Consider the following 55,920-nt stretch of genomic DNA (forward strand, 5'->3'; position numbering starts at 1 on the left):
GGCAGCGCCGGGTTGCCGATCAGCATGTCGGCATAGGGCAATACGCCCGTCAGCTCATCCCCGCGGCGGTCGAAACGGATGCCCAGGAACTTGATGTAGGGAACGCCGTCGATCAGCGCCTCGAGTGCGGCATCGCGACGTTGCTTGACGACCTGGACAGGTTCGGGACGGCGGCTCATGCGGGGTCCTTTGGGCGTTCGACGGTAAATGCGCCCGTGGCGCAGGCGACCGGCCGGTCAGGGTCGGCGTCATAGGCCGTGGCGCGCACGAATGCGACCGAGCGTGTCATGTGATAGCAGGTCGCCACCGCTCGGATGGACTGCCCCGGCGTGGCGGCGCGCATGTAGTCGATCCGCAGGTCGATGGTGGCGGTGCCCAGCGCGCTGTCGGGATGCGCGATCACGGCAGCGCCGCAACAGGTATCCATCAAGGCAGACACTGCACCACCGTGGATCACCCCTGTGTCCGGATCCCCCACAAGGCGCGGATCGAAAGGCATGGTGATTTCGGCCATGCCGGGGCCGACGTCCGTGACCTGCATCGCCAGTTCGCGGGCATGCGGGATCATCCCGATGAACTGCCGTGCGATTTTCGTACGTCGTTCGGCCTGTGCATCGGTCGTCGTCGTGGGCGTTTGCGTCATTTATCTACCTGCGCGAATTGACCTGCAATTTGGCACTTGTCGCGCACAGCGCAACCCTTATATCTTTTATTGAGAATAATTCGCAACTGGGTGATCCATGAGTGTTTCCGACATTGACCGGCCCATCGCCGTCGTTCCCCCGCGTATCGGGCCATTTCGACCACGACGCCTGATCGTCGCTCTCATCTTTCTTGCGCTGGCAGCGGCACCGGGTGATCTGGGCGCATTGACGCGCGAACTGATGACCGATGCCTTTGTGCAGGTGTCGGCCTTTGTCGCGGCAACGCTGATCATTTTCTACGGTGCCGAAAAACTGTTCAATTTCAACATCGGCGCAGCGCTTAAAAACGCGAAAGGCTGGCAGGTGCCGATGGCGGCGCTACTGGGGGCCACGCCGGGTTGCGGCGGTGCGGTTGTCGTCGTTGCGGCCTATTCGTCCGGCAATGTCGGGTTTGGCGCCGTCGTCGCCACGCTGACGGCCACGATGGGCGATGCCGCATTTCTGCTGATCGCGACGCGGCCCGATGCGGCCATGGTCGTGCTGCCGCTGTCATTCGCGGTCGGTATCATCTCGGGCTGGGTGGTCGACCGCCTGCCCGCGATCTCGATGACGCCGCGCACGACGAACGCTGCCGACATGGTGCCCCGGATCGGTGCAACACGTACGCGCGACTGGTTGTTCGCGGCAATCGCACTGCCCGGACTGGTCATCGGCGTCAGTCAGTTGGCCGGTGTCGACGTGGCCGCAGTCTTTGATCCCGTGATGCCCATCGTGGGTGTCGGCGGCAGCATCCTGGGTCTGCTGATCTGGTCGACCTCCTCTTTGAAGGCGATGACCAACATCAATGACACGCCCGTCTCGCGCATGGCGGAGGAGACTGCGTTCATTTCGGTCTGGGTGATCGGCGCATACCTCGCCTACGATTATCTGGTGGCCTATGGTGGCTTTGATCTGGCGAGCTGGTTCCAATCCGTGGCCCCCCTGCTGCCACTGCTGGGCGTCCTCGTCGGCCTTGTGCCGGGATGTGGACCACAGGTGCTGGTGACGACACTCTATATCAACGGGTTGGTTCCGTTCGCCGCCCTGTTGGGGAATGCGATCAGCAATGACGGTGATGCGTTGTTTCCCGCGATTGCAATCGATCCGCGCGCTGCAGTCTGGGCGACGGTCTATTCCACCATACCCGCCCTGATCCTGGCCTACGGGTTCTATTGGCTGGCACCCGGTTTCATGAACTAGGGCCGTTTGCCACCGCCCGCAGGCGTGTTAGATATGCGTCAAGGAGAGATCGCATGTCTGACAAACGCCTGACGTTCAAGGAAATGTGCGCTGCGTTCGATGTGACGCCGCGCACACTGCGGTATTATGAATATATCGAACTACTCAATCCCGACCGCGAAGGGCGATCCCGGTTTTACGGGCCGCGCGAACAGGCACGCATGACGCTGATCATGCGTGGCAGGCGGTTCGGATTCGCGCTGGAGGACATTCGCCAGTGGCTGCTGATCTACGAACACGAAGGGACCGCGGCGCAGATGCGGGCCTGGGTCACATTGGCTGATCAGCAGCTTCAGGAACTGGAAGTACAGCGCAAACAGCTGGAAGATACGGTCGCCGAATTGCGCCGTCTGCGGGATGAAACACGTGCGACGCTAGGCTGATCCGGCCTGACCTTTCGTCATCCCCGATTTTGACGTCACGTTACGTTTACGTTTACGTCAACCCTCATTGTAAGCTTGGTCCAGAACGATGATCTGACGTGCAGACGACAGACCGAAGGACCACGAAGATGACTACCGAAACACTCAGCATTCGCGAGATGTGCGACGCGTTCGACGTGACACCTCGCACATTGCGTTTCTACGAATCCAAGGAGCTGCTGTTCCCGCAGCGGATCGGACAGAAACGTCTGTTCACCCGGTCCGATCAGGCCCGGCTGAAACTGATCCTGCGCGGCAAGCGGTTCGGGTTCAGCCTGGAAGAAGTACGTCAGTTGCTGGACCTGTATCACATGGGCGACGGCCAGCTGACGCAGCTCAGCCGCACTCTGGACCTCGCACAGCAGCACCTGGCGGACATGCAGCGCCAGCGCGCCGAACTGGACGAGGCGATTTCGGAACTGCGCGTTCAGATGGATTGGGCCACCGACAAGCTGGCCGAGATTTCAAAAGACAAGTCCGACGCGGCCTGAACCGCGCGACACCAGACGGAGGAGAGACCCGATGACAACCTACACCACCCCGCACAAGGACCTGCAATTCGTCCTGCACAATCTGCTGAAAGTATCCGAACAGGATATCCCCGGCTTTGCCGACCTGGACCGTGATTTCACCGGGGCCGTGCTGGAAGAAGTCGGTAAGCTGTCCTCTGACGTGCTGCACCCGCTGAACGCGGTCGGCGACACCGAAGGCTGCACCCTGGAAAACGGGATCGTCCGCACACCCAAGGGTTTCAAGGAAGCCTTTGACCAGGTGCGCGAAGGCGGCTGGACCGCACTGGATGCCGAGGAACAATACGGCGGTCAGGGCCTGCCCTATGTCATGCATTCGGCCGTGAATGAGCCGATGGTCAGCGCCAACATGGCGTTCAACATGTACCAGGGCCTGACCCATGGTGCCTATTCCGCCATCCGCGTGCACGGGTCCGAACAGCAAAAAGACACCTACCTGCCGAAACTCGCATCCTGCGAATGGACCGGCACGATGAACCTGACCGAACCGCATTGCGGCACCGATCTGGGCCTGATGCGGACCAAGGCTGTCCCGCAAGAGGACGGCAGCTACAAGGTCACGGGCCAGAAGATCTTCATCTCGGCCGGCGATCACGACATGTCGGACAATATCATTCACCTCGTCTTGGCCAAAATCCCCGGCGGCCCAGATGGCATCAAGGGCGTCAGCCTGTTCATCGTGCCCAAGTTCATCGTCAAGGACGACGGCTCGCTGGGGGAACGCAACGGCGTCTCCGTCGGCAAGATTGAGGAAAAGATGGGCATCCACGGGAATTCCACCTGCGTGATGAACTATGACGAGGCGACGGGCTACCTGATCGGTGAAGAACACAAAGGCATGCGTGCCATGTTCGTCATGATGAACGAGGCGCGTCTGGGCGTCGGCCTGCAAGGCTACGCGCAGGCCGAAGTCGCGTATCAGAACGCCGTGGCCTACGCCAACGACCGTCTGCAGGGACGCGACGTGACCGGTGCGAAAAACCCCGACGGCCCTGCCGACCCGCTGATCGTGCATCCCGATATCCGCCGCAACCTGATGGATCAGAAGAGCTTTACCGAAGGTGCACGCGCCTTCACCATGTGGGGTGCCTACCTGATCGACCGCGCGCACAAGATGGATGACGCACAGGCGGATGGTCTGATTTCGCTGATGACGCCGGTGCTCAAGGGGTTCCTGACCGACAAGGGGTTCGAATACGCGACCGCCGCACAGCAGGTCTACGGCGGCCACGGTTATATCGAGGAATGGGGGATGTCCCAGTTTGCCCGCGATGCCCGGATCGCCATGATCTACGAAGGTGCCAACGGCGTGCAGGCGCTGGACCTCGTGGGCCGTAAGCTGGCCGTCGACGGCGGCAAGCACCTGATGGGCTTTTTCGAGATGATCAAATCGTTCATCAAGGAAAACGAAGGCAACGAGGCGCTGAAGGCCGATTTCCTTGACCCGCTGAAGGCTTCGAGCAAGGACATGCAGGCGGCCGCGATGTATTTCATGGGTGCGATGAAAAACCCAAACAACGCACTCGCGGGCTCTTATGACTTCATGCACCTGATGGGTCATGTGTGCCTGGGCTACATGTGGGCACAGATGGGCAAAGCGGCGATGGAGGCCTTGGAAGCAGGCGAAAGCGATACCGCCTTCTATCAGACCAAGATCGCGACCGGGCGTTACTACATGGCGCGCCAGCTGCCTGCCACAGCGATGCACCTGGCCCGGATCAACACCGGGGCGGACACCGTCATGGCGCTGGAGGCCGCAAACTTCTGATCGGGGTGGCGGCGGGACACGTCCCGCCCTACGCTGACCGCAAAGGAGACCCCCAATGCCCAAACGCCTGCGCCTGACTCGCCGTTTCCCCGTGGCCATGACCGAAGACGGCTATCGCCGTCTGAAACGGTTCGCCAAGGAGGCGGGTCTGGACGAAGGCGAGGCGCTGTCATTCCTGTTCGAGAACTTTGACAGCATCCTCGACGACGACACGTTTGGGCATCGGTTGCGCCTGTTCAATGCTGAACTGGAAGCACGCAAAAAGTGACGTCAGTGCAGGTGGCAGATGGAGGGGCCTCCGGCGGGAGTATTTGGGGCAAGATGATACGCATATCACCCTGCCCCGACGATGTGACCCTTTGGGGACGCATCACCTTGCACGGTCATCGGCTCTCCAGCCTGTTCCGCGCCATCAGATGACGCGGGCGAGGTTAAGAAATAGTTGACGGCCTTTGGCATCATCTTGCCAAAAATACTCAGACACGACGCCAGCAAGGCGCGTGACACAAAACGGGAGGGCGACACATGACGATCAAGCTGCATTGCTTTGGCGAGAGCGGAAACGCCTACAAGGCGGCGCTGACGCTGACACTGGCCGAGGTGGAATGGGAGCCCGTCTTTGTCGATTTCTTCAAGGGCGGCAGTCGGACACCTGAATTTCGTGCGCTGAATGTCATGGGCGAAGTTCCCGTGATGGTCGACGGCGACATGGTGCTGACGCAATCGGCCGTGATTCAGGATTACATCACATCTAAGACCAGCAAGCTGGGCGCGAAATCTGCCGATCAGCGACGCGAGATCCTGCGCTGGATGTTTTTCGACAACCACAAGATCAGCGGCATCGCCGGACCGTTGCGGTTCAACATGAACTTTCTGCCTGCCGACAAGCGGAGCCAGGACGTCAACGACTATCTGCTGATGCGCCTGAACTCCGCACTCAAGGTGATGGACACCCATCTGGACGGCCGCGACTGGCTGGCCAGCGATACCCTGACGATCGCTGATATCGCCTGTGCCGGATACCTCTACTACGAAGAGCCCTTTGGCTTTGACCGTACCGCATTTCCGAACGTGGATGCCTGGCTGGACCGGCTGGCGACCACGGACGGATGGAAACACCCCTATGATCTGATGCCGCGCGCGCTGGCTGCGGCCTGAAGGAGACGACGATGAACGACGCTTATATCTATGACACCGTGCGCACGCCGCGGGGCAAGGGCCGCAAGGACGGCAGCCTGCACGAGGTGACCTCTGTCCGGCTGTCCGCCGGCGTTCTGAACGCACTGAAGGACCGCAACGGGTTGGAAGGACATGCCGTCGAGGACGTGATCTGGGGCAATGTCACGCAAGTGGGCGAACAGGGTGGCTGTCTGGCACGGACCGCCGTGCTGGCCTCTGACCTCGACCAGTCGATCCCAGGCCTTGCCATCAACCGGTTCTGTGCGTCCGGCATGGAGGCCGTGAACCTTGCCGCCAATCAGGTGCGTGGCGGGGCCGGTCAGGCTTATATCGCGGGCGGCGTGGAAATGATGGGGCGTGTAGCCATGGGCAGCGACGGGGCCGCGATCGCGGTCGATCCGTCGGTGGCGATGAACACCTACTTTGTGCCGCAGGGCATTTCGGCAGATATCATCGCGACGGAATACGGGTTCAGCCGTGAAGACGCCGACGCGCTGGCGGTCGAATCCCAGCGTCGGGCCAAGGCGGCCTGGGACGATGGCCGGTTCGACAAATCCGTCGTGGCCGTGCGCGACATCAATGGCGTGCCGATCTTGGAACACGATGAATACATGCGTCCGGGCACCGACATGCAGTCGCTGGGCGCACTGAAGGCGTCGTTCAAGGACATGGGTGAAACCATGCCCGGTTTCGACAAGGTGGCGCTGATGAAATACCCGCATCTGGAGCGGATCAACCACATCCACCACGCGGGCAATTCGTCCGGTATCGTGGACGGTGCAGCGGGTGTTCTGATCGGATCCAAGGCATGGGGCGACGCAATGGGGCTGAAGCCGCGCGCGCGCATCCGGGCGACCGCCAAGATCGGCACCGATCCGACCATCATGCTGACCGGACCCGTGCCAGTCACCGAAAAGATCCTGGCCGACAGCGGCATGGCCATAGGCGACCTCGACCTGTTCGAAGTCAACGAAGCCTTTGCTTCTGTGGTTCTGCGGTTCATGCAACGCTTTGACGTGGACGCGGACAAGGTGAACGTGAACGGCGGGTCCATCGCGATGGGTCACCCGCTGGGTGCGACCGGTGCCATCATCATCGGCACCCTGCTGGACGAACTGGAACGGACAGGCAAGGGCACCGGTCTTGCGACACTGTGCATCGCCTCCGGGATGGGGGCCGCAACGATCATCGAACGCGTCTAGAACAACGGGATTGCGATCATGGACACGCGATTGTTTCAAGATTGGCTGGACCACGTGTCAGATTGCGTGGTTGCAGACGATTTCGAAGACTGGGCAGGCCATTTCGGCCTGCCGCTGTCCGTTGATTCCGACATCGGGCAATCCGTGATCGCGACCAACGACGCCTTGCACGAGAAATTCATGCGCTGGCGCCAGATGTTCGAGGCACATGCGGTCAATAACATGATCCGCACGGTCCGCGATGTCACACGGGCCGCAGGTGACACCATCGTCGGATATTACGACACGGATATCCTGCACGACGGCAAGCGGATGAAACCCCGCTTTTCGTCCCACATCACATTGAAATTGCAGGGCAACACCTGGCGCTGCGTCGCGGTTCGAACCGGGATGCAGGCGTCGGACAGGCACCTGTTTCACACACCCTCTGTGCAGGATCACGCGGCGCGATAGCCCGCCTGACTGCCACCGACCTGAAGGATACGACCACATGACAGATTTCACCCTCGCCATCGACGACCAGGGCGTCGCCGTCATTACCTGGGACACCATCGGCAAATCGATGAACGTGATGAACCAGCAGGGGTTTGCGGACCTCGATGCGCTGGTGGCGCAGGCCCTGACCGACGACGCGGTCAAGGGGATCGTGATCACATCCGGCAAGGATGGATCCTTTGCCGGGGGCATGGACCTGAACATCATTGCGGCGATGCGTGACAGGAGTGACGACCCGGCCAAGGCGATCTTTGACGGCGTGATGGAGATGCACGGCGTGCTGCGCCGGATCGAACGTGCTGGCATGGACCCCAAGACCAACAAGGGTGGCAAGCCGATCGCAGCCGCCCTGCCCGGCACCGCACTGGGCATCGGTCTGGAAATCCCGCTGGCCTGTCACCGCATCTTTGCCGCCGATAACCCCAAGGCGAAAATCGGCCTGCCGGAAATCATGGTCGGGATTTTCCCTGGTGCGGGCGGCACCACACGTCTATCGCGCAAGCTGGGTGCCATGGGCGCGTCCCCGCTGCTGTTACAGGGCAAGTTGAACGATCCCACCGCCGCGATGAAGGCGGGTGTGATCGACGAGGTGGTTCCGGCAGAGGACCTGCTGACCAAGGCCAAGGAATGGGTCCTGTCAGAGCCGAACATCGTCAAACCCTGGGACGACAAGGGCTGGAAAATGCCCGGTGGCGCGCCCTATCACCCAGCAGGATTCATGACCTTTGTCGGTGCATCCGCGATGGTGAACGGCAACACCCAAGGCGTCTATCCTGCGGCAAAGGCGCTGTTGTCCGCCGTCTACGAGGGCGCGCTGGTGCCGTTCGATACAGCGCTGAAAATCGAGGCGCGCTGGTTCACCCATGTTCTGCTGAACCCGTCGTCGTCCGCGATGATCCGGTCGCTGTTCATCAACAAGGAAAAGCTGGAAAAGGGTGCCAACCGTCCTGATGTGGCGGATCAGCGTGTCCAAAAGGTCGGCGTGATCGGTGCGGGCATGATGGGTGCCGGCATCGCACTGGTTTCGGCCAAGGCAGGTATCGAGGTCGTGCTGATCGACAACAGCCAAGAGGCCGCCGACAAGGGCAAATCCTACTCCGCCGATTACATGGACAAGGGCATCGCGCGCAAGAAGGCCACGCCCGAGAAGAAAGAGGCACTGCTGGGCCTGATCAACGCAACGACCGATTATGCGGCTCTGGAAGGCTGCGATCTGATCGTCGAGGCGGTGTTCGAGGACATGGGCGTCAAGGCCGAGGTCACCAAGAAGGTGCAGGCCGTTGTCGGCCCTGACTGCGTGTTCGCGACCAACACATCCACGCTGCCCATCACGGAACTGGCGCAGGCCGCCGAAAATGCCGAAGCCTTCATCGGCATCCATTTTTTCAGCCCCGTGGACAAGATGAACCTGGTGGAGATCATCAAGGGCCAGAAAACCGGCGACGTGGCCGTGGCCAAGGCACTGGATTTCGTGCGCCAGATCCGCAAGACGCCCATCGTCGTGAACGACGCGCGGTTCTTTTATGCCAACCGCTGCATCATTCCCTACATCAACGAAGGCATCCGCATGGTGAAGGAAGGCGTGTCCCCTGCCCTGATCGAAAATGCGGCAAAGCTGGTCGGCATGCCGCTGGGCCCGCTGCAACTGGTGGATGAGACCAGCATCGACCTGGGCGTGAAAATCGCCAAGGCAACCAAGGCCGCGATGGGTGACGCATACCCTGACGGCGAGGTTGACGAGGTGCTGTTTTGGATGGCCGACGCTGGCCGCATGGGTCGCAAATCGAACGCAGGTTTCTATACCTACGACGACAAGGGCAAGCGCGAGGGCTTGTGGTCAGAACTGGGCGACAAATACCCGGTGGCGGCAGACCAGCCCGACCTGATTACCGTGCAGCATCGCCTGCTGTTCGCACAGGTGCTGGAGGCCGTGCGCGCACTGGAGGACGGCGTTCTGACCGACATCCGCGAAGGTGACGTCGGCGCGATCCTGGGCTGGGGCTTTGCGCCGTGGTCGGGCGGTCCGTTCAGCTGGCTGGACATCCTTGGCGCACCCTTTGCGGCCGAAACCTGCGACATGCTGACGGAAACCTACGGCGACCGGTTCAAGACGCCGGATCTGCTGCGCGAATTGGCCGACCGGAACGGGACGTTCTACGCCCGCTTTGGCGAGGGGGTCGATACGGCCGCCTGAACTGTGCCGGGGGGCTTTGCCCCCCGCCCTGTGTCAGATGATGCAATCGACAGCGCGCGCCACCGTGACCGGGGCGCGCGCTGTTTGCGTCTGGCGATGATGGCAGGGTCAGGCGGCCAGACGAAAGGCCCGGGTTGCTTGTCCGTAGGCGACCTGCCCAGCATCCTCTTGTTTCAGGAAATGGACCAGCAATTCCGCGTCGTCCATGGACAGGGTGTCATAGGCAGGCACCGTCGGTTCGGCCAACAGATCGGTCTGCACGGGGCAGTAAAACAGGGCACCGACGTTGGCATAGACGATCTCGTCCTGGCTGAAATGCAAGGTCACGACCTCGATTTCAGCGGCAGGTGGTTTGCGATAGACGCCCCGCAAACCGTCAAGCGCTGCCGCCGGGATCAGGGCAAAGGGATCGCCGAACACCTGTTCTGCGGTATCGCTTTCGATCAGAACGGCCTGTTCAGGTAGCAACATCAGTTCTTCGCGGTTGCCCAATGCACCGACAGGAACAACCAACGGCCAGGTCAAGGGATCTGCGGCTGCACCTTTGGTCTTGACCGTTCTGCGGCTGACCGCCGTGACAACCTGAAGCCCGCCGTCAAACGTCAGGCATTGGTCGCCTGCGACGACCGCCTCGACCGGACGCCACCCCATGTGCGTTGCAACCATCGTCCCGGCAACGAGGCCAACGCCAAAGTCAAAAAGAAACGGTTCGGTGCGTAATACATGTGTCTGCGCAAAATCGAACATGTCTTCTATTCCCCTGATCTGCGCCCTGTTCTGGCTCTGGGCCGGGCTGCGTTATCACGGGTTAACGGGGCGCGATTCGCGGGGCTGACATGCGTCTGAATAAGGGCAAGTTCAGGGCACTGTTCGGTCAAGCGATTGCAATGGTGCCGATTTAGAATGATTGTTTTCCAATACGCGACAATCAGCCCGCATCGTCAAATTGGTAACGTGATCTTGTGATATCGGCGGCGCACAAATCCGCGATCAGTTCCACGTCTGCAGGGGTGTAGCTTGCACGCCAGTCGACAGGGTGTTTCGCTGTATTCAGGCGCGGCAATGGCAGATCGAACCCCAGATGCGCCGCCACCGGGGCCATGTCGCAGTCATAGTGTTCAAGCCTGACGAAATGGGCCGCCAGCAGCTGTCCCTGCGAATTGGTCACATAGGACGCGTAGGGGTTGGCACGCAGGCTGGCGACCGTATGCGGATGACGCAGGAACGCGCTGAAATCCAGTGCGGCGGCCAGCCTGACGGCCGGATGGTCAAACGATTGACGCCGCAGCCAGTGGTAATAGCTAACCATGCGCGCCCATGGATTGCGCACCAGAACCATGATGCACATGCCCTCTGGCGCAATCAGCGGCCCGACATCCGAAATCCGGCTGTGTTTCCACAATCGGCCCGGCACATCCAGATCCGCCAGCCGGTGCCTGCGATTGCGCGCCTTGGGCGTGTCACCGATCAGGATGTCGTCCTTTGCGGCACGCACGTCATAGGCATGGGCAAATGACGTTCCGCCGGTTTTGGGTATATGAACGAACACGAATTTTCGTGCGCGCGAGATGATCATGCCGTCACCCTATCGCCGGATGGATTGATCGCAGATCTCATATGCTTCCGCCATTGTCTTGCGCATCTGGTCTCTCATACTCTGACGCGGGGACAAGAGAGGACCACGATGGAGAACGTGACAAAGGCGGACGGCATGAGCAAGGGGCCGGCGAACCATGTTGCCCTGACACCGCTTAGTCATCTGGCACGTGCGCGGGACGTTTTTGCCGACAGGGTTGCGCTGATCTATGGCGAGATACGGCTGACCTATGCGGAATATGCGGCAAGGATCGACCGCCTGGCGCATGCGCTGACACTGGCGGGGGTTGGGCGTGGTGATGCCGTGGCGACCATCCTGCCGAATGTTCCTGCACAATCAGAAGCCGCCTTTGCCGTTCCGGCCTGTGGTGCCGTCTTGAACACGATCAACACGCGGCTGGATCCCGATACGATTGCCTACATTCTGGACCACGGCGGGGCGCGTGTCGTGATCATCGACAGCCAGCTTGTGCCACTGATCCAGCAGGCGGTCGCCATGATGACGACCCCTGCACCACGGATCATCGAGGTGCCGGACGCAACTGCCGGTATTCCTGCCAGCGGCATGTTCGAAACCTACGACGATTTCATGGCCCGGGGTCAGGCCGGTTTTGATTGGGTCTGGCCCGCGGACGAATGGGACGATCTGGCGCTGAACTATACCTCCGGCACCACGGGCCGGCCCAAGGGCGTGGTCTACCACCACCGCGGCGCCTATCTGATGACGATGGGCACACCGATCAGCTGGCGCATGACACTGTTCCCGGTCGTGTTGCAGATCGTGCCGCTGTTTCACTGTAACGGCTGGTGCCATACCTGGATGACGCCGCTGCTGGGGGGCACCGTGGTCTGCTGCCGCGACATCACGGCGGCGGCCATCTATGATGCCATCGCGGACCATGGTGTGACGCATTTCGGCGGTGCGCCCATCGTGCTGAACCTAATCGTGACCGCCAAGGACGCGGCCCGGCGCCCGTTCGACCATACTGTCGAGGTGTTTACGGCAGGTGCGCCGCCTGCCGCTGCCACGCTCGCCGCGATCGAAAAACTGGGGTTCAACGTCACGCAGGTCTACGGGCTGACCGAAACCTACGGCCACGTCACCGAATGCATCTGGTCGGATGCCTGGAACGACCTGCCCGAGGATGAACGGGCCACGATCAAGGCCCGGCAGGGCGTCGGATTTGCGATCATGGACGGTGTCGCCGTGGTAGATCCCGACATGCAGCCGGTGCCGCGTGACGGTCAGACCCAAGGCGAAATCGTCATGCGCGGCAATGCGGTGATGAAGGGTTACCTCAAAAATCCCGAAGCCACGGCCGCGGCCTTTGATGGCGGGTGGTTCCATTCCGGGGATCTGGCCGTGCAGCATCCCGACGGCTACATCCAGATCGTTGACCGGGCCAAGGACATCATCATTTCCGGCGGGGAAAACATCTCTTCGGTCGAGGTCGAGAGCGCGTTGATGCACCATCCGGCCGTCAGCCTGTGTGCGGTCGTCGCGAAACCCGACGACACATGGGGCGAGGTGCCGGCCGCCTTTGTCGAATTGCGCGACGGGGCCGAGGCCACCGCCCAAGAAATCATCGCCTTTGCCCGCAGCCGTCTGGCGGGCTTCAAGTGCCCCAAGCAGGTGATATTCGGTGAACTGCCGAAAACATCCACCGGCAAGATCCAGAAATTCGCGTTGCGGCAACAGGCGGCAGCACTCTAGACAGGATTAAATCATCCGGCGGACCACATGACGGCATTGGAACAATACGAACGACTGGAGAGTCTCGGTCTCTGGCGGGCAACGCGCAGCGAGCAGCGGCGTGAGGTGCTGGTCTCGTTCGGCAAGGCGACCTTGATCGTCAGCGACATGGCTGATCGGCCATTGACGCACTGGTCATTGCCCGCGGTGGAACGGGTCAACCCCGACGCCATGCCCGCCGTATTCCGCCCTGGCCCCGATGCCGGTGAAAGCCTTGAAATCGAAGACGAAACCATGGTCGACGCCATCGAGGCAGTGCGCGATTCCATCGCAAGGGCCGAGGCCAAGCCGGGGCGTCTGCGCTACTGGATCAGCGCGGCAATCTTGACGGCTATCATTGGTGCAGGTGCGGTCTGGGGACCGGGGCTGTTGCGCGATCAGGCCCTTTTGGCAACACCGGACGCGCGCCGCGCCGAACTGGGGGCCCGCATCCTGGGACACATGCAGGCGCAGACCGGCGCGATCTGCCGCAGTCGCGGCGGGCTTGTTGCGCTGGACAGGATGCGGGCCCGACTGCTGGGACCGGATGCGCCCGGCCAGACTGTCGTGCTTCCCGCCCCTCTGCCCGGTCCGGTGTTGCTGCCCGGACAGATCACGGTCATCAACCGCGCCGTTCTGGTACGCTATGACGATCCCGCCGTCGTCGCAGGTGAAATCCTGGCGGCCAAGGCGAACACCACGGACCCGCTGCGCGCCGTGCTGAATTTTGCAGGACTACGGGCGACCGTGCATCTGATGACGACGGGCGATCTGCCGCCGGGTACCTTGGCTGACTACGCGGCATCCCTGATCGAAAAACCGCAGGCCGTGACCTCGGAACAGGCGCTGTTGCAGGCCTTTGCCAGTGTGGGTGTCCCCAGTGCGCCCTATGCCGATCTGCGCACCGCGCGCGGTCAGAATGCGGCATTGCTGTTGACGCAGTCGCCTGACACGGGCACCCCGCCCAGCCCGATCCTGACGGATTCGGAATGGATCCAGCTTCAGGGGATCTGCGATGCCTGAGCGGCGTTAGCCCCGTGTATAGGCGTCGCCAAAACCCATGCCGCGGACAATGCCCAAGGCGCGCTGAAGATCGGATGCATTGGCAAATGGACCTGCGGCAACGACCTTGAGGTTGCCTGACCGGCCAGAGGCCACGGGCAGACCAGCGGCCTGAAGCCTGCCAATCAGGCGCGTGGCATTGTCGGGATCGCCAAAGCTGCCGACCTGCACATAGCGATGCCCCGTCGCGGCAGTCACCGGAGCCGTCACGGGAGCAACCGAACGGCTGGACATATGCGCCTGTGGTGCAGCCTGAACCGCCGCACGCGCCTGTGGCAGGCCACGCTGGGGATTGATGCGCCCGTCGTCCCAGACCTTGGCGTAGCCACGTGGTGGCGATGCCGGCGTGATCGCGCCCACCGGATTGGACCGGGGCACGACTGGTTCGCTGAGAATAGAGCCGAAACCACCCTCGGAGCGGGTGGAAATCGTGGCCGTGGACGGGTTCATGACGCTGCGCGTGACCATGCCGGACGGCGATTCCGTCTGCGGCCCACAGCGCACGGGGAAACGCCCGTCGCTGCTCATGTTCGCAATGCCGCAGGCCGTGCTGGCAGTGCGGACCGGTGCGGGCTGTGCTGTGGCGACCCGCACGGGTGCTGCCGTCTGCGGGCATGCGATTGGTGATCCGCCTGCATTGACCAGACGTTCGCCGTTCGCGATCCGCGCACAGGCCTGCGCCAATGTGATGCGCTGGGGCCCAGGGGCACGCATGGCCCGTGGTTGCGGTGCAGCGCCAGCCACCTGCGGGACTGGGCCGCAATCAATCGGCTGGCGTGTCGTCGCGCTGACAAAACCGGGCTGCACGCCAAACCGACCGTCACAGGCCTGCGCAAGCGAAATACGACGCGGTTCCGGTGCGGGTGCAGTCACGACGCGCGGCGTCGCAACCACCTGCCGCACCGCCGGGGCGACGACAGGGGCTGTGCGCGGTGTCGGGGTGGCGGCAGTGCGCTGCGCGGGTACGGCTGCACGCGGGGCCGGCGTGACAGGCTCTGCCGTGATGTTGATGATCGGCAAATCCTGCATGGCAGGCTGCGGCGGCGTCGGGCTGGTCTCCGCCCGCGCGAGGCTGGGCTGAAAATTGCAAAGCTGCTCGCGGCGACGGTCGACGCGCGGCACCCAGGTGACACGGCCATCCATGCCCGCCCTGACAAAGGCACACCCCCGACTGTCGACGTATTGCGAGGCCGTGTAGCTCGCGGGTGGGAATTCGGCAGGAACAGCCGTTGTCTGCGCGTTGACCTGACTGGCAAGACCCGTCGTCAGCGCAGCCATCAGAACAAGGCCTTTTGTCATGCGTGTCACGTGAACAATTCCATTTTACCACCCGAATTGTCGCAAGAATCGCAAACAAACCGAATCAAGTAAAGGAATTAATCCCGTATCGGCGCCTTATTTTGTGCCGAACATGCGGTCGCCCGCATCCCCTAGCCCCGGAACAATATATCCATGGTCGTTCAGCTTCTCGTCTACAGCGGCGGTGATGATGGGCACATCCGGATGCGCGTCCTTCATCCGGGCGACACCCTCGGGTGCGGCCAGCAGACACAGGAACCGGATGTTTGTGGCCCCCGCCTGTTTGAGCAGGTCAATCGCCGCGACCGATGAATTGCCGGTTGCCAGCATCGGGTCGACCGCGATGACCATGCGGTCCTCCAGCGATTGCGGCACCTTGAAATAATACTGCACGGGTTTCAGCGTCTCCTCGTCGCGATAAAGCCCCACGAAACCCACACGGGCCGACGGGATCAGTTCGAGGATACCGTCCAGCAGACCGTTGCCAGCGCGCAGGATCGACACCAGCGCCAGTTTCTTGCCATCCAGCACGGGGGCATCCATCGGTTGGATCGGCGTATCGATCCGTTCGGTGGTCAGCGGCAGGTTGCGCGTCACCTCGTAGGCCAGCAACTGGCTGATTTCGCGCAACAACTGGCGGAACACGGCCGTCGAGGTCGCGGTCTGCCGCATCAGCGTCAGCTTGTGTTGCACCAAGGGGTGAATGACGTGGGTCAGGTGGCCGTCGGCGGTGCTGTGGTCCGTGATCATGTGGCAGGCTCCAGTCGCTTGAGGATCGCTGTGCGGGTGGCGTCGTCGCAAAACGCAGCCTTTGCGCCGATGACGTTCAGCGCGTGAAAATCGGCCTCTTCCCAGCCAAAGGTCTTGTTCAGACCCTCGTATTCGGCGGTCATGGTGGTGTGGAAAAACGGCGGATCGTCGGTCGATACGGTGATCGGCGCACCTGCGTCGCGCAGTTTGACGATCGGATGTGCGTCCCAGCCGCTGACCGCCTGAAGCACGACATTGGACCCCGGACAAACCTCGAGCGTGATGTTTTCGTCCGCGATACGCTGCAGCAGTGCTGCATCCTCGACCGCACGGATGCCGTGGCCCAGACGTTCCACGCCCAGTGCGTCCAGCGTTTCGGTGATGCGACCGGGATCGCCCCATTCACCGGCGTGCGCGGTCAGCTGCAGCTGCGCCTCGCGCGCCATGTCGAAACTGTACTTGAAATCGGCTGGCCGTCCTTCGAGTTCGGCCCCCGCGAGACCAAATCCGGTCAGGAACCCACCGGCGGTTTCGGCCGCACAGCGCGCCGTCTGGCGGCAGCTGTCCTGCCCGTGGTGGCGCACGGCGGTGGCGATGCCGCGCAGCACGATCCCCTCGTCACGCTCGGCATCCGTCGCGGCCTGTGCGATGGCAGCAAGGTAGTCGCGCCACGCCGCAACATCGCCGCCACCGCAGAAATCGGGCGACAGGAACGTTTCGGTGTAGATCACGCCGTGGGCGGCGGATTGGGTCAAGACCGCGCGGGTCAGGCGGTAAAATTCCTCTGGTCCGGTCAGGACGGTGCAGGCCTCGTCGTAGATCGACAGGAAATGCGCGAAATCGCGGAACAGGTAGCTGCCGTCATCGGCAAAGATGCCCGACAGGTCGACCTTTTTCTCTGCGGCCAGCTGACGGATGAAATCAGGCGGAGCCATACCTTCGAGGTGGGTATGGAGTTCGACCTTGGGGAGGGTGCTGTATGTCATAGGAAGGATTTGCCTTTGCCGCTATGTGTGACGCCCAGATGATCCGCGACGGTGGCGGCAACATCGACGAAATTGATCAGGCCCAGTGCGCGGGGCCCCATGCCGTGCACCAGCACCGGCACCCGTTCGCGGGTGTGGTCGGTGCCCACCCAGCTGGGGTCGTTGCCGTGGTCGGCTGTGACGATCAGCAGATCGCCGTCGCGCAACCGTAGCAACAGATCGCCAAGGGCGGCGTCGAACCATTCGAGGTGCCCGGCATAACCCGGAATATCGCGGCGGTGGCCGTATTCGCTGTCGAATTCGACAAAATTGGCAAAGACGAACGCGCCGTCGGAGGCGGTATCGACCAGATCGCCCAGATGTCCCATCAGGTCGCGGTCCGCACCCTTGCGCACGTCGTCGATGCCGCGCATGGAAAAGATGTCACCGATCTTGCCTATCGCATGCACGGGCTTGCCCGCAGCCTGCACATCGTCGCAGATCGTCGGGCTGGGTGGGGCAATGGCGAAATCGCGACGCCGGGGCGTGCGTTTAAAGCCGTCCTCCACCGACCCGACAAAGGGCCGCGCGATCACACGGCCAATACGCATGGCGTGCAGCGTCGGGGCCAGATCGGCGCAGAGCTTCAGCAGACGGTCGAGGCCGAAATGTTCCTCGTGTGCTGCGATCTGCAAGACGGAATCCGCGCTGGTATAGACGATGGGCCAGCCCGTCTGGATGTGACGTGCGGCCTCCTCCTCGATCACTTGCGTCCCCGAGGCATGCCGGTTCCCAAGGATACCGCCGGTGCCTGCGGCCTGGCAGATCTTGACCGTCAGATCATCAGGAAAGGCAGGTTGGGTGTCGGGGAAATAATGCCAGTCCCATGGCACGGGCACGCCTGACAGTTCCCAGTGCCCCGACGGGGTATCCTTGCCGCGACTGACCTCGGTCGCGGCACCCCAGGCACCCGTGGGTTCCGCATCCAGCCCCAATGCCGTTGCACCGCTGGCCAGCGTGACGGCGCGCCCCAAACCGAGGGCATCCATGACAGGCAGGCGCAACGGACCACGCGAGAGGGCCGCGCATCCATCGGCAATATGGGCAACGGTGTTCGCCCCCGTGTCCGGCACGGACCCATTAAAGAACTGATCCGCATCGGGGGCACCGCCGATTCCGACCGAATCGATCACCACCAGAAAAGCACGTTTCATTTCGATATCCTGTCTAAAATCAGCGGCCCGGCCTGCGGTGCATCACCCAGCGACATGGCGGCGCGCACAGCGGCGGCGGCGGCCTCTGCGCTGTTTTCATCGGCGGCCTGCACGATGGCCAGCGGGTCGCCCTTGGTTATGCGTTGCCCCAGCGATGCAACCGAAGTCAAGCCGACAGCCGGATTGATCCGGTCGGCTTCCACCGCGCGCCCCCCGCCAAGACCCACCACCGCGAGGCCCAGCGCCTCTCCGTTGATCGCTGTGACATGACCATCGGCCGTTGCCGCAACGACCCGTTGCACCGGCGCATCCGGCAGATGCGTGCGCCAATCGTCGCCCATGTCCGGCGGACCGCCCAGCGCATGCACCATGCGGGCAAAGCGGTCCATGGCCTGACCGTTCGTCAGGGTTGCGGCCAGACGGTCGCGTGCACCATCCCCCTGCCCTGCCAGGGTCAGCAGTGTCGCGCCCAGCGACAGGCACAATTCCGTCAGGCGCGGGGCGGCGGCCCCGTCGCCTTCCAGCACGGCCATGCAGATGGCCAGTTCGGTTGCATTGCCCAGCGCAGGGGCCAGCGGTTGGTCCATGTCCGTCAGCAGTGCGGCGGTCGGACAGCCTGCTCCTGTCGCGGTGTCGACGAGGGCCGTGGCCAGTGCCGCCGCATCGGCACGCGATTTCATGAACGCGCCCGATCCAACCTTGACGTCCAGCACCATGGCATCAAGCCCCGCCGCCAGCTTTTTCGACAGGATCGAGGCCGTGATGAGGTCAACCGAGGCAACCGTCGCCGTCACATCGCGAATGGCATAAAGCCTGCGGTCCGCCGGGGCGATCCCGCCACCTGCCCCCACGATAGCGCAGCCGACATCACCGACGATCTGGCGCAAGCGTGCCTCGTCCACATCGGTGGTGACGCCGGGGATCGCCTCCAGCTTGTCCAGGGTCCCGCCGGTATGGCCCAATCCCCGACCCGATATCATGGGCACGTAGACACCGCAGGCCGCCAGCATGGGCGCAAGGATCAGCGACACGCAATCGCCGACGCCGCCCGTGGAATGTTTGTCCACGACCGCACCCGGCAGGTCCCAGTCTAGGGTGCGGCCGCTGTCGCGCATACCGCAGGTCAGCGCGACGCGGCCTGCATCCGACAGGCCCCGCAGACAGACCGCCATAGCGAATGCGCCGGCCTGCGCATCGCTGACCCGTCCATCCGCAAGCCCGGCTGCGAATTGCATCAGATCATCCGTCGCCGGGGTGGCACCGTCGCGGATACCGGCGATCAGGGCGCGCACGTCCATGGATCAGGCCTTGGACATGTAGTCTTGGTCAAACGCACCCGGCAGCAGTGCGGCGACGGTGGTGTGCTGCACCAGACCGTCCGTTGTCGCCAGCGTGACCGGGGTGTCACCCGATGCGAATTCGGCGATTTTTTGCCGGCACCCGCCACAAGGGCTGACCGGTTGTGGGCTGTCGGCAATGACGGCGATGGCGGCAATCCGCGTCTCGCCACTGGCAACCATGGCGGCGATGGCACCGGCCTCGGCACAAGTGCCTTCGGGGTAGGCCACGTTTTCGACATTGCAGCCGACGTGGATCGCACCGCCCGCCCCGCGAATGGCGGCTCCGACCTGAAACCGCGAATAGGGGGCATGGGCATTCAGGCGCACATCGGTGGCGGCGGCGATCAGGGCGTGAGGGTCTGACATGGGTGGCTCCGTTTTGATCGGACGACCTTGCCGCCCGGTGCTGCGGGATGCAAGGGCAGCCCCGGCGGAACCCCGCAGGCGTCAGTCGCGTTTACCCCGTGAGCTATGACAGGAGGACCACATGATTTCCCCGACCACCAAGACTGTGACTGACGAAACGATCGCAAAAGCATCAGGCGATCCTGATTCCCCGATGACCGGCGATCAGGCCGACCTGCTGCGCGTTCTGTGCGAAGAGGCCAGCGAACCCTTTGACGCCAGCCTGACACAGCGCCAGGCGCTGGAACGGATCGAGGCCCTGCGCGACAGCACGAACAAGACGTTGTAGAGGAACTGACCGATGGCCAACATGATGGCGGACAACACGAAAATGGACGGCGAACAGGCCGCCATCCTGCGGGATCTGTGTGAAAAGACAGGCCACCCCTTTAGCGACCAGATGTCGGCATCCAAGGCTGCCGCACTCATCGACGAGCTGTCTTTGCAGGTCGACGGTACCGATCTGAAGAGCGAACGCTAGGCATCAGCCGGGATGGGTCACAAACCGTCCCGGCAACGTCACCTGCAGCAATGTGAGGTCCTCTGACGGATCCGCATAGCGCGTGCGCAAGCCCGGCGGGATCACGAACGCATCCCCCGCAGACAGTTTGAACGGTGCGTGATCCTGCGCCTCGAGTTGCATCTCGCCTTCCATCACGAATGTGAAATGGATGTCCGCGTTGTGCTGCGTCCACGTAGGGTTGCCGGCAGATCTGCGCAGGACCAGAACACCTGCCACACCGCCGGTATTGGCGGCAATCGTGGTATCACGCGCGACAAACCCCGGCAGATCGGCGTCCTGCCAGACCGCATTCCGCTGTTGATTGAAGACGAACCGCTGGCCCTGCCAGACCCGGTCAGGCCTCAGGTGCGGTGTCGGCAGCGTCATATCGTGGTCGATCTCGGTCACGTGTTCGGCGGGCACGCCGATCTCGATCACCTCGATCCCGTCAGAAGCCTCGAGCACGCGGTGCCGGATCTCGGGGGGCTGGATCACGCAGTCGCCTGCGTGCAGGCGGATCGGCCCGCCCTGATCCTCGTAGATCACATCGACCCAGCCCCGATAGCAAAAGATCAGCTGAAATCCGACCCGGTGAAAATGAACGGTGTCCGGGACCGGGCCGCCGTCGGGAATGCGGATGTGGCTTGCAATGATCGATCCGCCCAGCCGGTCCGGAATCAGATCGCGATAATGCATGCCCGCGCGGCCGATGACCCAAGGGGCCTGATCCGCAAGGCGTCGCACGACAAACGCATGGATGGTCTGCGGCTGTTCCACCGGCAACATGCGCGGCAGGATCGAAACCTGAGTTCCGCCCGGCGCGGTCAATTCGGTAGCCCCTTGGCCAAACTCTGTATCATCGGTCATGATGCGAAGCCGTCCGGCTGGCCCCTGCCCGCGCGCGAGCCGCAACCGACAGCCGTGGCCTGCAAATACCGCAACGGCCGGATCGTCAGCCGGAAAAATCGACATCATCCGCATGCCCAGCACGCGGTTGAAAAAGGCGATGTCGCCGGTCAGGTCGGTCGTGTTCAGGCAGACCTCTGCCATGGTGTCCTGCGTCATGCAGACAGCCTGCCTCGCGCAGCAAGACACGGCAAGTGGATAGATGCGGCAATGCGCGGCAAGTGGCGAGATCATCGGCAGAGCTGCCGCAATCGCTTCCCCTACGTCGGAAAACGTCGTAATCGGGCGCCGGAACCACACAGGAAGGCCCGGCCATGAGCAACGATCCCAAAGAAGCGACACGCCGTGCGGCCCTCGATTACCACCAGTTCCCCCGGCCCGGAAAATTGGAAATCCGCGCCACGAAACCGCTGGCCAATGGCCGCGATCTGGCCCGCGCCTATTCGCCCGGCGTGGCCGAGGCCTGCCTTGAAATCAAGGCGGATGCGGCAACGGCGCGGGATTATACCACCCGCGGCAATCTGGTCGGCGTCGTCACCAACGGCACCGCCGTATTGGGTCTGGGCAACATCGGTGCCCTTGCCTCGAAACCGGTGATGGAAGGCAAGGCGGTCCTGTTCAAGAAATTCGCGGGGATCGATTGCTTTGACATTGAACTAAATGAAAACGACCCGGAAAAGCTGGCTGAACTGGTCTGCGCGCTGGAACCCACCTTTGGTGCGATCAACCTCGAAGACATCAAGGCACCAGATTGCTTTATCGTTGAACAAATCTGCAAGGAGCGGATGAACATCCCGGTGTTCCACGACGACCAGCACGGCACCGCCATTGTCGTCGGGGCCGGTGTGACCAACGCGCTGCGGATCGCGGGCAAGGATTTTTCGGAGATCAAGGTCGTGTCGACCGGCGGCGGGGCCGCTGGCATCGCCTGCCTGAACATGCTGCTGAAGCTGGGCGTCAAACGCGAAAACGTCTACCTGTGCGACCTGCAGGGGTTGGTCTATCAGGGCCGCGAGGCCGATATGACCCCGCAAAAGGCCGACTACGCCCAAGGGTCGGAACCGCGTACGCTGGCCGATGTGATCGCAGGGGCAGACCTGTTTCTCGGCCTCTCCGGTCCGGGTGTGCTGACGCCCGAAATGGTCCAGACCATGGCGGATACGCCAATCATCTTTGCCCTTGCGAACCCGAACCCTGAAATTGACCCCGACGCCGCCCGTGCCGCAAACCCAAAGGCGATCATCGCCACGGGCCGGTCCGATTTCCCCAATCAGGTCAATAACGTGCTGTGTTTCCCATTCATTTTCCGGGGCGCGCTGGACGCAGGCGCGACGACAATCAACGACGAAATGAAAATCGCCTGCATCGAAGGAATCGCCGCGATGGCCCGCGCCACCACCAGCGCAGAGGCCGCCGCCGCCTATCAGGGCGAACAACTGACATTCGGACCTGATTATCTGATCCCGAAACCCTTCGATCCGCGCCTGATGGGCGTGGTCGCCACCGCCGTGGCCCGCGCTGCCTGCGAAACCGGCGTGGCACAGCGTCCGATTGCCGATCTGGATGCCTACAAGGCGGGCCTGGATGCCAGCGTGTTCAAATCCGCATTCATCATGCGGCCCGTATTCGATGCCGCCCGTGACGCCGCCCGACGCATCGTTTTTGCCGAAGGCGAGGACGAACGCGTGCTGCGCGCGGCCCAGGCCGTGATGGAGGAAACCACCGACGTGCCGATCCTGATCGGACGTCCCGACGTCATCGCGGCACGCTGCGAACGTGCAGGCCTCGATATCCGCCCTGACGTCGATTTCAAGATCGTGAACCCGCAAAGCGACCCGCGCTATCGCGACTACTGGGGAACCTACCACGACATCATGGCGCGGCGCGGCGTGACCCCCGATCTGGCCAAGGCGGTGATGCGTACCAATACCACCGCCATTGCCGCCGTCATGGTGCAGCGCAACGAGGCCGACAGCATGATCTGCGGCACCTTCGGCCAGTTCCTGTGGCACAAGAAATACATCGAGGAGATCCTGGGCCACGGCGGGCTGCACCCGGTTGCGGCCCTGTCGCTGATGATCCTTGAAAACGACAGTCTGTTCATCGCCGACACACAGGTCCACGAGGAACCAACACCCGAACAGATCGCAGAGACGGTTGTATCAGCCGCCCGCCACATCCGTCGTTTCGGCATGGAACCCAAGATCGCCCTGTGTTCGCACAGCCAGTTCGGCAACCTGGACAGCAATTCCGGCCGCCGGATGCGTGCGGCAATGGCGATCCTTGACGCAGCACCGCGCGACTTTGCCTACGAGGGCGAAATGCACATCGACAGCGCGTTGGACACGACCTTGCGCGATCACATCTTTCCCGGCTCGCGCCTGGATGGCGCGGCCAACTGCCTCGTCTTTGCCAATGCGGATGCCGCCAGCGCCGTGCGCAACATCCTGAAAATCCGCGCCGGCGGACTGGAGGTCGGCCCGATCCTGATGGGCATGGGCAATCGCGCCCATATCGTCACCCCGTCGATCACGGCCCGAGGCCTTTTGAACATGTCCGCGATCGCGGGTACGCCCGTATCGCACTACGGCTAGGGCCTTCTTCTGGTCACAAGTATCCCGGAGGTTTGGAGGCAGCGCCTCCAAGCCGTCCGCAGGACGGCACCTGTCAAATTATTCACAGCCCTCGCCCGGGTGACGTGACACGCCTTGCCCGATCACGCGTCTGTGCCTATCCAAGTCCTGCAATGTTTGGGAGGACACGATGCGCTACGCCGATATTTATCAAAGCTGGCAGGACGACCCCGAAGGCTTTTGGATGAAACAGGCACAAGCCATCGACTGGGTCACCCCACCGACCAGGGCCCTCAATGACAGCCGCGCGCCGTTGTACGAATGGTTCACCGATGCGCAGGTCAATACCTGCTACAATGCCGTTGACCGCCATGTCGAAAACGGCCGCGCCGACCAGACGGCCATCATCTACGACAGCCCGATCACGCGCACGGTCGCACATATCACTTATGCCGAACTGCTGAACCGTGTGGCGTCCCTGGCCGGCGCGCTGCGCGACAAGGGGGTGGGCCTGGGCGACCGCGTCATCATCTACATGCCGATGGTGCCCGATGCCCTGACCGCGATGCTGGCCTGCACGCGCATCGGCGCGATTCATTCGGTGGTTTTTGGCGGATTTGCAGCGCATGAACTGGCGGTGCGAATCGACGATGCCACGCCCAAGGCCATCATCGCGGCGTCCTGCGGGTTGGAACCCAACCGCGTGGTCGCCTATAAACCGCTGCTGGATGGTGCCATCGCGCAGGCAAAACACAAGCCCGATTTCACGATCATCCTGCAACGCGATCAGCTGCCCTGCGACCTGACGCCAGGCTATGATTTCGACTGGCACGCGGTCCAGGACGGCGTGACCCCGGCGGATTGCGTGCCCGTATCCGGCGACCACCCGGCCTATATCCTTTATACCTCGGGCACCACGGGTGCGCCAAAGGGCGTAGTGCGTCCGACGGCTGGCCATCTGGTCGCGCTGCACTGGACGATGAAAAACTTTTACAACGTCGATCCCGGCGACGTGTTCTGGGCCGCCTCGGACGTGGGCTGGGTCGTGGGCCACAGCTACATCTGCTATGCGCCTCTCATCCACGGCAACACCACCGTTGTGTTCGAAGGCAAACCGGTCGGCACGCCCGATGCGGGCACGTTCTGGCGGGTGATCCAGGATCACAAGGTGCGCAGCTTCTTTACCGCGCCGACGGCCTTTCGCGCGATCAAACGCGAGGACCCCGAGGGCTTGCTGATCAAGGATTATGACATTTCCTCTCTGCGCGCGTTGTATCTGGCGGGCGAACGGGCAGACCCGGATACGATCATCTGGGCCCAGAATGTCATGCAGGTCCCGGTCTATGACCACTGGTGGCAAACCGAGAGCGGGTTCCCCATGGTAGGCAATCCCGCCGGGATCGAGGCGCTGCCCGTCAAGATCGGCAGCCCCACCGTCGCGATGCCGGGTTACGACATCCGCATCCTTGCCGACGACGGATCAGAAATGCCCGCGGGCGAACTGGGGTCCATCGCGATCAAGCTGCCGCTGCCACCGGGGACCCTGCCGACGCTGTGGCAGGCCGAGGACCGGTTCGTGAAATCCTACCTCACGACCTTTCCCGGCTATTACGAGACGGGAGACGCAGGGCTGCTGGATGCGGAAGGCTATCTCTATGTGATGGCGCGCACCGATGACGTGATCAATGTGGCGGGCCACCGGCTGTCCACAGGCGCAATGGAGGAAATTCTGGCCAATCACCCGGACGTGGCCGAATGCGCCGTGATCGGGGTGTCGGATGCGCTCAAAGGCCAGTTGCCGATGGGATTCGTCTGCACCAACAGCGGCACCAGCCGATCGGATGATGAGATCGTCGCCGATTGCATAAGGATGGTGCGCGAGAGCATCGGGCCGGTGGCCGCGTTCAAACTGGTCGCCGTCGTCAACCGCCTGCCCAAGACCCGGTCCGGCAAGATCCTGCGGCGGACGATGGTATCCATCGCGGACAATACGGATTTCAAGATGCCCGCGACCATCGACGATCCCGCCATCCTGGACGAAATTCGCGACAGCCTGCGGCCCCTGGGCTATGGCGGCTGATGTCGGAGGGGGCGCTGCCCCCGCGGCTGCGCCGCCCCCCCGGAGTATTTTGGGCAAGATGATGCATGGGCGTATCCGCAAGGTGGGCTAGCTTTGCAGTGAAAGCGAGGATCGCGATGCAGATTGATTTTCAGGACTCCGATGATTGGCGTTTCATCAGTGATCAGGTGATGGGGGGCGTCTCGACGGGCCGTGTGGATTTTCATGCCGCCGATGGGCGGCATTACGCCACCCTTGTCGGGGATGTCAGCACCGAAAATAACGGTGGGTTCATTCAGATCAGACGGGATGTTGACGGGCTGCCCGCCAGTGCAACAGCGATGGTTCTAACGGTGCGGGGCAATGGCGCGGCCTACAAGGTACACCTGCGCACCAGGCAGTCGGAACGGCCCTGGCATTACTTTGCCGCAAGTTTCGATGCCCCGGCCGAATGGACTGACATCACGCTGCCGCTGGCGGATTTCGTGCCAAACAAGGACCACCTGCAGGCACCCGTCAATCCGGCCGACGTGAGGTCCATCGGGATCGTGGCCTACGGGGCCGATTATGACGCGCGGGTGGAGATCGCCAGGATTGTCCTGCGCTAATTTTTGGTTTGGAAGGAGCGAGAATTAAATTGAAAGGCAAACCTACTAACGCCTCCGAGCTCCATACGCTTATCGGCAACGCGGTTTGTCGTACGTCGGCATTGGAACATGCGCTTGGCATTATTTTGTCACGAAATGAAGCAAGCCAAGATGAAAATCGTCTAGAGCGCACAATATATAAAAGATTTTCAAAAATACGTCTTGCTGATCGCATTAAAGTCTACCTCGACTCACTTGAAGTAAGAGGAGCACCTAAGGCTGAGATTAATAGAGCCAAATTAGGGTTCAAAGCAATTATATCCTGGAGAAACTCCCTTTGCCACGGCATATTCACTGAGCTTGACGATGGCCAATTTTGCTTAGAGTTTTATGATAGCAAATCTTTCGATAGACCTGATAAGATTGATCCTGAAAATCCTGATAAATTTATCCTTAGCCCAATTCGTCACAAGTTCACAAAAGAAATTTTACAGCGCCACATCCAGCATATTGAAGAAACGATAGATTGGGTTGTGAAAGCAGAGAACTACTTAACGCCTGACCATGATTGATAAAGTAACATTCAAACGAATTGTTCGCGCAACAACCGTTCCTCGAGCCCGTGGCCGGGATCGAACAGGATGCGGTGGCGGATGTCGGGTTCGGACCGGATTTCGACGCTGACCACGTTGCGGACAGATTTTCCATCAGCGTCCGCCATGACAGGCCGCTTGGTCGCGTTCAGCACGTCGAACCTGACGACCGCCTTTTGCGGCAAAAGCGCCCCGCGCCATCGGCGCGGGCGAAAGGCCGCCATGGCCGTCAGTGCCAGCACGCCTGACCCGATCGGCAGGATCGGTCCATGCGCCGAATAATTATAGGCGGTCGAACCTGCGGGCGTCGAAACCAGTGCCCCGTCGCAGACCAATTCGGACATTCTGACCTTGCCATCGACGGTGATCCGCAACTTGGCCGCCTGCGCGCCAGCGCGCAGCAGACTGACCTCGTTGATGGCAAGGGCCTCGTGCATCGACCCGTCAGCGGCCAGCGCGTTCATGACCAGGGGATTGATCACCTCTTCTTCGGCATTGTCGAGACGGGCGGGCAGATCATCCTGTGTAAACTCGTTCATCAGGAAACCGACCGTGCCGCGATTCATCCCGTAGACCGGCACGCCAAAATTCTGAGTCTCGTGCAAGGTTTGCAGCATGAAACCGTCACCCCCCAAGGCCACGATGACCTCTGCCTGATCAAGGGGAACGTTGGAGTAGCGTTTGGTCAGACTGGACAACGCGTCTTGGGCGCTGGGCGCATGGCTGGCAACAAAGGCGATGGGGCGATGCGGCATTTGAGGTCCAGGTGTCAGGCGATCTGTGCACAGGTTCACGTGTCTGACGCACAAAGGCAAGGCAGGGTGCGACGAATGGGGGCTTTAGCACAGGCCACAGATGGATTAAGACGACGGCAACCGGCCGGCCGGCCGCGAGCGAAAGGATTGTCCCATGAACGCTTCCCACCGTGATGACGGATTTTTCACCGAAACCCTTGCGACGCGCGACCCTGATCTGCACGCCGCGATGCAGGCAGAGCTCAAGCGTCAGCGCAAGGAGATCGAGCTGATCGCGTCCGAGAACATCGTCAGCGCCGCCGTCATGGAAGCGCAGGGCGGCGTGATGACCAACAAATACGCCGAAGGCTATCCCGGACGCCGCTATTACGGTGGTTGCGCTCACGTGGACGTGGCCGAGAACCTGGCGATCGAGCGGGCAAAGCAGCTGTTTGGCTGTGGTTTCGCCAATGTGCAGCCGAACTCTGGCTCTCAGGCGAACCAGGGCGTGTTTCAGGCATTGTTGCAGCCGGGCGATACCATCCTGGGGATGTCGCTGGACGCCGGTGGTCACCTGACCCATGGCGCGCGCCCGAACCAGTCCGGCAAATGGTTCAATGCGGTCCAATACGGCGTGCGCGAAGAAGACCTGTTGCTGGACTATGAAGCCGTGGCCGATCTGGCGGCGGAACATCAGCCCAAGATGATCATCGCAGGTGGGTCTGCCATTCCGCGGATCATCGATTTCGAAAAGATGCGCGCGATTGCCGACAGCGTCGGGGCCTATCTGCTGGTCGACATGGCGCATTTCGCCGGTCTGGTTGCAGCTGGCCTGTATCCGTCGCCGTTCCCCCATGCGCATGCGGCGACCACCACCACGCACAAGACCCTGCGCGGTCCGCGCGGCGGTATGATCCTGACCGACGACGAGTCGCTTGCCAAGAAATTCAACTCGGCCATTTTCCCCGGTATCCAGGGTGGTCCGTTGATGCATGTGATCGCCGGCAAGGCTGTCGCCTTTGGCGAGGCGCTGCGCCCCGGGTTCAAGGACTATCAGGCGCAGGTCATCAAGAACGCGCAGGCCCTGTCTGACGAGCTGATCAAATGCGGTCTGGATATCGTCACGGGCGGCACCGACACGCATCTGATGCTCGTCGACCTGCGCCCCAAGGGCGTCAAGGGCAACGCCACCGAAGAGGCATTGGGCCGCGCCCACATCACCTGCAACAAGAACGGTATCCCGTTTGACGCGGAAAAGCCCACGATCACGTCTGGCATCCGTCTGGGCACGCCAGCCGGCACCACCCGCGGATTCACCGAAGAGGAATTCCGTCAGGTCGGTCGCTGGATCGGCCGGGTCGTGGACGGTCTGGCCGCCAACGGCGAGGACGGCAACAGTGAAGTCGAGGCGCAGGTTGCAGCCGAGGTCGAAGCACTGTGCGACAAGTTCCCGATCTACCCGAACCTGTGACGTTAAGAGATATGACAAAAGGCCGTCGCATCAGCGGCGGCCTTTTGTTTTGGGCGGGTTGCAAGGCGTGCTTTGCTCCGGCTTGACCTCTGCTGTGCTGCGCCCCACGTGAGGGACAACCAGAATACGAAAGGTGCTGCCATGACCGACCAGACTGCCCCACTGCGGATTGATATCGTCTCTGACGTGATGTGCCCGTGGTGCATCGTCGGCTATCGCCAGTTGAAACAGGCGCTGGATGCGACCGGCACGGCCTATGATCTGCAATGGCATCCGTTCGAACTGAACCCCGATATGCCCGCCGAAGGTCAGAACATGACCGAACATATCATGGAAAAATACGGGTCCACCGCCGTACAAAGCGCCGAAAACCGTGCGCGACTGACCCAGCTGGGGCATGATCTGGGCTTTGCGTTTTCATTCGACGACGACACGCGGATGCACAATACGTTCAACACGCATCAACTGATCCACTGGGCACAGACGCTGGACCGTGGGCACGACATGAAACAGGCCTTGTTCGTCGCGCATTTCACCGACGGGCGTGACCTGTCAGACACCGCCGTGCTGGCGACCATTGCCGGTGAAATCGGTCTGGATGAAACCGAGGCAGCAGCGGTGCTGGACGATCAGCGTTATGCGCAGGCCGTGCGGTCTGAGGAACGTTTCTGGGTACAGCAGGGCATCAGCGGCGTGCCTGCCGTCATCTTTGACCGTCAGCATCTGGTCACCGGCGCACAGGGCACCGAAACCTATACCAGCATCCTCAATCAGCTCGCCGCAGGGGTGCCTGCCTAAACCCGTCCCGTGGCCCACAGCCACCAGACAAACCCGATGAACAAGACGATGGCCAGCGCGCTCCATTTGGCGAGTTTGCGCAGGATCATCGTCTTGCGCTGCTCCCACGGGTCGATCTGTTTGAGTGCCGTTATCGCAAGCCGCGCACATTGGACCACACGGGCGGTGTCAATCTGACGCGACAATTTGGGATGGGTCGCCAGCAACTGCGCCTGCGCGACTGCCGCGATGTCGCGCTTCAGGTGCGTTGGCAGGCGACGGCGGCCCAGCTTGGACATCTGCGCCTCGACCGTGCGCCCTTTCAGGCCCAGACGCGCCTCGATCAGGCGGCTGACATCTTGGATGTGGCGAAGGGTCTGGGCATCAGGCATAAAGGGGCGTGTAAACCTGCGGCGCGCCTGTCTCAAGCGGTCAGATCGCGGCCCTGCGCGCCTGTCACGAGGAGGCCACATGCTCAATACCGTCGTCACCGGCACCGCCACGGACAAACCCGCGTTGCTGATCGCGCACGGGTTGTTCGGATCGGCCCGCAACTGGGGTGTGATCGCCAAACGGCTGGCCGACACGCGGCGGGTCATCGCGGTAGACATGCGCAACCACGGAGACAGTTTTCACAGCGATACGCACCGCTATCCCGAGATGGCCGAGGATCTGGCAGAGGTCATTGCCGCGCAAGACGGTCCCGCTGACGTCATGGGACATTCGATGGGCGGCAAGGCCGCGATGATGCTGGCACTGACACAGCCCGCATTGGTGCGCCGCCTGATCGTCGCTGATATCGCACCCGTCGCCTATGCCCATGACCAATTCGGCCCGCTGGATGCAATGCGCGGCGTCGATCTGTCTAACGTGACCACGCGCAAGGACGCGGCCGACCAGATGGACATCGACCCCGCCGTGATCCCGTTTCTGCTGCAAAGCCTGAACCTGCGCGACAAGCGCTGGGACCTGAACCTGGATACGCTGGCCGCCGACATGGGGCATATCACTGGCTGGCCAGAGGTAGACGCCCAATTCGACGGACCGGTGCTGATGCTGCGGGGGGCCAATTCGGATTACGTCACCGCGGACCACGCCACGATTATCGCGGCATTGTTTCCGCGGGCGCACACGCAGACCATCGCGGATGCAGGCCACTGGCTGCACGCCGAACAACCCCGCGCGGTGGAAACCGCCGTGCGCGACTTTTTGGATCAGCCATGAAGAAAACGGGAATCCTCAACGCGGAACTGTCACGCGCCATCGCACAGATGGGACATGGCGATTGTCTGGTCGTAGCCGACGCGGGCCTGCCGCTGCCGGCACATCTGCCGGTGATCGATCTGGCCGTCGTGGCGGGTCTGCCCCGTTTTGCGGACGTGCTGGCCGCAATCCTGACCGAACTGGAAGTCGAGCGCTGCCTGATGGCAACCGAGGCCAGCCCCGCATTGCAGGATTTGGCCCCCTGCCCGCCTGCCTGTGTGCCGCATACGGATTTCAAGCGTGCCACGCAGTCGGCCCGCGTACTGGTGCGCACCGGCGAAACCACGCCCTATGCCAATATCGCCCTGTATTCGGGGGTCACGTTTTGACTCTGCGTTGCCGGGCAATCCGTTCGTTTTAGTTTAACAATACAATCGAATCATGTCTGACCGGAGAAAACCATGACACGTCCACTGCCTCTTATCCTTGCTCTCGCCACCTTTGCGGCCTTGTCCGCCTGCAACACCATCGCTGGTGTTGGTCAGGATCTGAGCGTGACGGGTGCAACCATCACGCAGGAAACCCGGCAGGTGCAGTCCAACCTGTAACGGCCGCATACGGCCTTCGCCCTTGTCTGACCTTACGAAAGAATCCGCATGTCCCTGACCCGTAGCTTCGTTGTTGCCATCATTGCCGGCATTATCGGCACCGTCGTCAATGCCATTGCCGTCAACATCATTTCCGGTGCTGACGTGATGCCGCTGATCATCTCGTTCGGACGCAACGCCGTTGCCGTCGTGGTGGCGCTGCTGCTGATCCCGCTGTTCCACCGGATCGGCGGCACGGTGGCATTTGTCGCAGGATTGGTTCTGCTGACGGTGCTGCCGTCGGTTCTGGCGGTCTATGTCTTTGCGGCACAGGCCCCCTGGTCGATCATCCTTGGCGTCAATCTGGTCTATGCGCTGACGGCTACCATTATCTTTGCCGCCTGCTACCGCAGCAAACGCTGATCGGTCGCAATGACCTCTGACGGGCCTGCGCCAATGCGGCGCGGGCCCGTTTTCCTGACCAAAAGGCCAAACATGTGATGTCAGACGCCCCATCAGACCAAGGTCGGTTGTCCGCCATCCTGTCGCATCCGCTGTTGCGGATGGCCATTCCCCTGACGATCATGCTGATCGCGCTTGCCGTCTTGCGCGACCTGAGCCGCGAAATCGCGCCGGCCGAACTGATCGCCGCTGTCCGCAGCTATCCCTGGACTGCCATCGCGCTGTCGACCTGCGCGATGGTGGCCAGCTATGTCGCGCTTGCGCTTTATGATCCCGTGATCCTGCGGGGCATGAAAACGCCCGATATGCCGGGCTGGGTGCCGGTTCTGACAGGGGTCAGTTCCATGGCGATTTCCAACCTGCTGGGGTTTTCCTGGCTGACGGGTGGCGCAATCCGATACCGGATCTACGCGGCATTCGGGGTGGATATCGCGGCGGTCGCGCGATTGATCGCGACCAGCTGGATCGCCTTTGCATTGGGCCTGCTGACGCTGCTGGGCCTGATGTTCACATTCCATCCCACGGGCATGAGCCAGGTCATCGTTCTGCCGCGCCTGCCCGAAACCATTCTGGGTATCCTGATCCTGACCGGTGTGGTCGGACTGTATATCTGGACCTGGCCGGGTGGACGCGAATTGCGGATCGGGCGGCTGTCGACACCGCTGCCAAAAACCACGCGCGGCTTGACCCTGATGGTCATTGCGCTGGTCGATCTGGTCGCCACGGCACTGACGTTGTATTTCCTGATGCCCGCTGATCTGGCTGGCAATTTTGTCTATTTCTTCATCATTTTCATCGGCGCACTGGGGCTGGGTTTCGTCAGCAATGCGCCGGGCGGTCTGGGCGTGTTCGAGGCCACGATCATCGCAGCACTCGGTGGCACCGGCAGGCCCGACCTGCTGGCCGCCCTGTTGGTGTATCGCCTGATTTACACACTGCTGCCATTTACGATTGCGGCCTTGGGTCTTGCGTTGGCCTGGACGCTGGCCAACCGCACCATGGCGGGGGCGGCTGCACAGACACTGCGCCGGGCCATGCGCCCCATCGTGCCGGTGCTGATGGCCGCTGTCGCGCTGCTGTCAGGTGCTGCGCTGCTGCTGTCGGGCGACCTGCCCACCACGGCCAAACGGATGGAGGTTCTTCAGGACATACTGCCGCTTGCGCTGATCGAGACATCGCACCTGCTGTCATCCGTCGCGGGCGTCATGCTGCTGATCGTCGCACGGGGACTGTACCGCAGGATGCGACGGGCATGGCTGATCGCGATGGCACTGCTGTCGGCCGGTCTGGTCGCGTCACTGCTGCGCGGGATCGAATACGAGGCGATGATCGCCCTGACCCTGGCCATCGTCGTGCTGTGGTCATTCCGAGACGCGTTCTATCGGGTTGGGCTGGGGTCTGCGCTGCACCTGAATGCGCGCTGGGTGATCACGGTGGTCCTGTTGTTTGCGGGGATCACGTGGATCGGGTTCTTTGCCTACCGAAATGTCGCCTATTCCCAAGATCTGTGGTGGCAGTTCGCCTGGGGCGGTGATGCGCCGCGATTCCTGCGGGCAACCGTAGTGGTCGCGGTGGTGCTGGCGGCGGTGTCGCTGAACGCGTTGATCAGCCGCGCGGGCACCCGCCTGCCGCCGCAGCCCATCCCAGATACTGTCAGGCACCTCGTGGCGCAAAGCAGCCAGACCGACAGCGCCATGGCGTTGACCGGCGACAAGCGGTTCCTGATCGCACCGCAGGGCGAGGCCGCGATCGCCTATGCCGACACTGGACGCAGCCTGATCGCCAAGGGCGACCCCATCGGCGATCGCACGGCAGGCGACGCGTTGATCTGGGACCTGCGCGACATGGCCGACCGGATGGGCCGGACCTGCGCGTTCTATGCCGTGCAGACCGACTATCTGACGGCCTACCTCGACATGGGGTTGCAGGTGGTCAAGATCGGGGAAATCGCACGGGTTCCCCTGGCGGAGTTCACCCTTGATGGCCCCAAACGCAAGGACTGGCGCCATGCCAAGAGCCGTGCCGCGCGCGACGGCTATGTGTTCGATGTCATTCCGGCAGCGCAGGTCAACGGGCATATCGCGGCGTTGCGAATTGTGTCGGATGCCTGGCTGGCGCTGAAAGGGGGCGCGGAAAAGAACTTTGCCCTGGGGGCGTTTGATCCGGATTTCCTGTGCCATTTCGATATTGCGGTGCTGCGACATGCCGAGACAGGGCGGATCGCGTCATTCGCCAACCTGTTGCAGGCCGCGGACGGCAGCGAGCTGGGGATCGACCTGATGCGCTATGATCCCGCGACGACGCCCGCCGCGATGGACGGGCTGTTCGCCGATATGATGCTGTGGGGACGCGACCGGGAATTCGACTGGTTCTCATTGGGGGCAGCACCGCTGGCCGGGTTGGAAAACCGGGCCCACGCCCCCGTCTGGAACCGTGTCGGCGGGTTCATCTATACCCACGGTGCGCGGTTCTATCACTTTGAGGGACTGCGGTCTTTCAAGCAGAAATTCGACCCGGTGTGGGAGCCGAATTACCTCGCCTCGCCCGGGCAGCTACAGGCGGCGCGGGTGCTGTACGAGGTGTCGCTGCTGATTTCCGGGGGGTTGCGCGGGTTGCGGCGCAGGTAGGGGGCGCTGCCCCCCGCTGCGCCTCCCCCGGAGTATTTTCGGCAAGATGATGCGGTCAGTCGCGCAGACGTTTGAGCAAGGACGAGGTGTCCCAGCGGCCACCGCCCATTCTCTGGACGTCCTTGTAGAACTGATCGACCAATGCCGTGACAGGCAGGCTGGCACCGATGGCGTTGGCGTTTTCCAGCACGATGCCCAGATCCTTGCGCATCCAGTCCACGGCGAACCCGTGGTCGTATTGGTCGGCGAGCATGGTTTTATAGCGGTTTTGCATCTGCCAGGACCCGGCGGCACCCTGGCTGATGACCTCGACCACGGCCTCGCCGTCGAGGCCTGCCTTTTGCGCGAAATGCAGCGCCTCTGACAGACCCTGGACGAGGCCCGCGATGGCGATCTGGTTGCACATCTTGGTGGTCTGGCCCGCGCCGCTGTCGCCGATGCGACGGCAGAGCTTGGCGTAGATGTTCATGACGGGTTCGGCGCGGTCGTAGGCGTCCTGGTCGCCGCCGCACATGATGGAGAGCTGGCCGTTTTCGGCCCCCGCCTGCCCGCCGCTGATGGGCGCGTCGACAAAGTGCAGGCCGCGTGCCCGTGCCGCATCATAAAGTTCGCGGGTGACCGCCGCGCTGACCGTAGTGTGGTCAACGAACAGCGCGCCGTCCTTCATCCCGTGGAACGCGCCGCCCGCGCCCGTGGTGACGCCGCGCAGGTCGTCGTCGTTGCCCACGCAGGCAAAGACGATATCCGCCCCCTGTGCCGCCTGTTCGGGGGTGCTGGCCATGGCGCCGCCGTGTTCCGCGACCCAGGCCTCGGCCTTGGAGGCGGTGCGGTTGTAGACGGTGACGTCGTGGTGCTTGGCGAGGTGGCCCGCCATGGGGTAGCCCATGACGCCGAGGCCGAGGAAGGTGAGGTTCATGGTTGAGTCCTTCGAATTAGATGTTCACTTGGCGAGAAACGCCAACAAAACCGCAAGAAAGCCCTGTAAGAGAGGAAGTGCTACAAAAACAAAACCCACCGAAACCAATGCAGATGAGGCTAATCTTGCAGAACGCCTAGAGATATTTTGCAACTCCAACTGCCTGAATGCCAAAAGACTTGTGATTTGCTTCTTTGGACCACTTGAAAATGCAATCGACACATTACTTATCGTTTCGGTATTACTATCCGGCAGCGTGGGATCGGTAACCACATAAGTGCCTTCGCCGGGATTTTCACGCACCGAGTTTTCGTAAGATATTGAACCAAGGTCTGAAAATTTTCCAGAGGAGAGAGCCTCCTTTACATTTTTTCCTGCAGGAAGCAGTACTTTCAGTAAAAACTCTATCTTCTTGAACTCTTCACTTAGCTGGTGGATCTGCGTTTTCTGATAGTCTATCAAAAAATCTTTTGCCCGCTCCCGTATAACTTCAGCAGTCACTCCACTGTTGATTGCAGCTGTAGCCGTTCCGTATTGCCTAAGAAACTGTGGGCATCTTAATATGTAAAGCAAACGGGCCAAGAAAAACGCTATTGCAGCAAAGTAAAGCAGGAAGAAATTATAAGGCACTTCCAAGGTGATGATGAGCGGCGATTGTGATCCGAAGGGAAACAAAGACAACTCTACCGGAAATTTTTCAGTTATGACCATTAGTGCAGGTAGAAGGAAAACCCAGATATTAGTTGATGCGATAATTCTATTATCTAATATTGCCTTCAATGCCTCCCAGTCAAAAGCTGGAAAGTAACTGTGCTTTAAGGTGCTTACTACCTTAGCCTCTGATCCATCCTCACGCATTGTCAAGTTGATACCCGAATTGCACCCTCTTAGAAAGCTTAACATGATACAGAAATTAGACTGAGTATCTAATGGAGCGTCGCACCAAGAACAGCAACCGGGTGCCGGCTGCGATTGGCTGCGCCATTCGCTTTCCCGCACTGCCTGCATCCGCGCCGAAAATGGTTAGCTTTCAGCTGTCCATTTTCAGTGCGCTGATGAAGGCTTCCTGCGGAATATCGACCTTCCCGAACTGCCGCATCTTCTTCTTACCGGCCTTTTGCTTATCCAGCAGCTTGCGCTTGCGCGAGGCGTCTCCGCCGTAGCATTTGGCCGTCACGTCCTTGCGCAGGGCGGACAGGGTCTCTCTCGCGATGACCTTGCCGCCGATGGCCGCCTGGATCGGGATTTTGAACATGTGACGGGGGATCAGGTCCTTGAGCTTTTCGACCATCGCGCGGCCCCGCATTTCGGCGCGGTCGCGGTGGACCATCATGGACAGGGCGTCCACGGGTTCGTCGTTCACCAGCACAGACATCTTGACCAGGCTGTCCTCTTGATACCCCGTCATGGCATAGTCGAATGACGCATAGCCCTTGGTCACGGATTTCAGGCGGTCGTAGAAGTCGAACACCACCTCGTTCAGCGGCAGGTCATAGACGACCATCGCGCGGCTGCCCGCATAGGTCAGGTCCAGCTGCACGCCGCGGCGGTCCTGGCACAGTTTCAGAACGTCGCCGAGGTATTCGTCGGGCACCAGGATCGTCGCCTTGATCCGCGGCTCTTCGACATGGTCGACGTGGGTCAGGTCGGGCATGTCGGCGGGGTTGTGCAGGTCCTGCTGCGTGCCGTCCTTCATGTAGACGTGATAGACGACCGAGGGGGCGGTGGTGATCAGGTCGATATTATACTCACGCTCGATCCGGTCGCGAATGACCTCGAGGTGCAAGAGCCCGAGGAAGCCGCAGCGGAAACCAAAGCCGAGGGCGGCAGAGGTTTCCATCTCGAAGCTGAAGCTCGCATCGTTCAGCGCCAGTTTGTCGATCGCGTTACGCAGGTCCTCGAATTCAGAGGAATCCACCGGGAACAGACCACAGAACACCACGGGTTGCGCGGGTTTAAAGCCGGGCAGCGGTTTGTCGGTGCCCTTGCGTTCGTTGGTGATCGTGTCGCCGACGCGGGTGTCGCGCACCTCTTTGATCTGGGCGGTGAAAAAGCCGATTTCGCCGGGGCCCAACTCGTCGACGGGCAGCATGCCGGGTTTGAACACGCCCAGACGGTCGATTAGGTGGACGGTGTCGTTCTGCATGAACCGCACCCGGTCCTTGACCTTGATCGTGCCGTCGATGACGCGGATCAGCACCACGACGCCCAGGTAGGCGTCGTACCAGCTGTCCACCAGCATGGCCTTGAGCGGGGCCGCGCGGTCGCCCTTGGGGGCGGGCAGCCTGTGCACGATCGCCTCGAGCGTTTCCTTGATGCCGACGCCGGTTTTGGCGCTGACGCGGATCGCCTCGCTTGCGTCGATGCCGATCACGTCCTCGATCTGTTCGGCCACGCGGTCGCATTCGGACGCGGGCAGGTCGATCTTGTTCAGGACGGGGACGATCTCGTGGTCGGCCTCGATGGCGTGATAGACATTGGCGAGGGTTTGCGCCTCGACCCCTTGGGTGCTGTCGACGACCAGCAACGATCCTTCGACGGCGCGCATGGACCGGGACACCTCGTAGGCGAAATCGACGTGACCGGGGGTGTCGATCAGGTTCAGCACATAGGTTTCGCCGTTGTCGGCGGTATAGTCGATCCGCACGGTCTGTGCCTTGATGGTGATGCCGCGCTCACGCTCGATATCCATGCTGTCCAGCATCTGTGCCTTCATGTCGCGGTCGGCAACGGTGCCGGTGGACTGGATCAACCGGTCGGCCAGGGTCGATTTTCCGTGGTCGATATGCGCCACGATCGAGAAATTGCGGATATGCGAGAGTTCGGTCATGTCGGGCCCCGGAGGTCTGAATTAGCGTCTGTCAATGGCGCGGACGCCGCGATTTTGCAAGGGGCCAAAGGGCCGCAGTCCCTTGGCCCGATGCGTGGCATCGGGGCTGGTCAGGACCGGCAGCAGCGCTAGTCTTGGAACCCCGGAAACCAGTGCAGGATGCATTCCATGACCGAAGACGACTACCGCGACATCGCCCGATCCCAAGACTATGGCCCACCCCAAGAGGTCAGTATCGCACCCGATACCCGGCGCGAGACGCATACCCACGATCAAACCTCCTTCGTCTACGTGATCAGTGGCCGTTTCATCCTGAATACAGCCGAAGGGTCGCCCGCCTACGATCCCGGTGACATCGTCATTCTGCCCGCCAACATTCCCCATGCCGAAGAGGCCGGACCAGAAGGTGCGACTATCCTCGTCGCGCGCAAATAGGCCCGGCGCTTCACGCGATTGCGATCTGGCAGCGTGACCCGCATCCGCATCCAGCATTGCAAGACGGCAAGGCCGCTGGCATAGTTGGCTCACGGCAGTAAGGCGATGACACCGGAAAACCGGGCACGCCACACAAGAACAGGCAGTCTCATGCGGTTTCTCTTTCTGGGCATGGCCCTCATCGTTTTGAATTCATGTGGCGCTGGTGTGCGCGGCGAGCTGGGCAAGGCCTGCATGGCATCAGGCCGATCAGCCGCCAATCCGGCCCTGTGTTCCTGCGTTCAGCGCACGGCGAACCTGAATTTGTCGGGGCGCGACCAGAAACTGGCCGCCACCTTCTTTGAGGATCCACAGCGCGCGCAGGACACCCGCCAGTCCGACAATGCCGGTGACGAGGCGTTCTGGCTCCGCTACCGGGCCTTTACCGATACCGCACAACGTCAGTGCCGCTAGGCAAGGCGCTGGCGGTTCGGGCTTCTTCTGGCTAGAAATATCCCGGAGGTTCGGAGGCAGCGCCTCCGATCGGCGCAGCCGACCCCGACAGGAGAAGCAATGACCGACATTCCCGCCATGGCTCAGGCGTTGCGTGCAGGCGACAGACGCGCGCTGGCCCGTGCGATCACCCTGATCGAAAGCGGCAAGCCCGACCACCGCGATCAGGCCCTGGCGCTGCTGGATGCGGTCGGGTCCGACCGTCAGGCCCTGCGCATCGGGTTATCGGGCACACCGGGCGTGGGAAAATCCACATTCATCGAAAGTTTCGGCCTGATGCTGACGGCGCAGGATTTGCGGGTCGCGGTTCTCGCGGTCGATCCATCCTCGGCCAGGTCGGGCGGATCGATCCTGGGGGACAAGACGCGAATGGATCACCTCAGCCGCGACCCGCGCGCATTCATCCGGCCATCGCCCAGCCAGACCCATCTGGGTGGCGTGGCGCGCCGCACGCGCGAGGCAATCCGCCTGTGCGAGGCAGCTGGTTTCGACATCGTGCTGGTCGAAACAGTGGGTGTCGGCCAATCCGAAACCGTGGTCGCGCAGATGACGGACCTGTTCGTCCTGCTGCTGGCCCCGGCAGGCGGCGATGAATTGCAGGGCGTAAAACGCGGCATCATGGAAATCGCCGACCTGGTATTGGTCAACAAGGCCGACGGCGATCTGCGCGCGCAGGCAAGCCGCACCTGTGCCGACTATGCAGGCGCGCTGCGGCTGATGCGCAAACGTGCGGGCGACGCCGACGGCTTTCCAAAGGCGCTGACCGTCTCGGCCCTGGATCAGTCGGGTCTGACACAAGCCTGGGACGAGATGCAGGCCCTGTCGGACTGGCGCCGCGCGACCGGGCATTGGGACACGACGCGCGCCGCTCAGGCCCGGCACTGGTTCCAGCAGGAATTACGCTCAGAAATGATGGCGCTGCTGACCCATGACGCAGAACTGCGCGACCGACTGACCAGGCTTGAAAACGATGTGGCCGCCGGTCGGCTGACCCCCGCGGCCGCGGCCCGTGCCGCCCTCGCCCCGCTGGATCGCCGGTGACTGTCACCCGCCTGTTCAGCGGAACGCATCTGCGCGCAGACCTGATGCAGACAGGTGCTGCCGATCTGATCGTGACGTTCGATTGGCGCGTGATCGGGCGTCGCGGGTTCACGGACATGACGCCAAACCAGCGGTTTCTGGATGCAGGATACGATCAGCTGATGATCGCCACCTCCGCGAACGACTGGTTCATCAATCGTGACACGACAGCATTGGAGCGCGCGCTGGACGGTGTCTCCGCGCAATACGATGCCGTTTTGGGCATCGGGTTTTCGATGGGCGGTTATGGTGCTGTCAGGTTCAGCCGCACCTTGGGTATTCAAAGGATCGTGGCCGTGTCGCCTCAGGTTTCGATCAGCCATGCCCATGCACCATTCGAATGGCGCTACCGCGAAGAGGCGGCCGGTTTCGATCCGGCACTGGGTGACCTGACGCAACGCGCCGATCCTGATCTGACCGGACATCTGCTGCTTGATCCATTGAACGGGGCCGATCTGGCCCATGGACGTGCGCTACAGGTGCATTGCCCGGGCCTGCGTCTTGTGCGTCTGACGGGGGCTGGGCATCCGGCCTCGGGCCTGCTGCGCGCAGTCAAGCGCGCCGGACGCATTCCGGGGTTGCTGCTTGACCCCGAGGATGGTCTGCGTCCCTTGCTGCAGGATCACCGCACCGCCCGTCGTGGCCAGCCAGACTACTGGGCCCGGCTGGCCGCAGCACTGGATGTGCGCCGACCCGCGCTTGCTGCAAAAGCCCGCGCAAAGGCCGCTGATCTGGCGTCACAGATGCGCTGAGGGGTTGACGGCATAACCGATTCACCGTAGGCGCTGCGAACTGAATTTATGCCCTCATGCCGTTGGGGGTTGTTGTCCATCCGGCCACCCAGCGTGGCCCCCATGTCAGGCCAGTCGCGCCCAGCCGCCGACAGGACCGAAGAAGAAGAAGGAACACGCCCATGTCGCGCCGTTGCGATCTGACCGGAAAAGGCCCGATGTCGGGCAACAACGTCTCTCATGCGAACAACCGCACCCGTCGTCGGTTCCTGCCGAACCTGCAGGACGTCACGCTGATGTCCGACACGCTGGGCCGTTCGTTCAAATTCCGCGTGTCCAGCGCTGCACTGCGCACGGTCGACCACCGCGGTGGTCTGGACGCCTTCATGGCCAAAGCCAAGGAAGCCGAGCTGTCCCCCGAGGCGCTGAAAGTCAAAAAAGAGATCGCAAAAGCAACGGCATAAGCCTTGCTGCGACCGATGAAGACTGAAACCCGGCTGCCGTGCAGTCGGGTTTTTCCGTCTGCGGTGCCAGATTTTTCGCGAAAGATCATGGGCCGTCCGCATTTTCGCGAAAATGCGGGGCGATGATGATGCTCCCTATTGATGATGTGCTGGATGACGTGACCGCCGCACTTTGTGCAACCGGCCGCGTTGTCCTGCAAGCGCCGCCCGGTGCCGGCAAGACGACCCGCGTGCCGCTGGCGGTTCTGGAATCGGGATCAACCAACGGCATGATCGTCATGTTGGAACCCCGTAGGCTGGCCGTGCGGGCGGCGGCCGAACGCTTGGCCGCGCAGCTGGGAGAGCAGGTCGGCCAGCGTGTCGGCTACCGCATGCGCGGCGAATCCAAGGTCGGGAACGGATGCCGCATCCTTGTGGTGACCGAAGGTATCCTGACCCGCATGGTGCAGGATGATCCCGAATTGCCCGGCGTGGGTTGCGTGATCTTTGACGAATTCCACGAACGCTCGTTGCAGGCGGATCTGGGGCTGGCCCTTGTCTGGGAGGTCAAGGGCGCGCTGCGGCCGGACCTGGGACTGATCGTGATGTCCGCCACGCTGGACGCGGCACCCGTTGCGGCAATGCTGGACGACGCACCCGTTGTCACGGCACAGGGCCGAACCTACCCGGTGGATATCAAATATCTGGACCGGTCACTGGGGCCCCGCGTGCGACTGCCGCAGGCGGTTGCGGACCTGATCGCACAGGTCGTGCCGCAAACCACGGGCGGGGTGCTGGTGTTTCTGCCCGGTGCCGGTGAGATACGGCAGGTCGCCAGCGCGTTGGCGGGCCACCTGCCTGCGGATTGTGACGTCAGGCCGCTGTACGGTGCACTGCCCTTTGCGCAACAACGCGCGGCCATCGCACCTGTGTCGTCGGGGCGCAAGATCGTGTTGTCCACATCCATCTCCGAGACGTCACTGACAATCGAGGACATCCGCGTCGTGGTGGATGCAGGCCGCGCGCGCCGCGCACGATTTGATCCCGGATCGGGCATGTCGCGTCTGGTCACGGAACGGGCCTCGCGGGCCGAGGCGGATCAGCGTGCCGGCCGCGCCGGGCGGGTCGCGGCAGGCACGGCCTATCGTTTGTGGACACAAGGCGAACACGGCGCCCTGCCCGCCTTTGCCCCACCCGAAATCGCGGCCGCTGACTTGACCGGGCTGGCGCTGGATCTCGCACTTTGGGGCACTGACGACCTGGCCTTTCTCACTCCGCCACCAGAGGTTGCGCTGACCGAGGCGCGTATGCTCTTGCGTGATCTGGGTGCGTTGGACGGGCAGGACAGGATCACGCCGCACGGACGGGTGCTGGCCGCCCTGCCCGTGCATCCGCGACTGGGCCATATGTTGACCCTCGCGGGGGCGCAGGCCGCCCCTTTGGCCGCACTGCTGGAAGCGCGCGACCCGCTGCGCGGCGCTGGCTGCGACCTGGCGCTGCGACTGACTGCCTTGGGCGGTGGTACGGTCCCGGCTGCCGCCGACCGCGGTGCACTTGCCCAGATCAAGGCCGAGGCAAAACGTCTGGCGCAGGGCATACCGCAGAGGCCAGCCCTGACGCTGGGCCAGATGGCAGCGCTGGCCTATCCCGACCGGATCGCGTTGCGCAGGCCCGGCGACGACCCGCGCTATCTGCTGTCGGGTGGCAAGGGGGCCATGATGGAGCCGGGCGACCCGATGGCCGGACAGCGCCTGCTGGTCGTCACCGATACCGATGGCAACCCGCGCGAGGCGCGGATCTGGCAGGCCGCCAGCATCGACGAGGCTGCGCTGCGGGCTGTGCTGGGCAATCGTATTGAGTGGCGCAATACCTGTGTCTGGTCGCGTCGCGACGGGCGCGTTCTGGCACGCCGTCAGGAATGTCTGGGGGCCATTGTGCTGGATGACAGGCGCTGGGATGATGCCCCGCCCGAGACGATCGCCGCCGCGATGCTGGACGGGGTGCGCCAGTTGGGCCTGCGCCCCAGTCGGGCAGCGCAACGATTTCGCGCCCGTGTGGCGCTGGTCCGTGATGACGGGATCGATCTGCCGGATCTGTCCGACGACGCGTTGATGGCGACGCTGGATGATTGGCTGTTGCCGCATCTGGGGACCGTGCGGTCAACGCAGGATTGGGCTGATTTCGATCTGCTGGACCCGCTGCGTGCCATGCTGGACTGGACCCAGATGCAGGCCCTGGACAGGGCCGCGCCGCCAGCATTCACCACGCCGTTGGGACGGCGCATTCCCATCGACTACGATAGCACGGTTCCGGAAATCACCCTGCGCATTCAGGAAATGTTCGGTCAGACAACACATCCAACCGTTGGCAAGACACCGCTGCGCGTCACATTGCTGTCGCCCGGACATAAACCCGTACAGACCACGCAGGACTTGCCCGGGTTCTGGGAAACCTCCTATGCGGACGTGCGACGTGACATGCGCGGGCGCTATCCGCGCCATCCCTGGCCAGAAGATCCCAGAGAGGCGGATCCCACGTTGCGCGCAAAGCCGCGCAAGCGTTAGTTGCTATTTTACGCCAAACCACTACGTTAGACGTCAATAATGTAGAAAAATGACCGAGATTGAGCGCAGTGACCGCTGAAACGAAATTTTCTGATCCGACTGCGATTGCGCCCGACACCGTAACGCAGGTTGCGGCCCTGTGTCATCGCAAGGGTGAGAAAGGACGTGAAGTGCTCTTGGTCACGTCGTCACGCGGGCGCTGGATCCTGCCGAAGGGCTGGCCGATCGATGGACTGACCGACGCCGAGGCCGCCATGCAGGAAGCCTGGGAAGAAGCCGGCGTACGGAAAGGATCCGTCACCAGCAAGCCCGTGGCCAAGTTCGTGGGCGCAAAGCGGTTCAGCGATGGCCGCCAGGTCCCCGCCAAGATCAAGGTCTATGCCATTCGCGTGCGCGAAACAGCCCGCAAATACCCCGAACACAAGCGCCGCGACAGACGCTGGGTCAGCCTGTCAAAGGCCGCCAAGCTTCTATCGGACAAGGGATTTCGCAAGGCGCTCAAGGCACTTTGACGCGTCAGCCTTGCAGGCAGTACCGCATGATTGCCTTTTGGGCATGCAGGCGATTTTCAGCCTCGTCGAAAATCACGGAATGCGGGCCATCCATCACGCTGCTGGTCACCTCGTCGTCGCGGTGGGCAGGCAGGCAATGCATGAACAACGCGTCGGGATTGGCCTGCGCCATGAGCGCATCATTGACCTGATAGCCACGCAACTGGTTGTGGCGGCGTTCGCGCGCCGAGGCAGGATCGTGCATGCTGACCCAGGTATCGGTCACCACCAGATCCGCCCCCTGCACCGCGCGCGCTGGGTCGCGTTCGATAGTATACAACCCGCTGAGTGCCGGTTCGGGATCCAGCGGAGCAGGACCGGTGAAGACCAACTCGAAATCGAATTGCTTGGCGGCATGGGCAAAGCTGGCAAAGACATTGTTGCCGTCGCCGGACCAGACGACCTTGCGGCCCTTGATCGGGCCGCGGTGTTCCTCGAACGTCATGATGTCGGCCATGATCTGGCAGGGGTGCGTGCGGTTGGTCAGCCCGTTGATCACCGGCACGGTGGCATATTCCGCCATTTCCAGCAGCGTCGCCTCCTCGAATGTGCGGATCATGATGAGATCGACGTAGCGCGAGAGCACCCGCGCCGTGTCGGCGATCGTCTCGCCGTGGCCCAACTGCATGTCGGCCCCCGACAGAACCATGGTCTGCCCACCCATCTGCCGCACGCCCACGTCGAAACTGACGCGGGTCCGGGTGGAGGGTTTTTCAAAGATCAGCGCGACAATGTGATCCTGCAACGGCTGTTCCGCGTCGGGGCGTCCCTTGGGATGACCGTTGCGGGCCTGTTTCATCCGCATGGCGTCGTCGATGATGACCCGCAGATCAGCAGCAGGTGTCACGTGAAGGTCGAGAAAATGGGTCATTGTCGTGTCCTTGGCGGGCGGAGGCCGGGGGTTTCACACCCCCGGACCCCCGTGGAGTATTTCAGGCAAGATGATGCGCGACAGTCGCGGCGGCGGCGTCCAACCGGTCGATGGCCTGTGCGATTTCGTCGTCGGTGATCGTCAGTGGTGGCAGCAGGCGGATGACGTTGTCGGCGGCGGGCACGGTCAGGATGTCCTGCGCATAGCCTGCCTGAACGATGTCGGTGTTCGCGGCCTTGCATTTGAGGCCCAACATGAGGCCCGCACCACGCACGCCCTCGAACACGTCGGGGTGGCTGGCGACAAGGCCCTCGAGCTTTTGACGCAGCAGGCCTGCCTTGCGGTTGACCTCGGCCAGAAAGGCAGGGTCCGCGATGATGTCCATGACGGCGTTGCCGACGGCGCAGCCCAGCGGGTTGCCGCCGTAGGTCGATCCATGGGTGCCTGCGGTCATGCCGGAGGCGGCCCGCTCGGTCGCCAGCACGGCCCCGAGGGGGAAACCGCCGCCGATGCCCTTGGCCACCATCATGATGTCCGGGGTGATGCCGGACCATTCATGGGCAAACAGCTTGCCTGTGCGGCCCACACCGCATTGCACTTCGTCAAAAATCAACAGCAGGCCGTGTGCATCGGCCAGATCGCGCAACCCCTTGAGGCATTGGTCAGGCACGGGACGGATCCCGCCTTCGCCTTGAACGGGTTCGACCAGGATGGCGCAGACGGTAGGCGACGCGGCCGCCGCAGTCAGCGCGTCATGGTCACCGAAGTCCAGGTGCACGAAACCGGGCAACAACGGGCCGAAGCCCTTGGTCATCTTGTCCGAGCCGGCCGCGGCGATACCGGCAGAGGACCGGCCATGAAAGCTGCCCGAAAAGGTGATGATATCGGTCCGGTCGGGCTGGCCCGCGTCGTAAAAGTGTTTGCGCGCCATTTTCACGGCGAGTTCGCAGGATTCGGTGCCGGAATTGGTGAAAAACGCCGTGTCGGCAAACGTATGCGCGACAAGCTTGTCGGCCAGCGCCTGTTGCGCCGGGATCTGGTACAGGTTCGAGGTATGCCACAGCGCCTGCGCCTGATCGGTCAGTGCAGCGACCAACGCGGGATGTGCATGCCCCAAGGCGTTGACCGCAATACCGGCACCCAGGTCCAGAAATCGGCGCCCGTCGTCCGCGATCAGCCAGGTGCCCTCGCCCTTTTGAAAGGCAAAAGGTGCGCGGTTATAGGTCGGCAGGACGGATGGGATCATGGGATCATTCCTATGGGACGCGTCAAAGCCCGTTTGATGCCGAAGCAGCGCAGGCAGGTCAACGATTTTTCAGGGGGTTAGGACAGACGAGCAGCAGCGGACGCAGGTCAGCGTCGGCGTCGGATCAAGACTGATGTGCGCATTGTCATGCGGGGCGTTTAAACGGCGCGTGACGCAGGGGCAAGCCCTATCAGGCCTTGAGCCGGTATCCACGGTCGAGCCAGCGCCAGACCAGCCCCAGAACGGCCACGTTGGCCACCAGCACGATTACCAGACCCAACCAGGGCGAGCTGTCGGAGACGCCGATCATCCCGTAGCGCACCCCGTCGATGATGTAGAAAAACGGGTTGGCATGGGATGCAGCCTGAAGCGGGCTTGGCAATGCCTCGATACTGTAGAACGTGCCTGACAAGAACGACAGCGGGGTGACGAGGAAGTTGGAAATGGCGGACAGCTGGTCGAACTTGTTGGCGAAAATACCGGCGATCATGCCCAGACCGCCCATGAATAACGACCCCAGGGTCACGAATGTCAGCACCCAGAGCACGTTTTGCACCGCCACGCCAAGAAAGATCCACGACCCCAGCGCAATGACGAAGGCCACGATCAATCCGCGCGCCAAGGCGCCCGCCAGATAGCCGATCAACAACTCCAGCGCGGACAGCGGCGGCATGAGCGTATCAACGATATTGCCACCCACCTTTGCGCTGGCGAGGCTGGAAGAAGTATTGGCGAATGCGTTCTGAATCACCGTCATGATCAGGATTCCGGGTGCCAGGAACGTCATGAACGGCACGCCCATCACGTCGCCGCGCTGTGGCCCGATGGCGATGGTAAAGATCATCAGCAACAGGCCCGCGTTGATCAGCGGTGCCATAACCGTCTGTGACCAGACATTCATGAAACGGCGCACCTCGCGCCCTGCGAGGGTCAGCGTCCCTTGGGTATTCCAGCGGCCGAAGCGGCGCACACCCATCTGGGTCGGTGGGGTCGATGGGGTCATGGCGGTCTCCTTTGCGTCGGGGACAGACATAGCGAGTTGGGCTGAATTGGCCAGTGTCCGCATTTGACGGGTCGGCGTGGTTGTATCCGCCGCTGGCATGCTTAGAATAGGGACAACCTGAAAAAGAGCGCAGGCACGGTCACGCGACCGTGCCTGCCGCATGCAGTGAAGCAAGGAAAGCCGATGTCCTGGACAGACGAACGTGTCGAGACGCTGAAACGGATGTGGGGCGAAGGCCAGTCGGCCAGCGTGATCGCCAAGGAATTGGGCGCCGTGACCCGCAACGCCGTGATCGGCAAGGTCCACCGTCTGGGCCTGTCAAACCGCGCGGGGTCGGCTGCTGCCGCACCCGCCGAAACCGAAGCCGCACCGGCACCCGTTGCCGAAACAGCGCCGGCGGAGGAAAAACCCGAGATGATGACCAAATCGGCTGCTCCGCCCCCCAAGACGAAAAAGACTGCCGAGGAAGAAGAGGTCGAGGAACTGGACGAAAACGGTATCCCGATTTCCGCCGCCCGCCGCGCGATCATTCCCGCAGGCCAGCCGCTGCCGCCGCAGCCCAGCGCAAACGAGATTTCGCCCGAAGCTTTGGCCAAGGTGAATGAAGTTGAAAAAACAGCGCGCAAGATCGGCCTGATGGATCTGACCGAAAAGACGTGCAAATGGCCGGTTGGGGACCCTGCGACACAGGATTTCTGGTTCTGCGGGCTGCCATCGCAAGCTGGCAAACCCTATTGCGAGGCCCATGTCGGCGTTGCGTTCCAGCCCATGTCATCGCGCCGCGACCGCCGTCGCTAAGCCAAGTGGAAAAGCAATCGAGGGCCGTGCCGGAGAGATCCTGCGCGGCCCTTTTTCATTTTGCGCGCACTTGAGGTCGGCGGAGCCTAGGTTTTTCCGCAGTGCAGCATATATCTGCCATGCCCGCGACAGCCAACAGACGCGAAAGGACAGCACATGCCGAACCTTGCACTGATCACCGGAGCCTCTTCGGGTATCGGGATGGAATTTGCCCGGTATCACGCCAGCAAGGGTGGCGATCTGATCATCACGGCCCGCAGCGCGGACAAGCTGGCGGCCCTGAAGGCCGAGCTGGAACAGGCCCATGCGGTCAGCGTGCAGGTGATCCCGGTTGATCTGGGTGCGGACGGTGGCGCGCAGGCGCTGCTGTCGCAGGTTGGTGACGCCCAGGTAGAGGTGCTGATCAACAACGCAGGCTTTGGCGGGCATGGCGCACATATCGAACGTGATCTGGCAGCAGAGCACGCGATGATCGACCTCAACGTCAAGGCGCTGATGACCCTGAGCCATGCCATCGGGGCCGATATGGCCGCACGCGGCAAAGGGCGCATCCTGAACGTCGGGTCCACCGCAGGCATGATCCCCGGTCCGCTACAGGCGGTCTATTTCGCGACAAAGGCATTCGTGCGCAGCTATTCGCTGGCGCTGGCCGAAGAACTGCGCCGCAAGGGCGTCACGGTGACCGTTCTGGCCCCGGGCTATGTCGAAACCGGGTTTGCCGATGCCGCCGATCTGGGCGGCACCGGTCTGGTCAGCGGCGGCGGGGCCAGCGCCGCAGAGGTCGCAAAATTCGGCTACGACGCAATGGTTGCCGGCAAGTTGCACGTTATCAACGAACCCAAGCTGTCGTTTGCGCTGAACTGGGTCCTGCCCCTGCTGCCATTGCGTGCGGTCATGGCGAACGTCCGCAAGATGCAGGAAAAGCGCGCCTAGTCCTCGTCTTCCCAATTGCTGCCGATCGCTTCGCGGTCGGACCTGCGTTCCCTGTCGACCATCTCCTCGACCTCGTTCAACTCTTCGGATGTCGCGTCTTCGGGGCGGCTTTCGGCGGCTTCCTGCGGTGTCAACAGCAGCTTGAAATACATCGGATAGTGGTCGGAGTTGATATCCGGCAACCGTTTCATGTCGATCAGTCGAAATCGTGCGTCATGAAACAGGTGGTCCAGCGGCCAACGCATCAGCGGCATGCGTGCCGAAAACGTATTGTAGAACCCGCGCCCCACGCGCGGGTCCAGCAGGCCGGACACGTTCTGAAACCGTTTGGTCGTGATCGACCAGGCCACGTCGTTCATATCGCCGGTCACGATGGCTGGCAGGGGATCGTCGCTGACCTCGATCCCGATGGCTCCCAGCTCTGCGTCGCGCCCTTCGGTCGACTGATATGGCACCGGCGGTTCGGGATGCGTGACATAGAGGCGGAACGCCTGCCCTGACGGCAGCGTGATGCGCGCGCGCAGTGACGGCACCTCGTCCACAACGAGGTTGCGAAATGCCGCTTCTTCCAGCGCATATTTGCTGAAAATGGCCATGCCGTACCCGTTGTCATAGGGTTGCGACATGACGTGCGGGTATCTGTCGGCCAATGGGGACAGACCTTCGATCCAGTCTGCGTCGGTTTCCAGCGCTGTCACGATATCCGGCTCGTGCGTGCGCACCAGCTGTATCAGCCGGTCGTAGTCACGGTTCGATTTTTTCACGTTCGCGGCGATCAGGCTGATGGTGTGCCCCGGTTCGATCGCCTCATGAACGGCCGGTCGCGTTGATTGGGTGTGCCAGATCGGCAGATAGCGCCCAATGTAGAACCCTTGGTTCAGTCCGCACAGCACAAGCGCCGCAATCATCCACAATGCCCCCTCTGGCTGCAACCAGATGGCGAGGGGGATCAGAACAAGCAGCAGCAGCAGCACCTGCTGGCGCGGAAAATCGGCCGACCGGACGAACCCGTGCGAAATCCGCAGCAATGGCACGATGGTCATCACGATGACGAACCCGGTCAGGCCCCACAGCAGTATCGAAATCATGTTTCAGCCTTTTCATTGCGCCATTCTGACGCACCAACGCATCTCGCGGCGGTTTGGCTCCGTCCAGTGGGAAAAACCATTGCCGGCATCACGCCCCCTTTTCGCACTGGCCCGACAAGCGTATAGCCGCGCCATGACACAAAACCCGCCAGAGCTCCGCCCCGACCTCGCACGCGCCCGCTTGACAGAAACCCGCCGCCCCGGCCAGCCCGTGATCGGGATGGTGTCGCTGGGCTGTCCCAAGGCGCTGGTCGACAGTGAACGCATCCTGACGCGTCTGCGCGCCGAAGGCTACGCCATTTCGTCGGATTATGCGGGGGCCGAGGCGGTGATCGTGAACACCTGCGGGTTCCTCGACAGTGCCAAGGCCGAAAGCCTGGAGGCCATCGGCGAGGCATTGGTCGAAAACGGGCGGGTCATCGTGACGGGCTGTCTGGGGGCAGAGCCGGATTATATCCGCGAACATCACCCCAGCATCCTGGCCGTGACGGGGCCGCATCAATACGAACAGGTGCTGGATGCGGTCCATACCGCCGTGCCGCCCTCGCCCGATCCGTTCGTGGACCTGTTGCCCGCACGCGGCGTGTCGCTGACGCCACGGCATTACAGCTATCTCAAGATTTCCGAGGGCTGCAATCACAAGTGCAAGTTCTGCATCATCCCCGACATGCGCGGCAAACTGGCGTCACGTCCGGCCCACGCCGTGCTGCGCGAGGCTGAAAAACTGGTGGAAGCCGGGGTGAAGGAGCTGTTGGTCATCTCACAGGACACCAGCGCCTACGGGTTGGACCGCAAATACGACCTCAACCCGTGGAAGGGTGGCGAGGTGCGCAGCCACATCACCGATCTGGCGCGGGAACTGGGGACGCTGGGGGCGTGGGTGCGGCTGCACTACGTCTATCCCTATCCGCATGTGCGCGACATGATCCCGCTGATGGCCGATCCTGCGTCCGGCGTGCTGCCCTATCTGGATATCCCGTTCCAGCATTCCCACCCCGACGTGCTGCGCCGCATGGCCCGTCCCGCCGCCGGATCCAAGACGCTGGAGGAAATCGCCGCCTGGCGCGCGATCTGCCCTGACATCACCCTGCGCTCGACCTTTATCGTGGGGTATCCGGGCGAAACCGAGGCTGAATTCCAGCATCTGCTGGATTGGATGGACGAGGCACAACTGGACCGCGTGGGCTGTTTTCAATACGAAAACGTCGCCGGGGCGCGGTCAAACGCCCTGCCCGACCATGTTGCGCCCGAGGTCAAGCAGGACCGCTGGGATCGGTTTATGGCAAAAGCACAGGCCATATCCGAGGCGAAACTACAGGCCAAGGTTGGAAAAGTGCTGGAGGTCATCGTCGACGACATCGACAGCGACGGCATCGCCACCTGCCGCACTTGGGCCGATGCACCAGAGATCGACGGTAACCTTTTCATCGACGAAGGCACCGCAGGGTTGTCGGTCGGTGATGTGGTCAAGGTCACCGTGGATGAGGCGGGAGAGTATGATTTGTGGGGGGCCATTCCGGCCCGATAGAACATTCACCCAAGAGCGAAAAGCCACAAACCAGGCGGACCTGACACGGCTGCTGGCAACTTAGTTGCCGCCTTCTTCATCAAAGGTCGCCGGCGTACTTGCCCCGGCTGAAGTGAGTGGATCTCAACATGTGGCACCGGCATGACCCAGGGTCGTGACGATGCTTCGACGTCCCTTCCGGCAAGGCCGGGCAGCGCCCGGACCTCCCCCAATGGGAGGGCGCTTCGCACCAGCCCCGAGGTCCGGGCGTTGCCCTCGTGTTCGTATCAAGGGTGAGGTTAGCGCAGTCTTGGCAGCTTTTACCCTACCCTGCCCCCAGATCGTCCAGATACACCCGCACCGCGTCCTGGACGCGGCGAAAGCGGTCTCCGCCGAGTTTTGTGCCGCCGAACCAGCGGGTGACGACAATGATGTGGCCGGTCAGACCTTCGCGTTCCAGCATGCGCAGAATGACCATCCCCGCGCCGGATTCGCCGTCGTCGTTTTTCAGCGGGCCGTCGGGCAGCAGCACGGCCCAGGTGTTATGCGTGGCCTTGGCAAATTTCTTGTTCCGGCACAGTGCCTTGACGAAGGCCTTGGCCGCGTCCGCGCTGTCCACCGGCCCGCCGGAGACAGCATAGGTCGACCCACGGTCGCTGAGTGCTTTGTCGATGATCCGCATGCCTCTGTCTAACTTGTGCGGCCCCCTGCCGACAGAGGGTGCCGAGAACAACGTTTGTGACCCAGCGTCATACTATGGTCACAGGGCAAACAGATTATGTTCAAGGCATGAGCCAGACCTACCCGACCCAGGACCCCGCTGCCCGGCACGCCGACTGGGCTGTCCATACACTTGGCACGGCCTTTGCCGTGATCGGTGGTGCGCTGCTGATTATCTGGGCTGCGTTGAATGCCAGCGGTGGCATCATCGCGGCGCTGTCGGTTTACGGCTTCGGACTGGTGGCGACGTTCCTGGCGTCCAGCCTCTATCACATGACGCCCTGGCACCGGGTCCGTCCGACCCTGCGGCGCATCGACCATGCCGCGATCTATGTGATGATCGCGGGCACGGTGACACCGCTGGCGGTGATGGTGCACTCCCCCTTTGCCTACGCGGTGCTGGCCGCGATCTGGGCAATCGGGCTGGTGGGCGTGGTGCGTAAACTGTTTTTCTGGGCGACGCCCGGTCGGTTCGGCCCATTGATCTATCTGGCGATGGGCTGGTTGGGCATCCTGCTGGTGCGCGACCTGATGGGGCTGGTGCCGGGTGTGGCGCTGACGCTGATGCTGGCGGGTGGCGCGCTTTATTCCGTGGGCGTGCTGTTTTACAGCCGCGAGAGCCTGCGGTTTGCGACTGCGATCTGGCACGGCTTTGTCGTCGCAGCCTCGGCCTGTTTTTTCGCGGCGATTACGATCAGCACGGTGGCGCTGACCTAAAACCCAAGCGCACGTGCGGCCTCGTTCACGACGCGGACCCGGTCGGCATTGGCCGGATGCGTCCCCAGAAACGTGTTACCGGGATCGGGTATCCGAAAAAAGAATTCAGCCCCCCGGAGCGGGTCAAAGCCCGCACGTGCCGCAATGACCGTGCCCAGCGCGTCGGCCTGCAATTCGAACTGCTGCGAATAGGTGCGTGCGCCCACAGCCGCACCAAAGGCCGCCGCCTCGCGCCGCGTGCGTGGATCATCGGACAAGCCGACCAGCTGCCCCATGACGGCTGCCCCGATGGATGCGGCCTGCCGCTGCTGCGCGATGTGACCCAGGATGTGATGCGCCGCCTCGTGGCTGAGGATGAACGCCAGCTCGTCCGCATTGCGTGCCTCGGCCACCAATGTGCCGGTAAAGGCAATCAGCGGCTGATCGCCGTTCACCAGCGTCTGAAAGGCATTGGGCGGTGATCGCGGATTGGCGTCAATGGCGAATTCGAAATCGCAGTTCGGCTCGATCCCTGCGGCACGGCATTCCGCCTCGGCGACAGGTTCAACGCGGTCAACGACCTGAACCAGCATCTGCACCGCAGCCTCTGCGTCCATCCGGTCCACCAGTCGCGATCCGGCAGCGGCCTCTGGCGACATGACGACGGTGGAAGGTACGGCCACCGGGGCCGTCGGACGCGGGTTGGCCGCACAGGCAGTCAGCACCAAAAGGGCAACCACAGCGCAGATCCATCGCATCATTGTCGTCCCATCCCTTTTTGTAGACCAGCCTGTATCAGGTATCACGCGCCCCGGACACCGCCACCCCCCGGTTAATGACACTTGCGTCAAACCGCCCTTGGCGCATGCGCTGGACCGCGCTAGGCTAAGGCCATGTTTACAATCGAACACGACTTTGACGCGACGACGGTCACCCTGGTGGATGATGCGGGTCCCCCCTTCCAGGAGGATGTGATCGTCAACACCTTTGACGATTGCGTCACGGTCAGCCAGTTTGACCCACGTCTGGGGGAAAACCGCACGATCACCCTGTCCTTGGGGCAGGTGCGCGACCTGTTTGCAGCACTTGATCTGCCAGAGGGGGCCTATGCCCTGAAACCCGCCCCGGACAAATCCTAGGCAGGCCAGACGGTCGCCCACCGATGTGCCAACACCGGATTTGTGCGCCTTTCGCACGGTTGCCGCCTTGTTACTGCACGCTTATCTGTGTCGTGACAGTTACGAGGATACCCGATGCCCGACCGCAACCAAGACGCACTCGATTTTCTGCTGACGCGGCGCTCGCGCCCCAGCAAGACATTGACGACACCGGTCCCCACACGCGACCAGTTGACCGAGATCCTGACCGCGGCGGCCCGCAGCCCCGATCATGGCAAGCTGGAACCCTGGCGGTTCATCGTTCTGGAACGCGCCGCCTTGCAACGGCTGGCCAGTGCCGTTCCCGCCGCCGCCGCACAGGCCGGTATCGCAGAGGACAAGATGATGAAACAGCGCGACCAGTTCGCGCATGCGAACCTGGCCGTAGTTGTCGTCGAAAGCCCCAAACACTCGGACAAGGTGCCGACCATAGAACAAACCTACGCCGTGGGCGGTGTCTGCCTTGCGCTGGTGAACGCCGGGCTTGCGGCTGGCTGGGGGGCCAACTGGCTGTCGGGCTGGGCCAGCCATGACGCTGAATTCGTGCAGTCCCACCTTGGGCTGAACCATGATGAACGTGTTGCCGGCATCATCCATCTGGGTACCGAAACCTCGGCACCGCCGGACCGCCCGCGCCCCGATCTGGATCAGATCACGACCTGGGTCGCTGCATGATCCTGACGGCGTTTTTCAAGGCGCTGTC

General features: G+C 62.3%; 60 protein-coding genes (2 of these 60 running past the window's edge). 38 read left to right on the top strand and 22 right to left on the bottom strand.

From position 1 onward, the window contains the following. Window positions 1-179, bottom strand: partial view of a PaaI family thioesterase gene (locus tag BMX27_RS13170; RefSeq protein ID WP_090160268.1) — the beginning only. Its footprint begins 310 nt before the window's first position; only the first 179 of its 489 coding nucleotides appear in the window; it begins with the start codon at window positions 177-179; its stop codon lies beyond the left edge, outside the window. Then, complete coding sequence (locus BMX27_RS13175; RefSeq protein WP_090160269.1) at window positions 176-643, bottom strand: PaaI family thioesterase; 468 nt, start codon at window positions 641-643, stop codon at window positions 176-178. The genes BMX27_RS13170 and BMX27_RS13175 overlap by 4 nt, the downstream gene beginning before the upstream one ends. A gap of 97 nt (window positions 644-740) precedes the next feature. Here BMX27_RS13175 and BMX27_RS13180 point away from each other — a divergent pair, with 97 nt between their 5' ends. The 9 genes from BMX27_RS13180 (at window position 741) to BMX27_RS13220 (ending at window position 9,712) form a co-directional block, all read left to right on the top strand. After that, window positions 741-1,883, top strand: a complete 1,143-nt coding sequence (locus BMX27_RS13180) for a putative manganese transporter (RefSeq protein WP_090160270.1) — start codon at window positions 741-743, stop codon at window positions 1,881-1,883. Window positions 1,884-1,936: 53 nt separating this feature from the next. Next, window positions 1,937-2,305, top strand: coding sequence for a MerR family transcriptional regulator (locus tag BMX27_RS13185; RefSeq protein WP_090160271.1), 369 nt, complete (start codon window positions 1,937-1,939; stop codon window positions 2,303-2,305). 128 nt (window positions 2,306-2,433) lie between these two features. After that, window positions 2,434-2,835, top strand: a complete 402-nt coding sequence (locus BMX27_RS13190; RefSeq protein ID WP_090160272.1) for a MerR family transcriptional regulator — start codon at window positions 2,434-2,436, stop codon at window positions 2,833-2,835. A gap of 31 nt (window positions 2,836-2,866) precedes the next feature. Beyond that, window positions 2,867-4,642, top strand: a complete 1,776-nt coding sequence (locus BMX27_RS13195; protein WP_090160273.1) for an acyl-CoA dehydrogenase C-terminal domain-containing protein — start codon at window positions 2,867-2,869, stop codon at window positions 4,640-4,642. Between the two features lie 55 nt (window positions 4,643-4,697). After that, window positions 4,698-4,910, top strand: a complete 213-nt coding sequence (locus BMX27_RS13200) for a hypothetical protein (RefSeq protein ID WP_090160274.1) — start codon at window positions 4,698-4,700, stop codon at window positions 4,908-4,910. Between the two features lie 257 nt (window positions 4,911-5,167). After that, window positions 5,168-5,800: a glutathione S-transferase family protein gene (locus tag BMX27_RS13205; RefSeq protein WP_090160275.1), complete on the top strand. Its 633-nt coding sequence runs from the start codon at window positions 5,168-5,170 to the stop codon at window positions 5,798-5,800. A gap of 11 nt (window positions 5,801-5,811) precedes the next feature. After that, entirely contained in the window at window positions 5,812-7,023 is a 1,212-nt protein-coding gene (locus BMX27_RS13210) for an acetyl-CoA C-acetyltransferase (protein WP_090160276.1), read from the top strand. Window positions 7,024-7,041: 18 nt separating this feature from the next. After that, window positions 7,042-7,476, top strand: a complete 435-nt coding sequence (locus BMX27_RS13215) for a hypothetical protein (RefSeq protein ID WP_090160277.1) — start codon at window positions 7,042-7,044, stop codon at window positions 7,474-7,476. A 37-nt stretch (window positions 7,477-7,513) separates the two neighbouring features. Further along, window positions 7,514-9,712, top strand: a complete 2,199-nt coding sequence (locus BMX27_RS13220) for a 3-hydroxyacyl-CoA dehydrogenase NAD-binding domain-containing protein (protein ID WP_090160278.1) — start codon at window positions 7,514-7,516, stop codon at window positions 9,710-9,712. A gap of 108 nt (window positions 9,713-9,820) precedes the next feature. Here the strand turns inward: BMX27_RS13220 and BMX27_RS13225 are convergent, their stop codons facing one another. Continuing rightward, window positions 9,821-10,459, bottom strand: coding sequence for a Hint domain-containing protein (locus BMX27_RS13225; protein WP_090160279.1), 639 nt, complete (start codon window positions 10,457-10,459; stop codon window positions 9,821-9,823). Between the two features lie 181 nt (window positions 10,460-10,640). Next, window positions 10,641-11,288 (bottom strand): sulfotransferase family 2 domain-containing protein, encoded by a 648-nt coding sequence (locus tag BMX27_RS13230; RefSeq protein WP_090160280.1) that lies wholly within the window; start codon window positions 11,286-11,288, stop codon window positions 10,641-10,643. Window positions 11,289-11,396: 108 nt separating this feature from the next. Between BMX27_RS13230 and BMX27_RS13235 the strand changes: the two genes are divergently transcribed. Then, window positions 11,397-13,022: an AMP-binding protein gene (locus BMX27_RS13235; RefSeq protein WP_090160281.1), complete on the top strand. Its 1,626-nt coding sequence runs from the start codon at window positions 11,397-11,399 to the stop codon at window positions 13,020-13,022. Between the two features lie 27 nt (window positions 13,023-13,049). Next, complete coding sequence (locus BMX27_RS13240) at window positions 13,050-14,063, top strand: hypothetical protein (RefSeq protein ID WP_090160282.1); 1,014 nt, start codon at window positions 13,050-13,052, stop codon at window positions 14,061-14,063. A gap of 6 nt (window positions 14,064-14,069) precedes the next feature. On the opposite strand, the gene BMX27_RS13245 is transcribed toward BMX27_RS13240, so the two are convergent. From BMX27_RS13245 to BMX27_RS13270, 6 genes are all read right to left on the bottom strand, one after another. Further along, the gene (locus tag BMX27_RS13245) at window positions 14,070-15,401 is read right to left on the bottom strand and encodes an SPOR domain-containing protein (protein ID WP_090160283.1); all 1,332 of its coding nucleotides are present in this window, start codon (window positions 15,399-15,401) and stop codon (window positions 14,070-14,072) included. Between the two features lie 96 nt (window positions 15,402-15,497). Further along, the gene (gene upp, locus BMX27_RS13250; protein ID WP_090160284.1) at window positions 15,498-16,151 is read right to left on the bottom strand and encodes a uracil phosphoribosyltransferase; all 654 of its coding nucleotides are present in this window, start codon (window positions 16,149-16,151) and stop codon (window positions 15,498-15,500) included. Continuing rightward, window positions 16,148-17,137 carry an adenosine deaminase gene (locus tag BMX27_RS13255; RefSeq protein WP_090160285.1) on the bottom strand — a complete coding sequence of 330 codons (990 nt, stop codon included), beginning with the start codon at window positions 17,135-17,137 and terminating at the stop codon, window positions 16,148-16,150. Before BMX27_RS13255 ends, upp begins: the two co-directional genes overlap by 4 nt. Next, window positions 17,134-18,330: a phosphopentomutase gene (locus BMX27_RS13260; RefSeq protein WP_090160286.1), complete on the bottom strand. Its 1,197-nt coding sequence runs from the start codon at window positions 18,328-18,330 to the stop codon at window positions 17,134-17,136. Before BMX27_RS13260 ends, BMX27_RS13255 begins: the two co-directional genes overlap by 4 nt. Further along, complete coding sequence (locus tag BMX27_RS13265; RefSeq protein WP_090160287.1) at window positions 18,327-19,628, bottom strand: thymidine phosphorylase; 1,302 nt, start codon at window positions 19,626-19,628, stop codon at window positions 18,327-18,329. Before BMX27_RS13265 ends, BMX27_RS13260 begins: the two co-directional genes overlap by 4 nt. Window positions 19,629-19,631: 3 nt before the next feature. Then, window positions 19,632-20,036, bottom strand: coding sequence for a cytidine deaminase (locus BMX27_RS13270; RefSeq protein ID WP_090160288.1), 405 nt, complete (start codon window positions 20,034-20,036; stop codon window positions 19,632-19,634). A 121-nt stretch (window positions 20,037-20,157) separates the two neighbouring features. Here BMX27_RS13270 and BMX27_RS13275 point away from each other — a divergent pair, with 121 nt between their 5' ends. Next, the gene (locus BMX27_RS13275; protein WP_090160289.1) at window positions 20,158-20,364 is read left to right on the top strand and encodes a DUF3072 domain-containing protein; all 207 of its coding nucleotides are present in this window, start codon (window positions 20,158-20,160) and stop codon (window positions 20,362-20,364) included. 12 nt (window positions 20,365-20,376) lie between these two features. Next, a complete protein-coding gene (locus BMX27_RS13280; protein WP_090160290.1) occupies window positions 20,377-20,556 on the top strand; it encodes a hypothetical protein in 180 nt (59 codons plus the stop codon). Between the two features lie 3 nt (window positions 20,557-20,559). On the opposite strand, the gene BMX27_RS13285 is transcribed toward BMX27_RS13280, so the two are convergent. Continuing rightward, a complete protein-coding gene (locus tag BMX27_RS13285; protein WP_090160291.1) occupies window positions 20,560-21,642 on the bottom strand; it encodes a cupin domain-containing protein in 1,083 nt (360 codons plus the stop codon). A gap of 155 nt (window positions 21,643-21,797) precedes the next feature. On the opposite strand from BMX27_RS13285, the gene BMX27_RS13290 reads away from it, so the two are divergent. The 4 genes from BMX27_RS13290 (at window position 21,798) to BMX27_RS16745 (ending at window position 27,274) form a co-directional block, all read left to right on the top strand. Then, a complete protein-coding gene (locus BMX27_RS13290; RefSeq protein WP_090160292.1) occupies window positions 21,798-24,077 on the top strand; it encodes an NADP-dependent malic enzyme in 2,280 nt (759 codons plus the stop codon). A 169-nt stretch (window positions 24,078-24,246) separates the two neighbouring features. Further along, window positions 24,247-26,136 carry a propionyl-CoA synthetase gene (locus tag BMX27_RS13295; protein WP_090160293.1) on the top strand — a complete coding sequence of 630 codons (1,890 nt, stop codon included), beginning with the start codon at window positions 24,247-24,249 and terminating at the stop codon, window positions 26,134-26,136. A 116-nt stretch (window positions 26,137-26,252) separates the two neighbouring features. After that, window positions 26,253-26,723, top strand: coding sequence for a CIA30 family protein (locus tag BMX27_RS13300; RefSeq protein WP_177172723.1), 471 nt, complete (start codon window positions 26,253-26,255; stop codon window positions 26,721-26,723). Between the two features lie 29 nt (window positions 26,724-26,752). Further along, entirely contained in the window at window positions 26,753-27,274 is a 522-nt protein-coding gene (locus BMX27_RS16745) for a hypothetical protein (protein WP_143056826.1), read from the top strand. Between the two features lie 11 nt (window positions 27,275-27,285). Here the strand turns inward: BMX27_RS16745 and BMX27_RS13305 are convergent, their stop codons facing one another. Continuing rightward, complete coding sequence (locus BMX27_RS13305; protein ID WP_090160295.1) at window positions 27,286-28,050, bottom strand: NAD kinase; 765 nt, start codon at window positions 28,048-28,050, stop codon at window positions 27,286-27,288. Between the two features lie 154 nt (window positions 28,051-28,204). Here BMX27_RS13305 and glyA point away from each other — a divergent pair, with 154 nt between their 5' ends. Together glyA and BMX27_RS13315 are read left to right on the top strand one after the other, a co-directional pair. After that, on the top strand, window positions 28,205-29,500 hold the full coding sequence (glyA, locus tag BMX27_RS13310; protein ID WP_090160296.1) for a serine hydroxymethyltransferase: 1,296 nt from the start codon (window positions 28,205-28,207) through the stop codon (window positions 29,498-29,500). Window positions 29,501-29,641: 141 nt separating this feature from the next. Then, window positions 29,642-30,298, top strand: a complete 657-nt coding sequence (locus BMX27_RS13315; RefSeq protein ID WP_090160297.1) for a DsbA family oxidoreductase — start codon at window positions 29,642-29,644, stop codon at window positions 30,296-30,298. Here BMX27_RS13315 and BMX27_RS13320 read toward each other — a convergent pair. Next, the gene (locus BMX27_RS13320; protein ID WP_090160298.1) at window positions 30,295-30,669 is read right to left on the bottom strand and encodes a hypothetical protein; all 375 of its coding nucleotides are present in this window, start codon (window positions 30,667-30,669) and stop codon (window positions 30,295-30,297) included. The genes BMX27_RS13315 and BMX27_RS13320 overlap by 4 nt on opposite strands. Window positions 30,670-30,748: 79 nt before the next feature. On the opposite strand from BMX27_RS13320, the gene BMX27_RS13325 reads away from it, so the two are divergent. The 5 genes from BMX27_RS13325 to mprF all read left to right on the top strand — a co-directional run bounded on the left by BMX27_RS13325 (window position 30,749) and on the right by mprF (window position 35,156). Further along, on the top strand, window positions 30,749-31,501 hold the full coding sequence (locus BMX27_RS13325; RefSeq protein ID WP_090160299.1) for an alpha/beta fold hydrolase: 753 nt from the start codon (window positions 30,749-30,751) through the stop codon (window positions 31,499-31,501). Beyond that, a complete protein-coding gene (gene rbsD / locus BMX27_RS13330; protein ID WP_090160300.1) occupies window positions 31,498-31,869 on the top strand; it encodes a D-ribose pyranase in 372 nt (123 codons plus the stop codon). Before BMX27_RS13325 ends, rbsD begins: the two co-directional genes overlap by 4 nt. A gap of 72 nt (window positions 31,870-31,941) precedes the next feature. Continuing rightward, window positions 31,942-32,088, top strand: a complete 147-nt coding sequence (locus BMX27_RS16750; RefSeq protein ID WP_143056827.1) for an entericidin EcnAB — start codon at window positions 31,942-31,944, stop codon at window positions 32,086-32,088. A 48-nt stretch (window positions 32,089-32,136) separates the two neighbouring features. Beyond that, complete coding sequence (locus BMX27_RS13335; protein WP_090160301.1) at window positions 32,137-32,490, top strand: hypothetical protein; 354 nt, start codon at window positions 32,137-32,139, stop codon at window positions 32,488-32,490. A 77-nt stretch (window positions 32,491-32,567) separates the two neighbouring features. Next, on the top strand, window positions 32,568-35,156 hold the full coding sequence (gene mprF / locus BMX27_RS13340) for a bifunctional lysylphosphatidylglycerol flippase/synthetase MprF (RefSeq protein ID WP_090160302.1): 2,589 nt from the start codon (window positions 32,568-32,570) through the stop codon (window positions 35,154-35,156). 55 nt (window positions 35,157-35,211) lie between these two features. Here mprF and BMX27_RS13345 read toward each other — a convergent pair whose 3' ends face one another. The 3 genes from BMX27_RS13345 to lepA all read right to left on the bottom strand — a co-directional run bounded on the left by BMX27_RS13345 (window position 35,212) and on the right by lepA (window position 38,902). Next, window positions 35,212-36,072: an NAD(P)-dependent oxidoreductase gene (locus tag BMX27_RS13345; RefSeq protein ID WP_090160303.1), complete on the bottom strand. Its 861-nt coding sequence runs from the start codon at window positions 36,070-36,072 to the stop codon at window positions 35,212-35,214. Between the two features lie 24 nt (window positions 36,073-36,096). Continuing rightward, a complete protein-coding gene (locus BMX27_RS13350; protein WP_143056828.1) occupies window positions 36,097-36,936 on the bottom strand; it encodes a hypothetical protein in 840 nt (279 codons plus the stop codon). Window positions 36,937-37,102: 166 nt separating this feature from the next. Further along, on the bottom strand, window positions 37,103-38,902 hold the full coding sequence (gene lepA / locus BMX27_RS13355) for a translation elongation factor 4 (protein WP_090160305.1): 1,800 nt from the start codon (window positions 38,900-38,902) through the stop codon (window positions 37,103-37,105). A 168-nt stretch (window positions 38,903-39,070) separates the two neighbouring features. On the opposite strand from lepA, the gene BMX27_RS13360 reads away from it, so the two are divergent. From BMX27_RS13360 to BMX27_RS13390, 7 genes are all read left to right on the top strand, one after another. Next, window positions 39,071-39,337, top strand: a complete 267-nt coding sequence (locus BMX27_RS13360; protein ID WP_177172724.1) for a cupin domain-containing protein — start codon at window positions 39,071-39,073, stop codon at window positions 39,335-39,337. A 150-nt stretch (window positions 39,338-39,487) separates the two neighbouring features. Further along, window positions 39,488-39,790 (top strand): arginine transporter, encoded by a 303-nt coding sequence (locus tag BMX27_RS13365; RefSeq protein WP_090160307.1) that lies wholly within the window; start codon window positions 39,488-39,490, stop codon window positions 39,788-39,790. Between the two features lie 99 nt (window positions 39,791-39,889). Then, on the top strand, window positions 39,890-40,870 hold the full coding sequence (gene meaB, locus BMX27_RS13370; RefSeq protein WP_090160308.1) for a methylmalonyl Co-A mutase-associated GTPase MeaB: 981 nt from the start codon (window positions 39,890-39,892) through the stop codon (window positions 40,868-40,870). Next, complete coding sequence (locus tag BMX27_RS13375) at window positions 40,867-41,661, top strand: hypothetical protein (protein WP_090160309.1); 795 nt, start codon at window positions 40,867-40,869, stop codon at window positions 41,659-41,661. The genes meaB and BMX27_RS13375 overlap by 4 nt, the downstream gene beginning before the upstream one ends. Window positions 41,662-41,822: 161 nt before the next feature. Continuing rightward, window positions 41,823-42,104 (top strand): 50S ribosomal protein L28, encoded by a 282-nt coding sequence (gene rpmB / locus BMX27_RS13380; protein ID WP_083484380.1) that lies wholly within the window; start codon window positions 41,823-41,825, stop codon window positions 42,102-42,104. 122 nt (window positions 42,105-42,226) lie between these two features. Next, complete coding sequence (gene hrpB, locus BMX27_RS13385; protein WP_090160310.1) at window positions 42,227-44,647, top strand: ATP-dependent helicase HrpB; 2,421 nt, start codon at window positions 42,227-42,229, stop codon at window positions 44,645-44,647. Window positions 44,648-44,715: 68 nt separating this feature from the next. Further along, on the top strand, window positions 44,716-45,159 hold the full coding sequence (locus tag BMX27_RS13390; protein WP_090160471.1) for an NUDIX hydrolase: 444 nt from the start codon (window positions 44,716-44,718) through the stop codon (window positions 45,157-45,159). A gap of 4 nt (window positions 45,160-45,163) precedes the next feature. Here the strand turns inward: BMX27_RS13390 and argF are convergent, their stop codons facing one another. The 3 genes from argF to BMX27_RS13405 form a co-directional block, all read right to left on the bottom strand. Beyond that, entirely contained in the window at window positions 45,164-46,069 is a 906-nt protein-coding gene (gene argF, locus BMX27_RS13395; protein ID WP_090160311.1) for an ornithine carbamoyltransferase, read from the bottom strand. 61 nt (window positions 46,070-46,130) lie between these two features. Further along, window positions 46,131-47,315 carry an aspartate aminotransferase family protein gene (locus tag BMX27_RS13400; RefSeq protein ID WP_090160312.1) on the bottom strand — a complete coding sequence of 395 codons (1,185 nt, stop codon included), beginning with the start codon at window positions 47,313-47,315 and terminating at the stop codon, window positions 46,131-46,133. A gap of 190 nt (window positions 47,316-47,505) precedes the next feature. After that, window positions 47,506-48,318, bottom strand: coding sequence for an ABC transporter permease (locus tag BMX27_RS13405; protein WP_256212530.1), 813 nt, complete (start codon window positions 48,316-48,318; stop codon window positions 47,506-47,508). Between the two features lie 183 nt (window positions 48,319-48,501). On the opposite strand from BMX27_RS13405, the gene BMX27_RS13410 reads away from it, so the two are divergent. Next, window positions 48,502-49,116: a GcrA family cell cycle regulator gene (locus BMX27_RS13410; RefSeq protein WP_090160313.1), complete on the top strand. Its 615-nt coding sequence runs from the start codon at window positions 48,502-48,504 to the stop codon at window positions 49,114-49,116. A 156-nt stretch (window positions 49,117-49,272) separates the two neighbouring features. Further along, a complete protein-coding gene (locus BMX27_RS13415) occupies window positions 49,273-50,049 on the top strand; it encodes an SDR family NAD(P)-dependent oxidoreductase (RefSeq protein WP_090160314.1) in 777 nt (258 codons plus the stop codon). On the opposite strand, the gene BMX27_RS13420 is transcribed toward BMX27_RS13415, so the two are convergent. After that, window positions 50,046-51,137 (bottom strand): endonuclease/exonuclease/phosphatase family protein, encoded by a 1,092-nt coding sequence (locus tag BMX27_RS13420; RefSeq protein ID WP_090160315.1) that lies wholly within the window; start codon window positions 51,135-51,137, stop codon window positions 50,046-50,048. The genes BMX27_RS13415 and BMX27_RS13420 overlap by 4 nt on opposite strands. 133 nt (window positions 51,138-51,270) lie before the next feature. Here BMX27_RS13420 and rimO point away from each other — a divergent pair, with 133 nt between their 5' ends. Beyond that, window positions 51,271-52,665 carry a 30S ribosomal protein S12 methylthiotransferase RimO gene (gene rimO / locus BMX27_RS13425; RefSeq protein WP_090160316.1) on the top strand — a complete coding sequence of 465 codons (1,395 nt, stop codon included), beginning with the start codon at window positions 51,271-51,273 and terminating at the stop codon, window positions 52,663-52,665. Window positions 52,666-52,969: 304 nt separating this feature from the next. Here rimO and BMX27_RS13430 read toward each other — a convergent pair whose 3' ends face one another. Further along, entirely contained in the window at window positions 52,970-53,326 is a 357-nt protein-coding gene (locus tag BMX27_RS13430; protein WP_090160317.1) for a YigZ family protein, read from the bottom strand. Window positions 53,327-53,433: 107 nt separating this feature from the next. Here BMX27_RS13430 and BMX27_RS13435 point away from each other — a divergent pair, with 107 nt between their 5' ends. Continuing rightward, on the top strand, window positions 53,434-54,081 hold the full coding sequence (locus BMX27_RS13435) for a PAQR family membrane homeostasis protein TrhA (protein WP_090160318.1): 648 nt from the start codon (window positions 53,434-53,436) through the stop codon (window positions 54,079-54,081). On the opposite strand, the gene BMX27_RS13440 is transcribed toward BMX27_RS13435, so the two are convergent. Beyond that, window positions 54,078-54,821, bottom strand: a complete 744-nt coding sequence (locus BMX27_RS13440; RefSeq protein ID WP_371260140.1) for a M48 family metallopeptidase — start codon at window positions 54,819-54,821, stop codon at window positions 54,078-54,080. The two genes, BMX27_RS13435 and BMX27_RS13440, sit on opposite strands and share 4 nt — an antisense overlap. A 132-nt stretch (window positions 54,822-54,953) precedes the next feature. On the opposite strand from BMX27_RS13440, the gene BMX27_RS13445 reads away from it, so the two are divergent. The 3 genes from BMX27_RS13445 to BMX27_RS13455 form a co-directional block, all read left to right on the top strand. Further along, a complete protein-coding gene (locus BMX27_RS13445) occupies window positions 54,954-55,199 on the top strand; it encodes a hypothetical protein (protein ID WP_056036034.1) in 246 nt (81 codons plus the stop codon). 114 nt (window positions 55,200-55,313) lie between these two features. After that, on the top strand, window positions 55,314-55,892 hold the full coding sequence (locus BMX27_RS13450) for a nitroreductase family protein (RefSeq protein ID WP_090160319.1): 579 nt from the start codon (window positions 55,314-55,316) through the stop codon (window positions 55,890-55,892). Then, window positions 55,889-55,920, top strand: partial view of an EI24 domain-containing protein gene (locus tag BMX27_RS13455; RefSeq protein ID WP_090160320.1) — the 5' portion only. 682 nt of this gene lie beyond the right edge of the window; only the first 32 of its 714 coding nucleotides appear in the window; it begins with the start codon at window positions 55,889-55,891; its stop codon lies beyond the right edge, outside the window. The genes BMX27_RS13450 and BMX27_RS13455 overlap by 4 nt, the downstream gene beginning before the upstream one ends.

The sequence above is a fragment of the Loktanella sp. DSM 29012 genome, from assembly GCF_900110705.1.
Lineage (GTDB): Bacteria > Pseudomonadota > Alphaproteobacteria > Rhodobacterales > Rhodobacteraceae > Loktanella > Loktanella gaetbuli.

Coding starts and splice junctions, on each gene's coding strand:
- BMX27_RS13405 (WP_256212530.1), bottom strand. CDS start 48,318: ATGACCCCATCGACCCCACCGACCCAGATGGGTGTGCGCCGCTTCGGC.
- BMX27_RS13335 (WP_090160301.1), top strand. CDS start 32,137: ATGTCCCTGACCCGTAGCTTCGTTGTTGCCATCATTGCCGGCATTATC.
- BMX27_RS13185 (WP_090160271.1), top strand. CDS start 1,937: ATGTCTGACAAACGCCTGACGTTCAAGGAAATGTGCGCTGCGTTCGAT.
- BMX27_RS13320 (WP_090160298.1), bottom strand. CDS start 30,669: ATGCCTGATGCCCAGACCCTTCGCCACATCCAAGATGTCAGCCGCCTG.
- rpmB (WP_083484380.1), top strand. CDS start 41,823: ATGTCGCGCCGTTGCGATCTGACCGGAAAAGGCCCGATGTCGGGCAAC.
- BMX27_RS13260 (WP_090160286.1), bottom strand. CDS start 18,330: ATGAAACGTGCTTTTCTGGTGGTGATCGATTCGGTCGGAATCGGCGGT.
- BMX27_RS13220 (WP_090160278.1), top strand. CDS start 7,514: ATGACAGATTTCACCCTCGCCATCGACGACCAGGGCGTCGCCGTCATT.
- BMX27_RS13315 (WP_090160297.1), top strand. CDS start 29,642: ATGACCGACCAGACTGCCCCACTGCGGATTGATATCGTCTCTGACGTG.
- BMX27_RS13295 (WP_090160293.1), top strand. CDS start 24,247: ATGCGCTACGCCGATATTTATCAAAGCTGGCAGGACGACCCCGAAGGC.
- BMX27_RS13435 (WP_090160318.1), top strand. CDS start 53,434: ATGAGCCAGACCTACCCGACCCAGGACCCCGCTGCCCGGCACGCCGAC.
- BMX27_RS13430 (WP_090160317.1), bottom strand. CDS start 53,326: ATGCGGATCATCGACAAAGCACTCAGCGACCGTGGGTCGACCTATGCT.
- BMX27_RS13400 (WP_090160312.1), bottom strand. CDS start 47,315: ATGATCCCATCCGTCCTGCCGACCTATAACCGCGCACCTTTTGCCTTT.
- hrpB (WP_090160310.1), top strand. CDS start 42,227: ATGATGATGCTCCCTATTGATGATGTGCTGGATGACGTGACCGCCGCA.
- upp (WP_090160284.1), bottom strand. CDS start 16,151: ATGATCACGGACCACAGCACCGCCGACGGCCACCTGACCCACGTCATT.
- BMX27_RS13365 (WP_090160307.1), top strand. CDS start 39,488: ATGCGGTTTCTCTTTCTGGGCATGGCCCTCATCGTTTTGAATTCATGT.
- BMX27_RS13290 (WP_090160292.1), top strand. CDS start 21,798: ATGAGCAACGATCCCAAAGAAGCGACACGCCGTGCGGCCCTCGATTAC.
- mprF (WP_090160302.1), top strand. CDS start 32,568: ATGTCAGACGCCCCATCAGACCAAGGTCGGTTGTCCGCCATCCTGTCG.
- BMX27_RS13255 (WP_090160285.1), bottom strand. CDS start 17,137: ATGACATACAGCACCCTCCCCAAGGTCGAACTCCATACCCACCTCGAA.
- glyA (WP_090160296.1), top strand. CDS start 28,205: ATGAACGCTTCCCACCGTGATGACGGATTTTTCACCGAAACCCTTGCG.
- BMX27_RS13285 (WP_090160291.1), bottom strand. CDS start 21,642: ATGACGCAGGACACCATGGCAGAGGTCTGCCTGAACACGACCGACCTG.
- BMX27_RS13445 (WP_056036034.1), top strand. CDS start 54,954: ATGTTTACAATCGAACACGACTTTGACGCGACGACGGTCACCCTGGTG.
- BMX27_RS13410 (WP_090160313.1), top strand. CDS start 48,502: ATGTCCTGGACAGACGAACGTGTCGAGACGCTGAAACGGATGTGGGGC.
- BMX27_RS13195 (WP_090160273.1), top strand. CDS start 2,867: ATGACAACCTACACCACCCCGCACAAGGACCTGCAATTCGTCCTGCAC.
- BMX27_RS13265 (WP_090160287.1), bottom strand. CDS start 19,628: ATGGACGTGCGCGCCCTGATCGCCGGTATCCGCGACGGTGCCACCCCG.
- BMX27_RS13415 (WP_090160314.1), top strand. CDS start 49,273: ATGCCGAACCTTGCACTGATCACCGGAGCCTCTTCGGGTATCGGGATG.
- BMX27_RS13270 (WP_090160288.1), bottom strand. CDS start 20,036: ATGTCAGACCCTCACGCCCTGATCGCCGCCGCCACCGATGTGCGCCTG.
- BMX27_RS13305 (WP_090160295.1), bottom strand. CDS start 28,050: ATGCCGCATCGCCCCATCGCCTTTGTTGCCAGCCATGCGCCCAGCGCC.
- BMX27_RS13205 (WP_090160275.1), top strand. CDS start 5,168: ATGACGATCAAGCTGCATTGCTTTGGCGAGAGCGGAAACGCCTACAAG.
- BMX27_RS13190 (WP_090160272.1), top strand. CDS start 2,434: ATGACTACCGAAACACTCAGCATTCGCGAGATGTGCGACGCGTTCGAC.
- BMX27_RS13275 (WP_090160289.1), top strand. CDS start 20,158: ATGATTTCCCCGACCACCAAGACTGTGACTGACGAAACGATCGCAAAA.
- BMX27_RS13200 (WP_090160274.1), top strand. CDS start 4,698: ATGCCCAAACGCCTGCGCCTGACTCGCCGTTTCCCCGTGGCCATGACC.
- BMX27_RS13230 (WP_090160280.1), bottom strand. CDS start 11,288: ATGATCATCTCGCGCGCACGAAAATTCGTGTTCGTTCATATACCCAAA.
- rimO (WP_090160316.1), top strand. CDS start 51,271: ATGACACAAAACCCGCCAGAGCTCCGCCCCGACCTCGCACGCGCCCGC.
- BMX27_RS13235 (WP_090160281.1), top strand. CDS start 11,397: ATGGAGAACGTGACAAAGGCGGACGGCATGAGCAAGGGGCCGGCGAAC.
- BMX27_RS13450 (WP_090160319.1), top strand. CDS start 55,314: ATGCCCGACCGCAACCAAGACGCACTCGATTTTCTGCTGACGCGGCGC.
- argF (WP_090160311.1), bottom strand. CDS start 46,069: ATGACCCATTTTCTCGACCTTCACGTGACACCTGCTGCTGATCTGCGG.
- BMX27_RS13345 (WP_090160303.1), bottom strand. CDS start 36,072: ATGAACCTCACCTTCCTCGGCCTCGGCGTCATGGGCTACCCCATGGCG.
- BMX27_RS13440 (WP_371260140.1), bottom strand. CDS start 54,821: ATGATGCGATGGATCTGCGCTGTGGTTGCCCTTTTGGTGCTGACTGCC.
- BMX27_RS13280 (WP_090160290.1), top strand. CDS start 20,377: ATGGCCAACATGATGGCGGACAACACGAAAATGGACGGCGAACAGGCC.
- BMX27_RS13420 (WP_090160315.1), bottom strand. CDS start 51,137: ATGATTTCGATACTGCTGTGGGGCCTGACCGGGTTCGTCATCGTGATG.
- BMX27_RS13175 (WP_090160269.1), bottom strand. CDS start 643: ATGACGCAAACGCCCACGACGACGACCGATGCACAGGCCGAACGACGT.
- BMX27_RS13210 (WP_090160276.1), top strand. CDS start 5,812: ATGAACGACGCTTATATCTATGACACCGTGCGCACGCCGCGGGGCAAG.
- BMX27_RS16750 (WP_143056827.1), top strand. CDS start 31,942: ATGACACGTCCACTGCCTCTTATCCTTGCTCTCGCCACCTTTGCGGCC.
- BMX27_RS13360 (WP_177172724.1), top strand. CDS start 39,071: ATGACCGAAGACGACTACCGCGACATCGCCCGATCCCAAGACTATGGC.
- meaB (WP_090160308.1), top strand. CDS start 39,890: ATGACCGACATTCCCGCCATGGCTCAGGCGTTGCGTGCAGGCGACAGA.
- BMX27_RS13225 (WP_090160279.1), bottom strand. CDS start 10,459: ATGTTCGATTTTGCGCAGACACATGTATTACGCACCGAACCGTTTCTT.
- lepA (WP_090160305.1), bottom strand. CDS start 38,902: ATGACCGAACTCTCGCATATCCGCAATTTCTCGATCGTGGCGCATATC.
- BMX27_RS13180 (WP_090160270.1), top strand. CDS start 741: ATGAGTGTTTCCGACATTGACCGGCCCATCGCCGTCGTTCCCCCGCGT.
- BMX27_RS13325 (WP_090160299.1), top strand. CDS start 30,749: ATGCTCAATACCGTCGTCACCGGCACCGCCACGGACAAACCCGCGTTG.
- rbsD (WP_090160300.1), top strand. CDS start 31,498: ATGAAGAAAACGGGAATCCTCAACGCGGAACTGTCACGCGCCATCGCA.
- BMX27_RS13300 (WP_177172723.1), top strand. CDS start 26,253: ATGCAGATTGATTTTCAGGACTCCGATGATTGGCGTTTCATCAGTGAT.
- BMX27_RS13215 (WP_090160277.1), top strand. CDS start 7,042: ATGGACACGCGATTGTTTCAAGATTGGCTGGACCACGTGTCAGATTGC.
- BMX27_RS13245 (WP_090160283.1), bottom strand. CDS start 15,401: ATGACAAAAGGCCTTGTTCTGATGGCTGCGCTGACGACGGGTCTTGCC.
- BMX27_RS13240 (WP_090160282.1), top strand. CDS start 13,050: ATGACGGCATTGGAACAATACGAACGACTGGAGAGTCTCGGTCTCTGG.